Origin of the sequence: Sporosarcina pasadenensis, assembly GCF_047228845.1 — a bacterium.
Taxonomy (GTDB): domain Bacteria; phylum Bacillota; class Bacilli; order Bacillales_A; family Planococcaceae; genus Sporosarcina.
This window is the reverse complement of the sequence record NZ_JBFEGM010000018.1, coordinates 1-45,475: the sequence shown is the minus strand read 5'-3', so window position 1 is coordinate 45,475 and position 45,475 is coordinate 1. Positions and strand designations below refer to the sequence as shown.

48 protein-coding genes, 3 tRNA genes and 1 riboswitch are annotated in these 45,475 nt (G+C 44.0%); of the genes, 17 read left to right on the top strand and 34 right to left on the bottom strand.

Annotated features, from left to right (window positions below; all coding sequences use genetic code 11):
• On the top strand, window positions 1–360 hold a 360-nt coding region (locus tag AB1K89_RS17195; protein WP_413055920.1), incomplete at its 5' end, for a hypothetical protein.
• 8 nt (window positions 361–368) lie between these two features.
• On the opposite strand, the gene argH is transcribed toward AB1K89_RS17195, so the two are convergent.
• Window positions 369–1,697: an argininosuccinate lyase gene (gene argH, locus AB1K89_RS17190; protein WP_413055919.1), complete on the bottom strand. Its 1,329-nt coding sequence runs from the start codon at window positions 1,695–1,697 to the stop codon at window positions 369–371.
• Window positions 1,698–1,990: 293 nt separating this feature from the next.
• On the opposite strand from argH, the gene AB1K89_RS17185 reads away from it, so the two are divergent.
• From AB1K89_RS17185 to AB1K89_RS17170, 4 genes are read left to right on the top strand one after another with little or no spacing between them, the layout of a single operon-like run.
• A complete protein-coding gene (locus AB1K89_RS17185; protein WP_413055918.1) occupies window positions 1,991–2,893 on the top strand; it encodes a cation diffusion facilitator family transporter in 903 nt (300 codons plus the stop codon).
• A gap of 56 nt (window positions 2,894–2,949) precedes the next feature.
• Window positions 2,950–3,510: a branched-chain amino acid aminotransferase gene (locus tag AB1K89_RS17180; RefSeq protein ID WP_413055917.1), complete on the top strand. Its 561-nt coding sequence runs from the start codon at window positions 2,950–2,952 to the stop codon at window positions 3,508–3,510.
• Window positions 3,511–3,563: 53 nt separating this feature from the next.
• Window positions 3,564–4,463 (top strand): TRM11 family SAM-dependent methyltransferase, encoded by a 900-nt coding sequence (locus tag AB1K89_RS17175; protein WP_413055923.1) that lies wholly within the window; start codon window positions 3,564–3,566, stop codon window positions 4,461–4,463.
• A gap of 38 nt (window positions 4,464–4,501) precedes the next feature.
• Window positions 4,502–5,068, top strand: a complete 567-nt coding sequence (locus AB1K89_RS17170) for a hypothetical protein (RefSeq protein WP_413055916.1) — start codon at window positions 4,502–4,504, stop codon at window positions 5,066–5,068.
• Window positions 5,069–5,132: 64 nt separating this feature from the next.
• Here the strand turns inward: AB1K89_RS17170 and AB1K89_RS17165 are convergent, their stop codons facing one another.
• The 9 genes from AB1K89_RS17165 to AB1K89_RS17125 form a co-directional block, all read right to left on the bottom strand.
• Window positions 5,133–5,636, bottom strand: coding sequence for a GyrI-like domain-containing protein (locus AB1K89_RS17165; protein ID WP_413055915.1), 504 nt, complete (start codon window positions 5,634–5,636; stop codon window positions 5,133–5,135).
• A 19-nt stretch (window positions 5,637–5,655) separates the two neighbouring features.
• The gene (locus AB1K89_RS17160) at window positions 5,656–6,210 is read right to left on the bottom strand and encodes a GNAT family N-acetyltransferase (RefSeq protein ID WP_413055914.1); all 555 of its coding nucleotides are present in this window, start codon (window positions 6,208–6,210) and stop codon (window positions 5,656–5,658) included.
• Between the two features lie 47 nt (window positions 6,211–6,257).
• Window positions 6,258–6,788 (bottom strand): GrpB family protein, encoded by a 531-nt coding sequence (locus AB1K89_RS17155; protein WP_413055913.1) that lies wholly within the window; start codon window positions 6,786–6,788, stop codon window positions 6,258–6,260.
• Window positions 6,789–6,845: 57 nt separating this feature from the next.
• Window positions 6,846–8,111: a serine hydrolase domain-containing protein gene (locus tag AB1K89_RS17150; protein ID WP_413055912.1), complete on the bottom strand. Its 1,266-nt coding sequence runs from the start codon at window positions 8,109–8,111 to the stop codon at window positions 6,846–6,848.
• A 26-nt stretch (window positions 8,112–8,137) separates the two neighbouring features.
• Entirely contained in the window at window positions 8,138–8,575 is a 438-nt protein-coding gene (locus tag AB1K89_RS17145) for an NUDIX hydrolase (RefSeq protein WP_413055911.1), read from the bottom strand.
• A gap of 54 nt (window positions 8,576–8,629) precedes the next feature.
• Window positions 8,630–9,664 carry a serine hydrolase domain-containing protein gene (locus AB1K89_RS17140; RefSeq protein ID WP_413055910.1) on the bottom strand — a complete coding sequence of 345 codons (1,035 nt, stop codon included), beginning with the start codon at window positions 9,662–9,664 and terminating at the stop codon, window positions 8,630–8,632.
• A gap of 146 nt (window positions 9,665–9,810) precedes the next feature.
• Entirely contained in the window at window positions 9,811–11,187 is a 1,377-nt protein-coding gene (locus AB1K89_RS17135) for a leucyl aminopeptidase family protein (protein ID WP_413055909.1), read from the bottom strand.
• Window positions 11,188–11,258: 71 nt separating this feature from the next.
• Window positions 11,259–11,414 carry a hypothetical protein gene (locus AB1K89_RS17130; protein WP_201024404.1) on the bottom strand — a complete coding sequence of 52 codons (156 nt, stop codon included), beginning with the start codon at window positions 11,412–11,414 and terminating at the stop codon, window positions 11,259–11,261.
• Window positions 11,415–11,430: 16 nt separating this feature from the next.
• A complete protein-coding gene (locus AB1K89_RS17125) occupies window positions 11,431–11,883 on the bottom strand; it encodes a hypothetical protein (RefSeq protein ID WP_413055908.1) in 453 nt (150 codons plus the stop codon).
• Window positions 11,884–12,057: 174 nt separating this feature from the next.
• On the opposite strand from AB1K89_RS17125, the gene AB1K89_RS17120 reads away from it, so the two are divergent.
• The 5 genes from AB1K89_RS17120 to AB1K89_RS17100 all read left to right on the top strand — a co-directional run bounded on the left by AB1K89_RS17120 (window position 12,058) and on the right by AB1K89_RS17100 (window position 15,867).
• Entirely contained in the window at window positions 12,058–12,381 is a 324-nt protein-coding gene (locus tag AB1K89_RS17120) for a PadR family transcriptional regulator (RefSeq protein ID WP_413055907.1), read from the top strand.
• Window positions 12,374–13,414 (top strand): DUF4097 family beta strand repeat-containing protein, encoded by a 1,041-nt coding sequence (locus AB1K89_RS17115; protein ID WP_413055906.1) that lies wholly within the window; start codon window positions 12,374–12,376, stop codon window positions 13,412–13,414. The genes AB1K89_RS17120 and AB1K89_RS17115 overlap by 8 nt, the downstream gene beginning before the upstream one ends.
• A 225-nt stretch (window positions 13,415–13,639) precedes the next feature.
• Complete coding sequence (locus tag AB1K89_RS17110) at window positions 13,640–14,092, top strand: YaiI/YqxD family protein (protein WP_413055905.1); 453 nt, start codon at window positions 13,640–13,642, stop codon at window positions 14,090–14,092.
• A gap of 151 nt (window positions 14,093–14,243) precedes the next feature.
• Window positions 14,244–15,323, top strand: a complete 1,080-nt coding sequence (locus AB1K89_RS17105) for a type III polyketide synthase (protein WP_413055904.1) — start codon at window positions 14,244–14,246, stop codon at window positions 15,321–15,323.
• A gap of 10 nt (window positions 15,324–15,333) precedes the next feature.
• Entirely contained in the window at window positions 15,334–15,867 is a 534-nt protein-coding gene (locus AB1K89_RS17100; RefSeq protein ID WP_413055903.1) for an isoprenylcysteine carboxyl methyltransferase family protein, read from the top strand.
• 230 nt (window positions 15,868–16,097) lie between these two features.
• On the opposite strand, the gene nhaC is transcribed toward AB1K89_RS17100, so the two are convergent.
• The 9 genes from nhaC to AB1K89_RS17055 all read right to left on the bottom strand — a co-directional run bounded on the left by nhaC (window position 16,098) and on the right by AB1K89_RS17055 (window position 25,457).
• Window positions 16,098–17,477, bottom strand: a complete 1,380-nt coding sequence (nhaC, locus tag AB1K89_RS17095) for a Na+/H+ antiporter NhaC (RefSeq protein ID WP_413055902.1) — start codon at window positions 17,475–17,477, stop codon at window positions 16,098–16,100.
• A gap of 384 nt (window positions 17,478–17,861) precedes the next feature.
• On the bottom strand, window positions 17,862–19,928 hold the full coding sequence (locus AB1K89_RS17090) for a catalase (RefSeq protein WP_413055901.1): 2,067 nt from the start codon (window positions 19,926–19,928) through the stop codon (window positions 17,862–17,864).
• Between the two features lie 73 nt (window positions 19,929–20,001).
• Window positions 20,002–20,361, bottom strand: a complete 360-nt coding sequence (crcB, locus tag AB1K89_RS17085; RefSeq protein WP_413055900.1) for a fluoride efflux transporter CrcB — start codon at window positions 20,359–20,361, stop codon at window positions 20,002–20,004.
• Window positions 20,358–20,735: a fluoride efflux transporter FluC gene (locus AB1K89_RS17080; protein WP_413055899.1), complete on the bottom strand. Its 378-nt coding sequence runs from the start codon at window positions 20,733–20,735 to the stop codon at window positions 20,358–20,360. The genes crcB and AB1K89_RS17080 overlap by 4 nt, the downstream gene beginning before the upstream one ends.
• Window positions 20,732–22,888 (bottom strand): ATP-dependent helicase, encoded by a 2,157-nt coding sequence (locus AB1K89_RS17075; RefSeq protein WP_413055898.1) that lies wholly within the window; start codon window positions 22,886–22,888, stop codon window positions 20,732–20,734. The genes AB1K89_RS17080 and AB1K89_RS17075 overlap by 4 nt, the downstream gene beginning before the upstream one ends.
• A gap of 116 nt (window positions 22,889–23,004) precedes the next feature.
• Window positions 23,005–23,193 (bottom strand): hypothetical protein, encoded by a 189-nt coding sequence (locus AB1K89_RS17070; RefSeq protein ID WP_413055897.1) that lies wholly within the window; start codon window positions 23,191–23,193, stop codon window positions 23,005–23,007.
• Window positions 23,194–23,259: 66 nt separating this feature from the next.
• Entirely contained in the window at window positions 23,260–23,787 is a 528-nt protein-coding gene (lepB, locus tag AB1K89_RS17065; protein WP_413055896.1) for a signal peptidase I, read from the bottom strand.
• A 273-nt stretch (window positions 23,788–24,060) separates the two neighbouring features.
• Window positions 24,061–24,639, bottom strand: a complete 579-nt coding sequence (locus AB1K89_RS17060; protein WP_413055895.1) for a histidine phosphatase family protein — start codon at window positions 24,637–24,639, stop codon at window positions 24,061–24,063.
• A gap of 29 nt (window positions 24,640–24,668) precedes the next feature.
• Window positions 24,669–25,457 carry an alpha/beta hydrolase gene (locus AB1K89_RS17055; protein ID WP_413055894.1) on the bottom strand — a complete coding sequence of 263 codons (789 nt, stop codon included), beginning with the start codon at window positions 25,455–25,457 and terminating at the stop codon, window positions 24,669–24,671.
• Window positions 25,458–25,537: 80 nt separating this feature from the next.
• Between AB1K89_RS17055 and AB1K89_RS17050 the strand changes: the two genes are divergently transcribed.
• On the top strand, window positions 25,538–26,050 hold the full coding sequence (locus AB1K89_RS17050; RefSeq protein WP_413055893.1) for a gamma carbonic anhydrase: 513 nt from the start codon (window positions 25,538–25,540) through the stop codon (window positions 26,048–26,050).
• 204 nt (window positions 26,051–26,254) lie between these two features.
• On the opposite strand, the gene metK is transcribed toward AB1K89_RS17050, so the two are convergent.
• Window positions 26,255–27,457 carry a methionine adenosyltransferase gene (metK, locus tag AB1K89_RS17045; protein WP_413055892.1) on the bottom strand — a complete coding sequence of 401 codons (1,203 nt, stop codon included), beginning with the start codon at window positions 27,455–27,457 and terminating at the stop codon, window positions 26,255–26,257.
• 186 nt (window positions 27,458–27,643) lie between these two features.
• A riboswitch (SAM riboswitch) is annotated at window positions 27,644–27,762 on the bottom strand.
• Window positions 27,763–27,936: 174 nt separating this feature from the next.
• Here metK and pckA point away from each other — a divergent pair.
• A complete protein-coding gene (pckA, locus tag AB1K89_RS17040) occupies window positions 27,937–29,523 on the top strand; it encodes a phosphoenolpyruvate carboxykinase (ATP) (protein ID WP_413055891.1) in 1,587 nt (528 codons plus the stop codon).
• Window positions 29,524–29,687: 164 nt separating this feature from the next.
• Window positions 29,688–31,076: an MFS transporter gene (locus AB1K89_RS17035; RefSeq protein ID WP_413055922.1), complete on the top strand. Its 1,389-nt coding sequence runs from the start codon at window positions 29,688–29,690 to the stop codon at window positions 31,074–31,076.
• A 91-nt stretch (window positions 31,077–31,167) separates the two neighbouring features.
• Here AB1K89_RS17035 and AB1K89_RS17030 read toward each other — a convergent pair whose 3' ends face one another.
• The 6 genes from AB1K89_RS17030 to AB1K89_RS17005 form a co-directional block, all read right to left on the bottom strand.
• Complete coding sequence (locus AB1K89_RS17030; protein WP_413055921.1) at window positions 31,168–31,962, bottom strand: alpha/beta hydrolase family protein; 795 nt, start codon at window positions 31,960–31,962, stop codon at window positions 31,168–31,170.
• Complete coding sequence (locus tag AB1K89_RS17025; protein WP_413055890.1) at window positions 31,952–32,347, bottom strand: NUDIX hydrolase; 396 nt, start codon at window positions 32,345–32,347, stop codon at window positions 31,952–31,954. Before AB1K89_RS17025 ends, AB1K89_RS17030 begins: the two co-directional genes overlap by 11 nt.
• 91 nt (window positions 32,348–32,438) lie before the next feature.
• Complete coding sequence (locus AB1K89_RS17020; RefSeq protein WP_252503889.1) at window positions 32,439–32,798, bottom strand: transposase; 360 nt, start codon at window positions 32,796–32,798, stop codon at window positions 32,439–32,441.
• A 59-nt stretch (window positions 32,799–32,857) separates the two neighbouring features.
• The gene (locus tag AB1K89_RS17015; RefSeq protein ID WP_413055889.1) at window positions 32,858–34,183 is read right to left on the bottom strand and encodes an NAD-dependent malic enzyme; all 1,326 of its coding nucleotides are present in this window, start codon (window positions 34,181–34,183) and stop codon (window positions 32,858–32,860) included.
• A 117-nt stretch (window positions 34,184–34,300) separates the two neighbouring features.
• The gene (locus tag AB1K89_RS17010; RefSeq protein ID WP_413055888.1) at window positions 34,301–34,480 is read right to left on the bottom strand and encodes a putative motility protein; all 180 of its coding nucleotides are present in this window, start codon (window positions 34,478–34,480) and stop codon (window positions 34,301–34,303) included.
• A gap of 64 nt (window positions 34,481–34,544) precedes the next feature.
• Window positions 34,545–34,994: a Dps family protein gene (locus tag AB1K89_RS17005; RefSeq protein WP_413055887.1), complete on the bottom strand. Its 450-nt coding sequence runs from the start codon at window positions 34,992–34,994 to the stop codon at window positions 34,545–34,547.
• A gap of 102 nt (window positions 34,995–35,096) precedes the next feature.
• Here AB1K89_RS17005 and yidD point away from each other — a divergent pair, with 102 nt between their 5' ends.
• Window positions 35,097–35,327, top strand: a complete 231-nt coding sequence (gene yidD / locus AB1K89_RS17000) for a membrane protein insertion efficiency factor YidD (protein WP_413055886.1) — start codon at window positions 35,097–35,099, stop codon at window positions 35,325–35,327.
• A 117-nt stretch (window positions 35,328–35,444) separates the two neighbouring features.
• Window positions 35,445–36,407 (top strand): metal ABC transporter substrate-binding protein, encoded by a 963-nt coding sequence (locus tag AB1K89_RS16995; protein ID WP_413055885.1) that lies wholly within the window; start codon window positions 35,445–35,447, stop codon window positions 36,405–36,407.
• A 36-nt stretch (window positions 36,408–36,443) separates the two neighbouring features.
• Here the strand turns inward: AB1K89_RS16995 and AB1K89_RS16990 are convergent, their stop codons facing one another.
• The 5 genes from AB1K89_RS16990 to AB1K89_RS16970 form a co-directional block, all read right to left on the bottom strand.
• A complete protein-coding gene (locus AB1K89_RS16990) occupies window positions 36,444–37,895 on the bottom strand; it encodes an o-succinylbenzoate--CoA ligase (RefSeq protein ID WP_413055884.1) in 1,452 nt (483 codons plus the stop codon).
• Window positions 37,896–37,969: 74 nt separating this feature from the next.
• Complete coding sequence (gene menB / locus AB1K89_RS16985) at window positions 37,970–38,788, bottom strand: 1,4-dihydroxy-2-naphthoyl-CoA synthase (protein WP_252503896.1); 819 nt, start codon at window positions 38,786–38,788, stop codon at window positions 37,970–37,972.
• Complete coding sequence (gene menH / locus AB1K89_RS16980) at window positions 38,785–39,636, bottom strand: 2-succinyl-6-hydroxy-2,4-cyclohexadiene-1-carboxylate synthase (protein ID WP_413055883.1); 852 nt, start codon at window positions 39,634–39,636, stop codon at window positions 38,785–38,787. Before menH ends, menB begins: the two co-directional genes overlap by 4 nt.
• Window positions 39,623–41,335 (bottom strand): 2-succinyl-5-enolpyruvyl-6-hydroxy-3-cyclohexene-1-carboxylic-acid synthase, encoded by a 1,713-nt coding sequence (menD, locus tag AB1K89_RS16975; protein WP_413055882.1) that lies wholly within the window; start codon window positions 41,333–41,335, stop codon window positions 39,623–39,625. Before menD ends, menH begins: the two co-directional genes overlap by 14 nt.
• Window positions 41,328–42,713, bottom strand: coding sequence for an isochorismate synthase (locus AB1K89_RS16970; protein WP_413055881.1), 1,386 nt, complete (start codon window positions 42,711–42,713; stop codon window positions 41,328–41,330). The genes menD and AB1K89_RS16970 overlap by 8 nt, the downstream gene beginning before the upstream one ends.
• 154 nt (window positions 42,714–42,867) lie before the next feature.
• Between AB1K89_RS16970 and AB1K89_RS16965 the strand changes: the two genes are divergently transcribed.
• Together AB1K89_RS16965 and AB1K89_RS16960 are read left to right on the top strand one after the other, a co-directional pair.
• A complete protein-coding gene (locus AB1K89_RS16965; RefSeq protein WP_413055880.1) occupies window positions 42,868–43,815 on the top strand; it encodes a 1,4-dihydroxy-2-naphthoate polyprenyltransferase in 948 nt (315 codons plus the stop codon).
• A gap of 163 nt (window positions 43,816–43,978) precedes the next feature.
• The gene (locus AB1K89_RS16960) at window positions 43,979–44,728 is read left to right on the top strand and encodes a TraR/DksA C4-type zinc finger protein (protein ID WP_413055879.1); all 750 of its coding nucleotides are present in this window, start codon (window positions 43,979–43,981) and stop codon (window positions 44,726–44,728) included.
• Between the two features lie 490 nt (window positions 44,729–45,218).
• Here the strand turns inward: AB1K89_RS16960 and AB1K89_RS16955 are convergent.
• From AB1K89_RS16955 to AB1K89_RS16945, 3 genes are all read right to left on the bottom strand, one after another.
• Window positions 45,219–45,290 (bottom strand) — tRNA-Glu (locus AB1K89_RS16955).
• An 8-nt stretch (window positions 45,291–45,298) separates the two neighbouring features.
• Window positions 45,299–45,389, bottom strand: a tRNA-Ser gene (locus tag AB1K89_RS16950).
• 10 nt (window positions 45,390–45,399) lie between these two features.
• Window positions 45,400–45,474: transfer RNA gene (locus tag AB1K89_RS16945), tRNA-Asn, on the bottom strand.
• Window position 45,475: the final 1 nt, after the last annotated feature.

Here is a 45,475-nt window from a genome sequence, read left to right as displayed (position 1 = left end):
ATCGCCGGTACAATACCGACAACTGGCTGCTTAATAAGGTGTTTTTTACTTGTCTCAAAAAAGATAGTCAGTGCCATTCCCTCTGGCTTTTTAATGGTTATGAGCGGGGCATGCCTTGCTTTGGGCGCGGAATGCCTCGCTTTGGACGCGGTATGCCTTGCTTTGGGCGCGGAACGCATCGCTTTGGACGCGGAATGCATCATTTTGGACGCGAAACGCGATGCTTTGGGCGCGGAATGCATCACTTTGGACGCGGAATGCATCACCTTGGACGCGAAATGCCTCACCTTGGGCGTGAAACTCATCACTTTGGACGCGGGAGCCACCACTTTGGACGCGGGGCTCCTTGTTAGAAGTTAATCAGCTTTTTATTCCCCAATCTCCTTCATTAACCCCTTATTGCCTTTCGTCAATATGTTTTCGTAATCGATATAATCGTAAATATCATCCATTATCTTATCGCTAAACATCGAGAGTTCCTTCACTGTCAAATCCTCGATCGCCTTCTTCTCCGCTTCGCAATAAATGATGATCTTCCCGACGATTTCATGTGCATCGCGGAATGGGGTGCCTTTTGCTACCAAGTAATCAGCGACTTCAGTTGCATTCAGGAAGCCGGCTTTGATGGCCGCTTTCATATTGTCGGCATTCACTTTCAATGTGTCGATCATCTTCGACATGATTTCCATGCAATCCAATACAGTGTCGAGAGCGTCGAAAAATTGCTCTTTATCCTCCTGCATGTCTTTGTTGTACGTCAACGGTAAGCCTTTCAACGTCGTCAATAATGCGAATAAGGAACCGTATACTCTTCCCGTTTTGCCGCGGATGAGTTCCGCCGCGTCAGGGTTTTTCTTCTGCGGCATGATGCTGCTGCCCGTCGAATAGGCATCCGCCATTGTAATGAACTTGAATTCTTGGCTGCTCCATAAAATCAGCTCTTCGCTCAAACGGCTCAAATGCATCATGATGATGGAGAAATCGGACATGAGTTCCAGCATATAATCGCGGTCGCTCACACCGTCGAGAAAATTATCGACCGGTTTCGCGAAACCTAGTAGATTGGTTGTAATTTCACGATCGATTGCATGTGTCGTCCCGGCAAGCGCCCCGCATCCTAACGGGTTTTCATCGAGCAGTTCGAGTGCATTGCCAACACGTTTTTTATCACGCTTGAACATTTGCTCATAGGCTCCTAAATGATGTCCAAATGTGACGACTTGCGCACGCTGCAAATGTGTATATCCAGGCATGATGACGTTATTCGCTTTCGCTTTTGCATGCAAGGAATCAATCAGTGTCTGCAAGCCGTCCATCACCTCGACCGCTTTATTCTTTGCATATAGGCGCATATCGACCGCCACTTGGTCATTCCGGCTACGTGCCGTATGGAGCTTCTTCCCTGTTTCCCCGATCCTTTCCGTTAAATGCATTTCCACGAATGAATGGATGTCTTCATAGTCCCCTTCGATGACAAGTTCACCGTTGTCGATATCATGCAGGATCGATTCCAGACCTTGAACGAGCAAATCCCCTTCCTCCGGTGTCAATAGGTCGGTATGGACGAGCATCGTGACGTGAGCCAAGCTTCCAGCGATATCTTCTTTGTATAATCTATAGTCGACCGGCAATGACGTGTTGAACTGCTCCATTATTTCATCTGCACGGCTTGTAAAACGTCCTCCCCAAAGCTTCATGTATAATCAACCTCTCGTATGTATTTTTATTCATTTTATTGTATTATAATGATTTCATCATTCAATTGCAATGAAATCCGAAACAACTTTGTTCAATATATTATCATGTGTTGCCAATTTCTTGCTCGCTATATGAAGTAATGCTATGCTTAATTCATTGACGAAAAAAGAGTGATGATCATGATAAAATCCAATATTGAACGCAACTATAGATATTTTTTACCCAAGCCCTTGACAACAATATGTCAGGGGTTTTTGTTTCCCCAGGGAAAATCAGCTTGGAGGCATAGTAAATGACAACAAAACAAAACCATTCCATCGCTTCGGTCTTTGCGATTTGGATAAGCCTGATCAGCAATATTGTATTAACCGTATTGAAAATCCTTGTTGGTGTGCTTTTTAATAGTCCCGTCTTGCTCGCGGACGGTTTCCATAACGCAGGAGATGTTGTCGCCTCAGCCGCAGCCTTGACGTCCATGAGATATTCGCAACGCCCCGCTGATGAAGACCATCCTTACGGGCACGGGAAAGCTGAAGTCATCGGATCCGGCCTTGTTGCCATCATTTTAGGGATTGCTGCCATCTATATCGGATATGAGGCCGTAAAAACATTTTTTAAAGTGCCGGCGAAGGCGAGTGTCATTGCATTAATCACGGCCATCCTCTCCCTCTTCTGGAAGCAGGCTCTCTATATTTACACGATGCGCATCGGGAAAAAGGTGAACAGTAAAGGATTGATAGCAACAGCATACGACCATTTGGCTGATGTTTATGCATCCCTCGCAGCTGTTGTCGGTATCGGGTTGGCGTTGATCGGTGATGCCTATCATATCCCGATCCTGTTATACGGTGATCCATTTGCAGGTGTGATCGTCTCGGTGCTTGTCCTCAGACTAGCTTACGAAATCGGTATTGAGGCAATGGATATACTAATGGAAAAGAACGTGTCGGAAGAACGTCTACGGGAATTTGCGACGTTGATCCGCACAGTCCCAGAAGTGAAAAGGATCGACCGATTACGCGCACGGGAGCATGGTCATTATGTTCTCGTCGATTTGAGGATCGGCATTTCCGGAACGTTGACAATCCAGGAAGGTCACGATATTTCAAGCAAAATCCGAAATTTGATCATTGATGAACACGCGGATGTAGATGAAGTGCTCATCCATTTAAATCCTTGGTATCCGGATGAATAATCCGGCAGAAGGGCTATGAAGTAATGTATACTGGTGAATGAAAAGGAGTGTCTTTGATGTTGAAAGATAAAATAGCGCATTTGGTCGCTGAAAATGAATTATTGTTTCCAATTGAACGAGCGTACGCAGTCAAACAAGGATTGATTCAGGAAACTACGGAAACTGACAATAAAGAATGGAGCTTTCCAGTCATTGAAAGATGCTTGAAAGAGACAGAGGAAGTAATCCAAGCGGAACCGGAATCATTCATGAATGAACCGGTCTCTTATTTTTCGAAGAACGTTGATGAATTCCTCTACGTCGAATCGAATGCCTTCGAAACAATCGGAGTCGATGGAATTGCATTTGAAATGGATGATGTCTTCGAGACGTTCACGGTCCTATTCGGTTTGAAAGTGCAGAAAAAGTGGGGTTCTTTCCTGAAGGAATATTTGGATGCGAATGTCGGATCAAAAACATATAGTGCCATGTTTTCCGACAAGGACGGGCTATGGGACGTCAATGTACCGCTCGATCAATTGGACGGTTTCCATAAAGAGATGGCTATGAAAGATACGATGGATCTCGCCTATCGATTCATCTTCAATTTGCTTGAAGCGATCGAGGCAGCAAATTGAAGCATGCATTTGAAGTTGAAAACAAGGAATTCATCTACACTTATGTACGGCAAATGGACGAACATGATCTATGTCGATTGGAAATGAGGGCTTTTTTCGGCTTTGACAGTCTATCGAACGTCATTAAGAGCAATGTGAAGATTGATCCTAGCAGAAGCCCTTTCATGAAAGAGCGTCTGGAAATTCTGTTCTCCGAAAATGATTTGGAAGAGATAATAGAGCAGGCATCTGAATTTGTCACCCATAAGACATTCAAAGTGACTTGCCTGAATTCGATTGCCCTCTCTTCCACAGCTAAACTACGCCAACCAGAGAGGCGCAGCATTGAACGCAAGATCGGGGAAGTAATTCAAGGGGAAGCGGATTTACTAGAGCCCGAAGTGAACTTTGGGGTCGTCTTGCTGGAAGGGACTTGGCATTTCGGCATCGTTCAGGAAAGCGAGCCGATATGGAGATTCCATATGCAAAAGCCCCATATGTATTCCACAGCGCTGAGCACCCGTGTTGCGAGAGCCGTCGCTAACATTGCCGTACCACATCCTGAAGGGATCCGGGCGATCGATCCTTGCTGCGGAATCGGAACTGTTTTGGTGGAAGCTCGCTCCATGGACATTGACATCGTCGGAAGGGATATTAACCCTCTCGTCTGTCTTGGCTCAAGAAAGAACCTCGCCCACTTCGGTTTGGAAGGTGAAGTTGTTAAGGGCCCTATTTCCGAAGTGACGGATACATATGATGCCGCGATTATCGACATGCCGTATAATTTATTTACACATATTACCGCTGAAGGACAACTGGATATAATAAAAGATGCTAGACGGATTACTTCGAGACTCGTAGTCGTTACGATTGAGCCGATGGATCATATGATATTGGAAGCTGGCTTCGAAATCGTGGACCGTTGTGTAGCGAAAAAAGGGACGTTCGAACGGCAAGTCGTCGTTTGTGAATGAAGGAGAAAGTTCACGTAGTACTGGGGGGTGTCATCTCGATGAAGAGATTGGTAAGCGTTTTGTTACTAAGCTGTTTGATGATCCTAGCTGGATGTAATTCCATTTCAAAGTATGATGATGAAGACGTTGCCGCCATTGTAAGAGGGGAAGAAATTACTGTCGGTGAACTGCGCTTATTATATCCGGATGATAAAATTCTTAATAATCTAGATGGGATGATTAAAGCGAAATTGGCAGAACAAGAAGTAAAGAGACTGAATCTGGATGTGTCAGAAGAACTTCAGGAAATTCAGTTGTCTAAGGATTCAATTGTTGATTCCTATCCGCCGGATGACGATGAATCTGAAATCGCTAAGGATACGCGGAAGTTCTATGAGTCGCAAGCTAAAAAACTGGGAATGGAGCCAAAAGAGTTTTTTGAAAAGCATGTAACAGCGAGTCAGGAAATAGGTGTCTATCTGCAAGCCTATGTAGAAAAAGTGCTAGGCGAGCCGATGTGGGATAATAAAGACTTTGATGTTGATGAATTGAATAAAAAGGCGAATGCGGTGTTAGATAAATTAATGGAAGATCATAAGGATGAGATTGAGAAGTTCATTAAGTAGCGAAGTGAAAGGACATAACATTTTAGTCATTCTAAAATGTTATGTCCTTTCTTCTATCAGCTATTTAATTATTTGATTTTGTCCTCTTACTAATAGGAATTAAGATATCAAAATGCGGATTGTTAACATCGCGATCATTCGGATATCGTTCATGTTTTATCGGTAAAGCATCGTAATATTCCACATTAGGCTCCATAAATGGCTCATACTCACTTTCCTTCAACCATTGGTAGATCTTGTCATAAGTCTGACCAATGATTTGATCTTTTGTATGATGTACCATTAAGTAAGTCATTTCAGGTACATGTATTTCCACCATACCTTCAGGAAGCTGCTGTTCTCCGGTAACCTCATACACAGAATAATGTACAAACCCATCAGGACGAAGATGATAGGACAGTCCTAATTGCACTTTCGGATTGATTGCGTGATCTAACTCTCCTACTCTCCCACTCATGCTACTTATAAATTTTTTCAAAGTGCTAACTTCTGTGTACGGTCCATCCCACTTTAATCCGATTCCCCGATACGCAGGTATCTCTACTATTTCATAATGGAAGTTTTGCATTATAAATCCCCCTTGTAATTTACGTAATCTTATCTAGGAAAAACTCATGTTCTAAAATGCTGTATAAAAGCGAATCACGCCAGCCGTCTCTTAGTAATAAATTCTCACGCATCCTACCTTCCTTAATCATTCCTATCTTTTCTAAGACCCTTGATGATCCAATATTTCTCGGGTCACAAGTTGCAAAAATGCGATGTAGACTAAATTCATTAAAGCCGTATGCAATTAATAACTTCGCTACTTCTGTCGCATATCCCTTCCCCCAATATTGAGGGTTCACTATGTATGCTATCTCACCGACTCTATTGCTAAAGTCTCTAATATTTATCTCTCCTGCACCAACCATTTCTCCGCTTTCCTTAACAATTACTGCAAACACAAATCGGCTTCTCGGTTCCTTTTTTGCATCTCTGAGAACTTGCTGCACAAAATCCTTGGTTTCTTGCTCTGAGTTTGGTCCCCAAGGCTGATATTGACAAACCTTTTGTTGCGATGCATATTTGTGAACATCCTTCCAATCGTTTTCTTCCATTTCTCGAAGAATGACTATGTCGCTTTGTAGGTTATTGATCATAATTCGGACTCCCTTCAGTTCTTCAGTAAGATTGTAGTGGATTATGATCACTCGCAACGATTTATGATCACCTGGTTTTCAAACCAATTCACCGCACGCTGTTCCAATTCCTTTACGAAAGTTTTTTTTGCTTTGCTGTATAAAGCGGTATCATCATACCGTTGAGCCAACTCTTCTTTTAAATATGTATATCGTGCGACTTCGTCAGGGTGAGCTCTTAAATAATCTCGTAATATCAGATGTCGTTGAATTTGAGAGTTGTCATGCTGATAAACATGAATGTGATGAGTTCTGTTATCTCCACCCTTGCGAAACAACCGTCGGCCTTCAATTCCCCATTCACCAGCAACGTCATATTTAAGCGAAAGCATCTGCTCATTAAACGTATCGATATTCATTATGTCTTTCACGAGACACATCATATCAATGACAGGCTTTGCCTTCATCCCTGGAACAGCAGTACTCCCAAAATGTTCAACTTTAATGATTTCCTCCCCGAATATGCCTCGCAGCAATAAAGCTTCATCATTGAACATTTGAACCCATTTTTCATTGTACGCAGACAACCTGATTTTCAAGTAAATCTCCCCTTGCCATATAACAATTTCTATTTCCCTATTGATGATAATCCTATTTTACGGGGTTTCCTTTATATATCCGAAAAACGACATCTCGCCTTTCTCATTCTCAACAATATTGTATGGATAGATTTGATCAGAATATCTTCTAGCAAATTTCCCTTCACCTACCGGGTAGATTTCAATATGAAGATTGCCAGAGAATCTTGTAAAGTATAATTTGCCATCAAGGAATTCCACTTCAATCTTATCTTTCAAGTATGTGCCGCAATACTTTTTAAGCTGACTTTCATTGATTGGAACCTCTGGCTGTTTAGTCGGAGCATCTACATCAACATGATGTAGAATATCTGAAATTGCATTTCCCAATTTGTATTGATTTATCGCCTCATTATTGGAAAGAATGATGATACAAATATCTTCATCGAAAAAATTCTGCATATAAGTACAAATCCCAAGGTGATCCCCTCCATGGGAATACTTGTCTGTCCCGTAAACATAAGTATGCTCTAATCCATAGCAGTAATTATTTTGGTTAACGCTAAAAAACCTGGTATACACTCTCTCAGAAAGTAGTTTCCGATCTCGCAAACAGGTATACCATTTGAACAAATCCTCACAGTTTGAAATAATAGCACCTGCACCGATGCTAAATTTCTCATTAAAATACGGACATTTAATTGTTGCGTCAAAATCTTTTACGTAATTACATGATCTGTTTTTAATCGGTTTACAACCATCATCCACTTCGCTGTTCATCATATGTAAAGGCTGGAATATGCGGTTTCTTAGAAAATCATCGTATGTTTCCCCTGAAACATTTTCAATGATCCACGCAAGCAAATTATAGTTTGAGTTATTGTAATCAAATACCGTTCCCGCTGGCTTTGTAGGTTTTTTATTAATATACCTTTGAAAAAAATAGTTTCTTGAATAATCCATTCTGTTGTAGCCAGCAAAAAAATCATCTACAAAGTTGGTGAAATTATATAAACCTGAGGTGTGCGATAATAAATGATGAACAGTAATTGACTCATCAATCTTCATGCCGGCAGGGAGGTATAAATGTGCAGGTTTATCGATATCCAGCATTTTCTTTTCGTAGAGGAGCATAATCGCAAAGGCTGTAAACTGTTTTGACATAGAAGCGATGGAGATGCGAGAGTTCATATCATTTTTTATTCCAAACTCGATACTTGCATAACCGCATGCACGTTCAAAAAGAACTTCCCCTTTTTTGATCACTTGAACAACTCCAAAAAAGTCCCACAACTTTAGATATTCGTTAATATATTCTTCTAATTTTAATCGTAGTGCCTGCATCAGTTCACACTTCCTTGCCATATAAACTAAAATTCCACATAAAAAGGTTGAAGGCTGTCGTCAAGACAATACTCTATTCTTTGCCTGAAGTTCCCTAGAGTTATCATCTCCAAAGCTTGTTCGATAGGAAAGAAACCTACTTCTAAACTCTCTGGCGAAGTTGTTAAATTGCCTCCAATTGCCTTAGCCAAAAACAAGGTATTACAAATTGATTTGTTCACATTTTGGAAAATCCCGCAGAATTTAATAATCTCAACATCAATGCCTGACTCCTCTTTCGTTTCCCTAATTGCTGCATCTTTCAAAGACTCGCCTTCCTCAACGATTCCGCCTGGCATTTCCCACCCTCTCATCGGTCCTTTAATTAATAAAATTTCATTTTGATCATTGAGTACAATCGTTGCAGCTGAAACAAAATGTTTAGGTGGTGTATAAACCTGTCTCGTATTTTGTCCCAAAGTCATTCCCCCTCTTTCATTTCAAATCTATTTCCAATCTTGAATTTCGGATCCGATTCATTATTTACTTGAGATCGCCAGCCGCATCGCCAACCGAATGGGAAGTACAGGAATCGCCATTTGATTTACATCTCCTACAAAAAACAGATCCTTTTGAGGAAAATAAAAAGCAAATGAACCTGTTGAGCCCGAATGTCCAACTAACTCTCCTTTTCCCATAAAAAGTGTAGGTATTCCGTTTAACGGTATTCGCATGTAGCCACCGCCATATTGAATTGGGTACATGGTAGCTTGTAACTTGTTATACTTTTCTAACTGATAAAAAACATCTTTGTTAAACAGACTCCCTCCAAAGAACGCTTTACTAAATATCATTAATTCACGAGCTGTGCTAATACCGCCACCACTAGCACGACAGCATCTGATGTACTTCGGACGGGAAATAGCGGTCTCTTTATAATAAATAGTTGGAGTGAAGTCATGCTCATCTCTAGGTAAATAGGTTTTCACAAGATTTAATGGTTCAAAAATCAAAGATTTATAAACATCTTCCAATGAGGAGTTGGTAATGGTTTCAATTATCTTTCCGAGGAGATCAAAGTTGATGTCTGCATAATGAGCCCTTTTCAATTTGTTAGGTGCAAAATGCGTTTTCAATTGTTTGGTAAGCGTTATCATTTCATCAAAAGGAATATGCATATCTTCAAGGAGGACACGTTTTTTAATGTTGTTTTTGCTTTCTACGTAGGCATCCGGTAGTCCGCTTGTTTGAAATAACAAACTAGCGATTGTCAATTTTGAAGTATATTCTTGTCCCTTAAATATATGAAGTCTGCTAAGTATGCTGCTATCGAGGTATTCTGTCACTTTATCAGCGAGTGACAACTTACCTTGCTCACGCAAAATTAGAATACAAGCAGTTGTAAACAATTTCGTTATGCTTGCCATTAGTAATGGCGCGTCTATATTCTTGCCCCCATACTCATTTTTATATGAAAAATCTCCACTCATGTTTTCAATAAATAAAACGGACTCATGAATATGTTTTGATTTTATCAATCGGTTAACTATTTTCTCGTATTTATCGGTCTCCATTTGTTTTCAACTATCCCCCTCAGACAAAAAACAAATATTTCCTTATACACTATTCATCTTACACTATATTCCTAATATAGAGAATACAATGCATAATAAAAGAGGATATATGCTCAAATTGAACATACTATCCTCTTCGTTCTTTTTTATTTCGAAATTTCAACAGTGTAGTCAGCCAATAATCTTGCACCGTAGCCTGTTGCTGATTTTGCGTAGTATCCGGATGCACTTGACTTGCTCATCATGCCCGCCATGTCGACGTGAAGCCATTTGCTGTTTTCCGGTACGAAGCGGCGTAGGAAAAGACCTGCCGTGATCGAGCCCGCAAAGTTTAGTGAACTGATATTGTTCATATCCGCGTAATCACTTGCCAATGACTTGTCGTATGCTTCAACTAACGGCATCGGCCAGACGAAATCGCCGTTTTGATCGCCCACTTTTTTCATGACGAATGATAATTCCTCATCACCGAAGACGCCGCCAATTTCCGAGCCAAGTGCATTGACGATAGCGCCTGTCAACGTTGCGATGTCAACGATATATTCAGCGTTCAATTCACCCGCACGGATAAGGGCATCCGCCAAAATGAGACGGCCTTCTGCATCTGTATTGCCCACTTGAACGGTTTTGTCGTTTTTATAACGGATCACTTCCCCAGGGAATACGGAATTTGCATCCGGTGTATTTTCCACCATCGGAATCAATGCGACGACATTCACCTTCGCTTTTGAATCGACAAGCAGTTGCATTGCTCCTGCAACAGCCGCAGAACCGCCCATGTCCATACGCATGCTGCTCAAGTCTTTGCCGCTTTTTAGGCTGATTCCGCCTGTATCGAATGTGACACCTTTTCCGACAAGTGCGACAAGCGGTTTGGACGCATCTCCTTCATAGCGGATCTCTACGAATGACGGTTTGTATTGGCTGCCTCGGCAAACTGTCAGGAGACCGTTCATTTCCATCTCTTCAAGCTGCTCTTTCCCGTGTACAGTTATTTCAACGTCTTTCCCATCGAACTTTTGCTTCAATACTTCAGGATACGTTTCGGGGTTCAGGACGTCCGATAATTCATTCATCAAGTCACGAGAGAAAGTGGTTGCCGCTGCACGGATTTTCCCCGCTTGAACAGCCGCTTGCATATCGCTTTCATCGACTTGCAATTCCGTGTTGAATTTCTTCGCTTCAGATTTATATGGCAGGAATTGATAGGAACCGAGATCCCATCCTTCCGCGAATGCAGTATGGACTTCCTCTTTATCCAAGCTAGCGAATACATTCCCTAGAACGCCTTCCTGCACAATCGCCTTATCCACTTTTTGCGAAGACAAATTACGTGCAATGTCCCCTGCCGTCGAACGAACCTTTTCTAAATTTGCCTTTTCGGCTTCCTTTATGATGACATAATGAGTATCTTCGATTAAGAGCGAACAATGGCCGCCCTTCTGTTGTGCGACGTAACTTTTCCGTGCTTCGTTGCCGCTAATCAATTTATCATTTACAAAAATGATCTTCACTTCTGACATTTCTCTTCCCCCTAAGTCTATTTATTTCGAGTATAGAAATAGTTTACCATATGTCAGCGTTTTTAAAAGAATTATCTTTTATCGGCTATGACAAGGCAGAACGTAGCAAATGGACCTAGTAACAGCGATAATAAAAACCAATTGAGCCCGCTCCTATTTTTCCCTTGCGCAATCCCGGCGTTGATTAAAGCAAGTGTCCCCCACCCTACAAAATAGCTTCCTTCCATACCGTTTCCTCCTCACTTAGATGTCTTCTATTCTGCCTTCTCCCTTGAGAAACTCGGCTGCTTCCTGCACATCATTCGTGCAAAAGAGCGTCTTATTTGCGTCCATAACTATCCGATCTTCCGCGTCAATATAATCCGTCAGCGGAATCGTGTTAAAAAATTTCTTCCATTTATATTTTTGCTCTAACAGTCTGATTTCATTTTTAATGTCTTCGTGGATAATTTCATTTATCATAAAAAATGTTTCGTTCATTTCCACTTCCGGAAAACGTTTTTTTAGAATTTTTAACTGCTCTTCTTCCCAATCTGCTTGCATTAAAGAAGTCGTGGATCCTACATTCTCAGCTACATCCATTAATACATCTGTCCACGCTTCATACTGGTCGTCGTCCAATTCATTGACCGAAATGATGCCGACGTTGAAATATGTTTTACTAGATTCTTCTTTTGTCTTTTTTCTTCCGAACATGGCGAACACCTCCATACTTCATACATTCTATACGTCTGACCGATGGAAAAGTTTCGGATAAAAGATTCACCCAGTACCTTGCATTGAACAATACCATGTGCTATATTGTACCCAATCAGTATGTTTTATAAATCAGTAGTGTTCATTGAATGGTACTGGAAAGGAGTATGAAGCATGAATATTCAATTCAAAAAAGGTGTCTTAAACCTTTGCGTCCTCGTTCTTTTGGATAAACAGGATCGATACGGCTATGAGCTCGTCCAGAAGATTTCCGACCAGATTTCCATCTCCGAAGGCTCTGTCTATCCGTTGCTGCGCCGCCTGACGAAAGAAGGTTATTTTACGACATATCTTCAGGAATCTACAGAAGGCCCTCCCCGCAAGTACTACAAATTGACGGATGCCGGGCGGGACTACTTGCATGAGCAGTTGGATGAATGGCGCAGTTTTACTAATGGAGTCAATACATTGATCGAGGAGGGCGTTAGCAATGACTGAAAAACAATTTATCAATGAGCTCGAAAACGCTTTGAAACGTTTGCCTGCCGATGAAAGAAACGACATTCTCCAAGATATTCGCGAATACTTTTTGAATGGTCGCGATGATGGAAAAGAGGATGAGGAAATCGCAGCATCCCTTGGATCACCTGCAAAAATCGCAGCTGAGCTGTTGGAAGCCTATCCGTTCAAAGACAGTGACATTGGCGGTGACATCAATGTGAACCCGACGAGCGAAGTAATCACAATCCAGGATAACCATTTTTCAAAAGTGGATATTGAAGTCCAGCACGGCTCTCTTACTGTCTTCCCTTCCGATACTGATGAGACAAGAATCGAGCTGACTGGGACAAAAGAGAAATTGGAACTTACCGCAGAAGTTTTCGGAGATACGCTCTGGATCAAATTGAAAAGCAAAACGCATTGGTTATTCCTATTCAATTTCAATATGAAGGGTGTGGCATTGAACGTGTTCATTCCAAAGAAATTGTATCAGTCCATCTCCATGAAATCGGTTAATGGAAGGATTAACGCCGAAAAGCTGATCGGGAAACATATCGAGTGCCGTACCGATAACGGACGTATTGAATTGGCTGAACTTGCGGCAACTTCGCTTGAAGCAGAGACGGATAACGGCCGGATTGAAATTTCGAAAGTGCAATCAGACCGCCTGAAGGCAAAAACGGATAATGGCCGTGTTACGTTGAGACATGTCGAAGCTGATTCGATCTATGCCGAATCGGATAATGGACGCATCGAGTTCGACCAAGTCGACGGGGAGCTTACTGCAATCACAGATAATGGCCGGATTGTCCTCGCTGGGGAACATTTAGATCGCAATATCGACTTCCAAACGGATAATGGAAGCATCGAAATTACAACGACGCATAAGGCGACCAATGCGACAATTCTTGCCAAAACAGGACACGGACGTATCGATATTTACGGCGATCGCAATTCACGGAGCCGCTTCGGAGCGGAATTGCACCAGATTCGATTAAAATCGGATAACGGAAGGATAACTGTTAGATAATTCTTCAGTCCCCTTTCGGTAATAAATGAACGGATTCAATAGATAACTCCAGCTATTCAATAGATAACTTTCCATATACAATCGATAACTAAAAGAGGGCGATCCTGCCCTCTTTTATATTTGAATGAAATTAAAACGATTGAATATGATATAGTGAGGCATCGAACCTTGTATATATGATTATTAACTATCGCTTTCATACTCCAATTGAAAAGAGGTCTTGCCATGGTTATGATTTTTGTTGATGCGGATGGCTGTCCAGTCGTAAATGAAACGATTTCCATTGCAAAAAAATTCAATTTGCCTTGCACGCTCATTTGCGACACAGCCCATGAAATGCATCGTGAAGGGGCAGAGACGATCATCGTTTCGAAGGGTGCAGATGCTGTCGATTTTGTTCTTGTCAATAAAGTTCAGAAAGGTGATATTGTCGTTACGCAGGACTATGGATTAGCGGCCATGGTGTTAGCGAAGCAAGGACACCCGATTGATCAGAACGGCAGACTGTATACAAACGAAAATATCGACCAGCTATTATTCGCTAGACATGCCGCACAGAAAATCAGGATGGCGGGCGGGCGTCTTCGCGGCCCTAAAAAACGATCGAAAGAAAGCAATGAAAAATTCAAGGAAAACTTCCGCAACTTGTGCAAACTGATACTTTCTCCACCTAATTGAAGCCCGCTCTTTTGCCGGGCTTTCATATTCGTTTCCCCCAGTTCATAAACTACAGTAACCTAACTCCTACATAGAGTGTTTTTCCAGATTAATAATGTTTAGTAACTGACTTCTAAGGTTAGAGATTGATAAAGATATCGGAGGTCTATCCATGCCAAAAATTCTTTCCGTCAGCACTGTCCTGCCTCCTCATGAAGTGAAGCAGGCGGAAGCTGTTGAACTGACCCGCTCCCTTTTCAGCCGGAAATTCAAAGATATTGAACGGCTATTGAAAGTCTTTCAAAACGGCGATATCGAGAAGCGGGACGTTTGCATGCCACTAGAGTGGTATGGGCAAGCTCATGATTTTAAAGAGCGGAATGATTTATACATCAATCACGCCGTTGATTTTGGCGTGCAAGCTGTACAAGCGTGCCTGCAACAATCGACTACATTGACTGAAGCAATCGCCCCTTCGGAGATTGATGCGATTTTCTTCATTTCAAGTACAGGCATTGCGACACCGAGCATTGAAGCTCGCATCATGAACAGGCTCCCTTTCCGAGACGATGTGAAGAGGGTTCCGATTTGGGGATTAGGTTGCGCTGGAGGGGCTGCGGGAGTGAGCCGGGCATTCGAATATTGCAAAGCCTTTCCGAAAGCAAACGTATTGGTGCTATCCATCGAGCTTTGCAGTTTGACGTTCCAAAAAGACGACTATTCGAAGAGCAATCTTGTCGGAGTGTCCTTGTTCTCCGATGGCGTAGCCTGTGCGCTCATTTCAGGGGATCAATCCGAAATCGCTGTTGACATTCCGGTCCCCTCAATCATTGGCACAACTTCAAAATGGATGCCCGATTCGGAGGACGTCATGGGATGGGACATTAAAAACAATGGGCTGTATGTCATTTTCTCGAAAAGCATTCCATCCATCATCACGAATTGGCTAGGTCCGTTTGTGCATGAATTCCTCAATTCTTATCATCTTGACAAAGACGATATCAATCATTTTGTTGCGCATCCTGGTGGTAAAAAGGTATTGACCGCATATGAGGATTCATTAGGATTTGACAGTTCAAAAACTGATATTTCGAGGGACGTGTTGCGGAATCACGGCAATATGTCTTCCCCTACAGTCCTCTATGTACTGAAGCAATTTATGGAATCCGAACCTGCGGTAGGCGATTATGGATTGATGGCAGCACTTGGCCCAGGATTTTGCGGGGAATTGCTATTGTTGAAATGGGATTGAGGTGTCATGAATGATTATCGGTATTGTCCTTTCCATCATCATTTTGCAGCGGATCATTGAACTGTTCATTGCGAAACGGAACGAAAAATGGATGAAAAGCCAAGGCGCCTTTGAAGCGGGCTCATCTCATTATCCATATATGGTCGCGATGCACATATTCTTTTTTATCGCTCTCATTACCGAAGTATTATTCTTCCAACGCCAACTGTCCGCAATATGGCCGATTTGGTTGGCAATATTTTTGGCAGCGCAACTACTTAGGATTTGGTGTCTCACTTCATTAGGGAAGTTTTGGAACACGAAAATCATTGTCCTTCCGAATGCTCACGTCGTTCGAAAAGGACCGTACAAATGGCTCCGCCATCCGAATTACATGATTGTCGCTACCGAGCTGCTCGTATTGCCGTTATTATTCAATGCCTTTATTACCGCAGTCGTCTTTTCACTCCTCAATATTTGGATGATGTCGGTGCGGATACCGACAGAGGAACAGGCGCTTCGAAAAGCTACGAATTATACGGAAGAATTTCAGTTGAATAAATGACAAAACACCGAGGGGCAGTCTCCTCGGTGTTTCTTTCTGATCGTTTCAATTAAGCCAGACATAGAGTTCAGGCGGTTGCTGTCTATCTTCAGGCGGTCTGAATGTGTTTTCAAGCGGTTCCAGTCAACCTTCAGGCGGTCGGGATGAGATATCGGGCGGTCCGGACAAGTTTTCAGGCGGTTGCCAACCATTTTCAGGCGGTAAAAATTTCACATCTATGTCTGAACCCCTCAAGAAATACGTGTCAATGTCTTCCCCATATACCCGAACAAAATCGTCAAGATCGGCGATAACAGGCAGAAGAATGCGAACGGCAAATAGTTGATTGTCGAAACGCCTAACACATTCGTTATGAAAATACCGCACACACTCCATGGAACGAGCGGATTTACAACCGTCCCCGCATCTTCCATAACCCGGCTCAAGTTTTTATTCGTCAGGCCGACTTTCTCGTATTGTGTTTGGAACGCTTGCCCTGTCAATAGAATCGATAAATACTGTTCGCCGATCAAAACGTTGATGCCGATCGCTGTCATAGCGGAAGCCATAATGACTGAAGAAACTTTCTTCAACAACATTTCAATCTGCGCCAGCAAGCTTTGAACAATCCCTAATGTGAACAACAACCCACCCATGCTGAGCGCCAATAACACTAGAGCAACTGTGAACATCATGCTTTCCATGCCGCCACGCGTCAGCAAAGCATCAACATCCTCCACACCTGTCGAAGAGACGTACCCACTGAACAAAATCCCAAACACTTGTGAAAGTCCAATGCTTTGATGTAGGAATGAAAGGATGACTGCGATAGCTGAGCTGATCGCTAACGTAAGGAAAGCGGGCACCTTTGCAATCGTCAATACAAATAGAGCGACGAGCGGAATGACTGTGTACCAATGGATCATCCCTGTTTCAAGCAGTGTTTCTTGAAACGTTGCAATCTTATCGAACTCCCCTGTCGTCACGTCCGGCGATATTACACCGAAAACAATCAATGAAATGATGAACGCTGGGATCGTCGTCCATCCCATATTGCGGATATGCTCGAAAAGATCGACTCCTACAATCGATGAAGCAAGGTTCGTCGTATCTGATAACGGCGACATCTTATCGCCAAAGAACGCACCTGAAACGATAGCACCCGCCGCAATCGGCAACGAAAGTTCAAGGACACTGGCCATCCCGATGAACGCCACGCCGACAGTCGCCACCGTGGTCAGGGAGCTTCCAATCGAGACGCCGACGATAGCCGTGACGACGAAAACAATCGCAAAAAAGAATGTAGGTGTAATTAAGTGAAATCCTGCGTAAATTAACGTAGGAATCGTCCCGCTCATCATCCAGCTACTTATAAGGATGCCGATGAAGAAAAAGAGAAAGACCGCTCCCATGCCGGCCCCCGCCCCTTCCACCAATCCTTTTTCAAGCTTTTTGAAAGGAATCCTTTTCAGAAGGCCGTATCCGATCAACAATAATATTGATAGTAGAATCGGTAAATGAGGGACGGATTCGAATTTTATTATACTTACACTGATCATCGCCACGATGCCGAAAACGAGTAAGGCCGATTCCCAAAACGCAGGCGAATGGATCGCTTTTATTTGAAACATAATGCACTCCTCCTAGTATTTATCATGAACACAAAAAACTCCTTCCATCCCTTGGATAAGGGACGAAGGAGTTCTCCGCGATACCACCCTGATTGACGACAGGCAAGCCTGCAGTCCACTTCATTTCGATTGGAGAAAAACTGTCGGTGTACTTCATGCCTGCTGCTGCCTGAATTTGCACTATCCATTCAGTCTCTTTTTGCTGCCCACAACAGGATTACTATGTCGACTCTCCGTAACGTATTCGTTTCAAATGTTGAATGATTATGTTTGTATATTACCAGCCTTGCGGGATAAGTCAACAGTCCATCGGTCCGATTTTATAAATCAAATAAAAAAAGTTGCCATACCCGTTGCATAAACGGGTATGGCAACTTACGTATCCTATTCTTCCCAGCCGTAAACTTTTCGGTTCCAATGGCGATGTGCAGCGACTGCAGTAATAAAGTTGTCGGCAAATGCACCATCATTCGCGTTCATAATGATCCCCGGCCCCACATCAGCGTCAGACGCTTCGAAAAACACTTTTCCAGTGGATGCGATGCCGATCGTCTTGTAATGCTTATATGCCTCATTGATGAAATCGACAATATCCATTGTAAATTTCTTCATATTGTCCGCTTCGCCACCAACTACATAAATTGCATCGTATAACGTTGGATGGACAGTCAAAAAGGTTTCATCGATTTCAACGGCCAAATCGTTTTCACCGTATCGGACACCGAATTTCTCTCCAACGAGGTCGACATTCATTCCCGCCCTCAAGCACGATGAGACGAGTGATTCGACTTCATCCCCATCGAATCCGCTTCCGATTAGGATTGCGACTTTGCGGGTGTCTGGCAGCATCGTTGTCGTCATTTGACTTAAGACAGGAGATGATTCCGTGACAGGTGATTCTTTAGCTTCTGTCGGGAATTGTGCACCTACGGCTTCAGCGACAGCCGTTGCCAACCCAACATCCACATTTGCAAACATATCTACGACTTGCTGTCTGACACTCATGCTCTTCACCTTACCGACTTCGAAACTGAAGGCATCTACGATATGCTTCTTCTCGGTAAGTGACATACTGTTCCAGAAAAGCTTCGCCTGTGAAAAATGGTCCGCGAATGATTCACTGCGCGCTTGAATTTTTCGGCCTTCGACTTTTTCTTGATAGTGGGCATAACCGCCTTCCTCCTCGGTTGAAACGGAAGGGGTATTATCCGCCAATGAATTTTTATGGTAGCTCACTTGGCCGACATTGATTGTCTGCCTGCCGTACCCATCGCGCTGGTTATTATGGAATGGACATACAGGACGATTGATCGGGAGTTCGTGGAAATTCGGTCCTCCCAATCTGATAAGCTGTGTATCCGTATACGAGAATAATCGCCCTTGTAATAATGGGTCGTTCGTGAAGTCGATGCCTGGCACGACATTACCAGGATGAAACGCGACTTGCTCGGTTTCCGCGAACACATTATCCACATTGCGGTTCAATGTCATCTTACCGATGATTTTGACGGGCACTTGCTCTTCTGGCCATATCTTCGTCGGATCTAAAATATCGAAGTCGAACATGAATTCATCTTTCTCTTCGATAAGCTGAACGCCCAATTCAAACTCGACGAAATCTCCACTTTCAATCGCTTCCCATAAGTCTCTCCGATGGAAGTCGGGATCTTTACCGTTGATCTTTTGGGCTTCATCCCAAACTAATGAATGCACACCGAGTTTCGGCTTCCAGTGGAACTTCACAAAATGCGCAATTCCCTCTTCATTTACGAAACGGAACGTATGCACACCGAAGCCTTCCATCATCCTGAAGCTTCTCGGGATTGTTCGGTCGGACATATGCCACATGATCATATGTGCCGATTCCTGATTGTTTGCAACGAAATCCCAAAATGTGTCGTGCGCGGAAGCCGCTTGCGGCATTTCATTATGCGGCTCAGGTTTGACAGCGTGAATTAAATCCGGGAACTTAATGGCGTCCTGGATGAAAAACACGGGAATATTATTTCCAACGAGGTCATAATTCCCTTCTTCCGTATAAAACTTCACGGCGAATCCACGGACGTCCCGCACCGTCTCACCGGATCCACGGCTACCTGCAACGGTTGAAAACCGTGTGAAAACGGGAGTCTTCGAACCTGGCTCTTGTAAGAAAGCTGCTTTCGTATATTTTTTCATCGACTCATATAATTCGAACTCCCCATGGGCTGCATAACCTCTTGCATGGACGACCCGCTCAGGAATCCGTTCATGGTCGAAATGAGTCATCTTCTCACGGAAATGGAAGTCTTCCATAAGGGTCGGTCCCCGGTATCCGGCTTTTAGTGAATGTTCATCCTCCGAGATTTTCAACCCTTGATTCGTCGTAATTTTCTTTCCTTTGTCGAGTGATCGATAATGTTCCAATTGTTTATCCTTGCTGTTGGCATCTACGGAATGGTTTTTATCCATTTCATTTCCTCCATTCGGTATTAGTAGTCTCCTACTCTATTCCCGTCTAGAGATTCCCCAAACAAACAGCAAATTAGCAAAATTGGCCGATGACAAATCCTACATAAGCTAGAAGGGATCCGAGTCCGAATGTCCAAATACTATAGAGAATCGCTTCCTTTCTTTGGCCGCTCTTCCATAACTGAATCAATTCTTTCATTAGCGTTGAGAAAGTCGTAAGGGCGCCAACCAAGCCGGACACTAGAAAGACTGTCCACAGCTTCGGCAATTCCAAGCCGAGTAGGAGACCGATCAGCAAAGAACCTGTCATATTGACGGCCAATGTCCCTCTCGGTATCCCTTCCTCTTTATTCATCCTTGCAGAAATATAAAATCTCAGGATTGCTCCGATAAACCCTCCTGCACCGATGACAATCGCTTCGACAACTGTCATACACTCACCATCCTGTTGCCTATCCGAAAGCCGTATAGACCTACGGCAAGCCCCCCTACAACACTAACGGTAAAATACAAGGCAGCATGCATAGCTTGACCATTTTGAATGAGGCTCACCGTCTCCATACTGAATGCGGAAAATGTTGTAAAGGAACCTAAAAGCCCTGTCGTTAAAGCAGTTTGATGCTGCTGATCATCTGTAATCCGTTGAATGACACCTGCACTAAGAAGACAAAGGATGAATGTCCCGAGTAAGTTGGCAGTCAGTGTCGCCAAAGGAAAATCCGATGACCCGTTAAAAAACCTTCCGATCCCTACACGACAAACTGCCCCTACAGCTCCGGCAATTCCGACAAGAAGGGCTTGTTTCATAGCTCCACCTCTTTCAATAGACGGCGAGTTAAAATCGTTTCTAGCAGTAGCTGCTTTTCAGTCTCTCCGAATTGGATTCGTATATTCTCCTCACCGATTTCTTTGATGACCCCTCTTCCAAACACACGGTGCATAACGTGCATGCCGACAGATAATTCTTTTCTCTCACTTAGGCCATCCGGATCCGGCAACGTTGATAAATCTACCGCCTTCAACTTCTCGTTGCTCTTCTCTTCCGGCTTCATTAATATCCCCCGAACTTCATTCAAAAATCTCGAATCCTCTTTCGTCTTCCCATTCGCCTCCCGGTAAGAGAGCAATTCCAATCGTTCTTGTGCCCGAGTCATCCCGACGTAAAACAGCCGCCTTGCCTCTTCCAGCAACATTGGGTCCGTTTCGTCCTCTTCGGATGGAATAACCCCTTTCACTAAGTCGATCATGAACACACGCCTGAATTCCAACCCTTTTGAGCTATGGAAAGTCGATAATGTCAATGCATTTGCAGGCGGATTGAATTTCGCCTGCTGAACGGCTTGTTCCAGTTCTTTTAAGCGATTTGCAAAATCGACCATTGTCCTTACTTGTGAAGCGATTCCTTCAAGAGTATCCAAAATGCCAAGAAGATGATCAATCCGATAGCCGAATTTCGCCGCCCGGCTTTTCAACGCTTCCTCATATTCAAGCTCATAGCGGATAATCCGGATGATTTGGGCTGGCCGCATATCCGGAATTCTTTTGTAGACGTCGATGAAAGTATCCAATTTTTCAATTTGGCTGCCCTTCAATTGTACAGATTGGATGAACGCCTCAAAAACATTTCCGGAAGTCGTTTTATTCATGAACTTGGACAACATATCTCTTGAAATGAACAAGTTCATTTTCATGGCAATTTTCGCAAAAACATCTTTCCGCTCCATATTGAAGCTAAGTCGCATGAAGTTTAAAACGTCTTCAACGACCCAATGGGAAAAGAATTTGTCATCCGCGTCTTTCATATAGAAAGGGATTCCCCTCCGATGAAGTTCGTTGACATAGAGTGTGGAAGAAGCGTTATTTCTGAATAAAACAGCGACTTCATCCAAATTTTGCTCATCCAATAATTCATACGTAACATATTCCAAGAGCCGTTTCGGGTCCTCGAATTGTTTCATGACAATCGGTCCTGTTTCGGTATTGTCCGTCCTCATTTCTTTCCTATATCTGTGCTTGTTGCGTGTAATGAACTTAGCTGCGGTTTCGACGATTTCTTTTGACGAACGGTAATTCTGCTCCATCCTGAGCAATTTCGCATCCGGGTATACTTGCTTGAAGTTCAGCAAATAGGCAGGATCTGCTCCTCGCCACGTATAGATCGATTGATCGTCATCCGCCACGACACATAGATTGCCGTGGTGCGCAACAAGGTGTTCGACGATTCGGTGTTGAACGAGAGAGGTATCCTGGCTTTCATCTGTCAAAATGTAGTCATACCGGCTGCGGAACTGCTCGGCAAGTTGTTCATCCAGACGTAACGCCTGTTCCGCGATGGATAACATATCATCAAAGTCGAGGAGGAGATGTCCTTTCGTCTTAGATTTGAATTGTTCATAAGTAAGTGCAATGGAACCAGCTTTTTCAAAAGGCCCTGGAACTTGCTCCCACTCTTTGAAAGGAATCATCCTGTTCTTCAAATAACTGATAAATGTCGATAATGAGGTCAATTCATCTTCAGTACCATCGTCCCGAAGCACTTCTTTATATAGGCGTTTCAGCAAAGTGGTTTTCGTGAGAGGCTGTTTCTGATTCCCTCTCCCACCACCTTCGATCAATTCGAATGTGACGCCCGTCTTTTGCAAGTACGTGCGTGTAATTGTAAATGCGAGGCTATGAATGGTCGAAAAATCGACTGGGGAATGCTGGGGGAAAAATCGCTTGAACCGTTCTGCCATATCGAGCGCCGACGCCCGGCTGAACGTGATGGCTTTAATGCGTTTCGGATTTACATTCTTCTCCTCGATCAAATAGCCGATCCGCATAATCATCGTTGTCGTCTTCCCCGATCCGGGACATGCTAATAAAAGCAATGGACCGTCCAAATGCAAAACGGCATTCTTTTGGACGTCGTTCAAGTTTATATGTAGTTCGTTCTTTTTCCTTGTGAAAAAATCAGTCATTGCTTAGGTGCTCCTTCTTCTAACGATGTTCTTAATTTACCATACGAACGCACATTTTGTAGAATTTACGCCCGTGAAAAAGAAACAACCTCTGCAATTTACGCAGAGGTTGTCAATTAAAAGCCGCCTGACTCAAGCCTATCGTTTTGAATATCCACTTTTTCCTTCTTGCTGCCCATATAAGCTGTGGAGGCGACTTCGTTCGTATGCCGTTGTTCGTCGGTATACTCGGTTCCCGCCATTTGGGCTCTGTTCGTATTGTCTTTGTTGCTGTTTTCTTTCTCGTTCTTTGCATCTCTAGACAAGACAATCGCTCCTTTTAAGGTAGTCTTTATAGGAATACCCGAAAGGAGAATTGTTAATCATGCAGTTTATTTAGGGATTCCAATTGAATTGAATGGATAAAACCTGAAACCGACCTTTCCTACGACAGATTCCTGATCGATACAGCCGATTGCACGGCTATCTGTGCTGTTCCTTCGATTGTCACCTAAAACGAAAAGTTGTCCTTCCGGCACAGTGACTTCAAAGTCCTCCGTCAATTTTTGATCATTGAAAAGCCGTTCCTTATTTGCTTGGATATATTCCTCTTCATACTCTTTCCCGTTAATGAAGAGCTTGTCGTCTTTCATGACAACCGTATCCCCCGGAAGGCCGATCACTCGTTTAATGTAATCTTCTGTTGATCCCGGCGCATGGAAGACTACAAGATCGAAATGATCAAGCTTATGGATTTTTGAAATGATGACACGATTCTCTGATTCAAATGTCGGCTCCATCGATTGGCCGGATACGATGACCGGTGAAAATAGGAAGTGACGAATGGCGAATACGAGTACGCAAGCGACTACAATGGCTTTTATCCATGACATAATTTCAGAAGTTGTTTCTTTCTTCATTTGAAAGCCCCCGATCTTACAATTTATAGTATATTTATTTCCGCTCCGGGCGGACGCTTTCCGCGGGCGAGCGGCAAGCCTCCGGGGTCTCACCTGTCTCGCTTTCCCGCAGGAGTCGCCGCCCTCCGCTCCAATATTAGAATAAAAATCAATCACAAAATATTCTTCATATGCATAAATTTAATTCAACTTAGATAATACAATCTATTAAATTATGATTAGATTTAAAACCAACACTTAATAACATAACTTCAATACTGCTTCAAGCTCCGCCTATTTTTGCAGATGGGCGGTGCAGTTGAATAGCTGGCAAAGATTTTTGTCGTCATTGAGCTCGACGATTGTTAATGATGTGTTATCTAAACCTTCCTCATAAACGGTATCTGTTACAAGTTCGTTCAGCATCCGCTTAATGAAGCTGCCATGGCTGACGACCAACACCCTTTTGCCGGCATGCTTGTTTCTGATTTCGGCTAGAGATGCCATTCCGCGGGAGACGATGGACTCATGCGGTTCAAACCCCATGTCTAGCTGTCTCCAATCTTTCCCCCACTTCTCGATGCGCTCCGCCTCAGTAGTACCTTCAACCATCCCGCCGCCAACCTCGCGCAATCGCGCATCCTCCACAAGTTCAACACCCGGCAACTTTTCAGCTATGAATTCCGCAGTGTTCTTTGCTCTTTTTAAATCGCTCGTATAAATGACATCCCACTGCTCCGTGGACAATCTGTCAGCTATGCGCTTCGCCATCTCAATTCCCTCATCATCCAAAGGAATATCGGAACTGCCTTGAGCTCTCCCTTCCTTGTTCCACGCAGTAACACCGTGCCTGACAAACCCGATCACCGTCATACTAACCACTCCCCCTTTTGGTCTTTGAATCAAACAATATAGCCGAGCGAGCGAAGCACATTGTTCATGAATGATTCAATGTACAAATAGACTTCCTCTCTCTCAGGCTCTTGATAAAGATCGTGGTACAGCCTTTTCCATTCCTTATAATGAAATTCGGAAAGTTGTTGTTTCAACAACCATCTTTTCGCATAGGAAATATCCGTAATTTTATCTTCTCCACCTGTATGGAGCAGGATAGGTGTATCGAAAACACTTTCTTCATGGTACATGATCGCTTTCATCATTGAATGCATTTCACGATACCAAGATGTGACGACTACGGAGCTATAGTCCCGATCGTTCTGAAATTCTATATACATATCGGTGTTCCGCGTCAGTAATTCAATTGTAATGTCATGGTTCAATTTCATGGAACTCGACAGCTTTGTCAGCACTCCTGAAAACTTGGATGGCTGGTGTTTCATGGAGAGCCAAGGGGAGCTGAAAATGAAGCCTGCACATTCCAGTTTCTCACGTTGCAATATATGCATGACAATCGTCGCGCCAAGCCCGTGTCCTAGTACGAATAACGGCAAATTATCATGCAACGCAATATCAATCATTTTTTTCACATGGTCTACATACGACTCGAACGGTTCATCATGGATCTTTCTCCCGCTTTCAGAACCATGCCCTGGCAAATCGGTCGTGACGACATGGAAACCTCCGTTTCGAAGCTTTTGGATGAGCCACGCATACCTCCTGTGATGTTCGTATGCATTATGGACAATCGCTATTACCGCTTTCGGCTGTCCTTCCGCTTCCCATTTCCACATGGCACTCACCCCCCTTTATGTAAATGAAAGTTTTATGTTACGATAAATTATACATGATTTTTAGAAAAGAGGAGACGTTCATGATTTATTCATACAACGGAAAAACGCCAAAAATTCACCCATCCGTCTATGTCGCGGATTATGCGACGATTACAGGTGATGTAACGATTGGGGCAGACAGTTCGATTTGGTTCAGTTCGGTCATCAGGGGCGATGTAGCACCGACAATTATCGGTGAACGTGTCAGCATCCAAGACTTGAGCTGTCTTCACCAAAGTCCAGGCAAGACGTTATTGATTGAGGACGATGTGACAGTCGGCCACAAAGCTCTTCTACATAGTTGTGTTATCCGAAAAGGCGCACTCATCGGAATGGGGGCTATCATTTTAGATGGCGCGGAAATCGGCGAGGGTGCATTCATCGGGGCCGGAAGCCTCGTTCCTCCCGGTAAGAAAATACCGCCTGGCTGCCTTGCTCTCGGCTCGCCTGCAAAAGTCGTCCGTGAATTGAATGACGATGACCGAGCGGATATGGAACGAGTTTTGAACAGCTATGTTGAAAAAGGCCGGATTTATAAGGATTTGCAGAAGTAAAAATCTGTTCGGCGCGGGTGCTGTCCAAATGGGCAGCACCGATGATCCCGAGTATCACTAAACCTCTAATAGCGATACAAGAACGCTATCCCCTCTTTTTGTATAATTAGTATAAACGCTTTAAAGCCCATAAAGTTCTCGTTCCACTCAAAAAAGTAAAAAAGGAAGCATGGATTTCTCCACTGCTTCCTCGATTTTACATTATTAAACAGTCAGTCCTGCTTTGGCGATCAATTCTTCCGCTTTGTCCGTCTGCTCCCAAGGGAGTTCCACGTCAGTGCGTCCGAAATGGCCATATGCCGCAGTCTGCTTATAGATTGGACGGCGCAGGTCAAGCATTTTAATGATGCCTGCTGGGCGTAGATCGAACAGCTCACGTACAATTTCAACAAGCTTCTCTTCTTCGACTTTGCCTGTACCGAATGTATCGATGGAAATCGAAACCGGCTTCGCAACACCAATCGCATATGCGAGTTGAACTTCACAGCGATCCGCTAGGCCTGCAGCTACGATGTTCTTCGCAACATAGCGCGCCGCGTATGAAGCCGAACGGTCCACTTTCGTTGCATCTTTTCCGGAAAATGCGCCGCCGCCATGACGCGCATAGCCGCCATAAGTATCAACGATGATTTTCCTTCCTGTCAAACCGGCATCCCCTTGTGGTCCGCCGATGACAAAACGGCCTGATGGGTTGATGAAGTATTTTGTTTCTTCATCTAATAATTCCGCTGGGACAACTGGGTTGATTACATGATCTTTAATGTCTTGTTGAATCTGTTCGAGCGTAATGTCAGGATGATGCTGTGTTGAAATGACAATCGTATCAATCCGTACAGGACGGTTGTCTTCATCATATTCCACAGTCACTTGCGTTTTTCCATCCGGACGCAAGTAATCGAGAGTATCTTCTTTCCTCACTTGCGCAAGTCTGCGTGACAGCTTATGGGATAAACTGATCGGCATCGGCATAAGCTCCGGTGTTTCATTGCAAGCATAACCGAACATCAGTCCTTGGTCTCCCGCCCCGATCGCTTCAAGCTCCTCATCCGTCATTGTCCCTTCACGTGCTTCCAGTGCCTGATCGACACTCGCCGCGATATCAGCCGATTGTTCGTCGATTGACGTCAACACAGATGACGTCTCCCAGTCGAAACCGAACTTCGCGCGCGTATAGCCAATTTCCTTCACTGTGTCCCGTACCACTTTCGGGATATCAACATACGTAGTCGTTGTAATTTCCCCGATAACTAAAACGAGTCCTGTCGTAATTGTCGTTTCACAGGCTACGCGTGCATTCGGGTCTTCCTCTAGAATAGCGTCTAAAATGGCGTCTGAAATCTGATCGCACATTTTGTCCGGATGTCCTTCAGTTACCGATTCCGAAGTGAATAATCGGCGATTTGTCATTGTAGTTTCCTCCTTAACGGCTTGCAAATATTGATACGGTACTCTGTTTGTCCCAGTAAGTTCAGCGCCTAGAGAGTCGACGTCAACATACACAAGGATTAAGGGCCTCATAGAATCAATAAAAAAGCCCTTCGCTCACGTAAATATACATGAGGAAAGGCATAATTTCAAAAGCAGCACCTTTCACTCTTATCGTCCAAGGCATTCCACCTTGCTCCAGGTTTGGCACCTTCTCGCGGCCAAAATGGTCCACGCAGGTTGCCGGGCTTCATAGGGCCTGTCCCTCCGCCAGCTCGGGATAAGAGTATCCGTTCAATTAACAATCCTACGAAAAAGTTTGCACTTTGTCAAACCTTTTTAAACATATATACTTGAGTTTTTAATTAGTATAGATTATTATTCTAAATGTGTTATACTATTTAGGAAATGTGATGATACCCACCAATGTGGGATTATATGCAAAGGACGGTACGAATAAAATGATTTCAGCTAAAATTGAAAACGGATTACACGAGTTACTTTCAGGCAACAACGTAAACATACAGCCTTCAGTGGCGGAATTGGTTGAAAAAGCGACTTCCCGTGGAGAAGCGAAACTTTCCGCAGACGGCGCACTTACTGCCGAGACAGGAAAGTATACTGGCCGTTCGCCTGAAGATAAGTATATTGTCGAAGAAGATTCTTCTAAAGACAAAATCGACTGGGGCAAAGTGAACCGCCCGATTTCACCTGAAATCTTTGACTCATTATATAATAAAGTTCTTAACCATTTAAAAGCAAAGGAAGAGCTATTCGTATTCAAAGGCTTCGCAGGAGCTGACAAGAACTCTCAGCTTTCAATCCAAGTCATCAATGAATTCGCATGGCAAAACCTATTCGTTCATAACTTGTTCATCCGCCCTACCGCAGAAGAGTTGAAGACGCATGAAGCGCAATTCACAGTTATTGCAGCTCCGACGTTCAAAGCGGATCCTGCTGTGGATGGAACAAAATCCGAAACCTTCATCATTGTATCACTTGAGAAGCGCATTGTGTTGATTGGCGGTACAGAATATGCTGGAGAAATGAAAAAATCGATCTTCTCCGTCATGAACTACTTGCTGCCTGAACGTGGAATCCTTTCCATGCACTGCTCGGCAAACGTCGGTGAAGATGGGGACGTAGCTCTATTCTTCGGCCTTTCCGGCACAGGTAAAACGACGCTTTCAGCAGATGCTGACCGTAAGTTGATCGGTGATGATGAGCACGGCTGGTCCGATCATGGCGTATTCAATATCGAAGGTGGCTGCTACGCGAAAACGATCAATCTCTCACAAGAGAAAGAGCCTGAAATTTACGGAGCAATCCGTTTCGGTTCGGTCTTGGAAAACGTTGTTTTAGATGAGAAGACGCGCAAGCCAGATTACGACGATAATTCATTGACTGAAAATACGCGTGCGGCATATCCAATCCATTATATCGACAATATTGCAGTGCCTTCAGCTGCCGGACATCCAAAGACAATCGTCTTCTTGACTGCAGATGCATTCGGCGTATTGCCTCCGATTTCAAAATTGACGAAGGAACAAGCGATGTATCACTTCCTGAGCGGTTTCACTTCGAAGCTTGCAGGAACTGAGCGTGGCGTCACTTCACCTGAAGCTACTTTTTCAACTTGCTTCGGTGCCCCTTTCCTACCATTACCTGCAACGGTTTACGCGGAAATGCTCGGGAAGAAAATCGATGAGCATGATGCACAGGTCTTCCTTGTCAACACAGGATGGACTGGTGGAGTTTACGGCGTAGGTCAGCGTATGGCACTGAAACATACACGCACAATGGTCCGCGCAGCACTTGCCGGCAAATTGAACGATGTTGAGTTTGAACAGAATGCTATTTTCGGTCTGGCTATGCCAAGAGCGATTGACGGTGTTCCGACTGAAGTGTTGAACCCTCGCAATGCTTGGAGCGATCCAGCAGCTTATGATACAAAAGCGAAAGAATTGGCAGATCTATTCCGTGAGAACTTCAAAAAGTTCGGTCACGTTTCGGAAGAAATCACTAAAAAAGGCGGACCAATCGCCTAATAAATTAGAATTTAAGATCCAGGTGCGATTATGCACTTGGATCTTTTTATTGTTGTTATCCTGCAATGTTTTCTCTCTCCCGCAAAAGTCGCCCCAATATTGGCATGCATAGAACGAGTGGTTCTGCAAACAATGAAATGAGGAAATACAATAAGGGAGAGTAGATTATGACAACTGCCTATAAAGGTACGAATAAATTGATCACAGGTATTGTGTTTGGGGTATTAACGTTTTGGTTATTTGCTCAGGCAATGGTAAACGTTATTCCTGCAGTTCAATCTGACCTAGGAGTTTCTTCAAGTACATTGAATATCGCAATTAGTTTAACTGCGTTATTCTCTGGTATCTTTATCGTAGCAGCTGGTGGTCTTGCCGATAAACTGGGGCGGAAGAAACTGACAAACATTGGGCTTATATTAAGTATCATCGGCTCCCTTTGTTTAGTGTTTGCAACCGGATCATTCTTACTCATTGTCGGCCGGATTATTCAAGGTATATCAGCCGCCTGTATTATGCCAGCAACGATCGCCTTGATGAAAGCATATTTCGAAGGGGCTGAACGCCAACGAGCACTTAGTTACTGGTCAATCGGTTCTTGGGGTGGTTCTGGTGTTTGTTCCTTATTTGGTGGAGCAGTTGCAACATATTTGGGATGGAAATGGATTTTCATTTTCTCCATTATCTTTGCAGTTCTTGCCTTGTGGTTAATTAAAGACACACCTGAAAGTAAAGCAAAACAAACAGGAAGTTCCAAGTTTGATGTTAGCGGTCTAATTGTATTCATCATCACAATGTTGGCGTTGAATATTTTCATCACACAAGGTGATAAACTTGGTTGGACCAACTGGGTTACAATCGTATTGATAGCCGTTGCAGTTGTTGGCGCTTTTGCCTTTATTAAAGTTGAGAACGGCAAAGAGAACGCATTAATTGATTTTAAATTATTTAAAAACATGCCGTATACAGGGGCAACTATTTCAAACTTCTTGCTAAATGCTGTTGCTGGAACGCTTGTCGTTGCAAATACGTACGTACAAGAAGGTCGAGGATTTACATCTTTTCAATCAGGTATGCTTTCCATCGGATACTTAATTGTCGTACTATCCATGATTCGCGTCGGAGAGAAGATTCTTCAAAAAGTCGGCGCAAAAAAACCAATGGTTTGGGGTACTATATTTACACTCGTCGGGGTTGGTGTGATGGGTCTAACGTTTTTACCGGATCTCGCCTATACTGTCGTCGTATTTATAGGTTTTGCTGTATTCGGATTTGGGTTAGGAATTTATGCGACCCCTTCCACCGATACTGCCGTCTCAAATGCACCGGATGAAAAAATTGGTGCCGCTTCAGGAATTTATAAAATGGCAAGTTCCCTCGGTGGAGCTTTTGGAGTCGCGATTTCAGCTACTGTATATGCGGTGATTTCAGAAAATAGCGGGGTGCATGCCGCAGCAAGTGGAGGTATTATCGCCAACGTCATTTTTGCCGCAATCGCATTGATCTCAATCATCTTCCTTGTTCCAAATAATGCAGGGAAAAGCGTAGCGAAATAAGGGTGTGTATCGGGGTTGTCGGGAGCTATATTTTCTAGACAACCCCTTCACATGAAAAAAACAACCAAGACGGTTGTTTTTTTGTTAGGCTCTATTCATTCCCCTGCCTTCTCATCCAATTACACAAATCCCGGACGATTTGTGCATTATGTGCAGGAGGGAAATAATGATTATAGTCGGGGAAATACCAAGTCTCGTACTTTTTTTCCTTCTCACGTAAAGCGTCCTCAAGCAAAATCGCCTGCTCGAAAGAAACATTATCATCCTTCATGCCATGGATAATCAAAACTGGAGCTGTAATTTCATCCACTCGGAATAAAGCTGTCCGCTCACGATACGCATCCGGCATACTATTCGGAGTGCCGCCAATTACCCGCTTCATCATCCTGCGCATATCTTTTCGTTCATTATATGTAAAGATGACATCCGAGACGCCGGCCCATGTTACAACTGACGAAATATCCTCACGCAAAATCGCTGTCCAAAGCGCCATGATGCCTCCACGGGAGAAAGCATACAAATGGATGCGGTCCTTGTTCACCCTCGGGCTCTGCTTCAGAACTTCAACGGCATTGACCGCATCTTGCCGATCAGCTCCGGCAAATTCATCACGGCCTTCCCCACCTCTGTTGCCGCGATAATAAGGAGCAAATACGACAAAGCCTTGTGAAGCGAATTGGGCAATCCTTGCAGGACGGACCATGCCGACATGCTGCATGCCCCCGCGCAAGTAGATGATCCCTTCATAGTTCCCTCCACTTGCCGGTTCAGCTAGCAATCCCTTCACTTTAAACCCATCCGACCAATACGTTAATTCTTCTAGACGGATATTTGGGTTCGGTGATGGATAATCCCTTCTGTACAAAATAGCTCCATTAGGAAACATTTGCATCCACCCACTTCCGTATTTCCGCCATCCCGGCATCTTTCATATGAAAACTCAACTCTTTGCAGCTAGCCAATTCTTGATCGGTCAACCACAAAGCGCCTTCCGTTTCGAATAACTGGGGATTTTCATCGATGTTGGACACTTTCCCTGTAAAAACAGCCTTGCAAAATGTCACATTGCTCATGACGACGTATTCAGCAAATTTAACAAGATCAGTAATTGTCACACCTGTTTCCTCTATCGTTTCACGTATCGCGGCTTCTACAATCGTTTCACCGTCTTCCGCCTTGCCTCCGGGAAATTCAATGCCTCGAACGGAATGGCGAGTAACGAGCCATCTCTCCTCGTGCTTCAATACAACAAGCACATGTCTCGCTTCCATGCCGAATCGATTCTTACCGAAAGTCAGCTCGACATGCGCTCCTTGTAAATCTTTAAATGTCGTTGCTATTTGACTTCACGTCCTTTCAAAGTCAATTGGATGGTTGAATGGGAGCTGATGTGATCATTGGTCTGCCCTTCGCAAAATACGGCAGCTGTTCAATGAACCTCTTCGTTTCATCATCCGTGAATTCATGGATCAAAGCATAAAGCATCATCGTCCTGCGATCGACATCATGATTGTCCCGATCATAATGATACGGGACATATGGCAAATGAGATCGCAGGAAGTTCCGGAATTCCAGCCGATCCATTTGTCTGAACAATTGTTGGAAGACCGGAAGAAACTCCCTGCTCATCTCCACCTCATATTCCCATGGTGATGCATGCTTATGTGGATATACTTGCTGATTGGCAATCGATACGTACATTCTAACTTTATCGTTTTCCATATGACCCATCCTTTTTTTGTCGTAGTATGGCTCACTTTGGATAAACGATTCAATGCATGTTATATGGAATTTGCTTCTTCATTCGCGACGCGTTCAACCGCATTCGCCACATTTTCGTGTACTGCCGGATCTAATGGATGCGGGACAAGATCACCCGGTTTCGTACTATCCAAAATTGCGAGTGCAGCGGCAATCAGCATCGGATATGAGATGTTTTTCGCGTGTGCATTCAATGCTCCTCGGAAAATCCCAGGGAAACCAAGTATATTGTTCACTTGTCTGCCATCTGCGGCAAATGCGGCACCTGCTTCTAATGCATCTTCAGGCTCAATTTCCGCATTCGGATTGGACAGCGCCAAAATGATCTGGCCTTTACGGACCATCTCCGGTTTGATCAACCCTTGCACTCCGGTCGTCGCAATGACGATATCACAAGACTGCATGATCTCTTCGACGGAGTCCAAAGCGATGCCTCCATGTTGTCTCAGTCGATCGATCGCTTCCGGATTCGGGTCGACCCCGCGCATTTCCTTTACGCCATATGCCATGAACATTCGACTGATGGCAAGACCTGCAGCACCCAATCCAATTTGTCCGACAACTGATTGTGCCAATTCCACACCTGTTTGACGGCATGCTGAAAGAGCCGAAGCGAGTGTGACGACTGCTGTTCCGTGTTGGTCATCATGCATGACCGGAATCTGCAGTTCCGCTTTCAGCCGTTCTTCGATTTCGAAACAATGTGGTGACCCAATATCCTCCAAAAGAATCCCGCCGAAGCTTTGATGGATATGCTTGACGGTTTCCACAACTTCATCAGGATCGCTCGTATCGAGCAATATCGGAATTCCGCTAATGCCTGCGAATTGATCGAACAATACCGCCTTCCCTTCCATCACTGGCATCCCTGCAACTGGACCGATATTCCCCAGTCCTAATATCGCCGTTCCGTCTGTCACGATGGCGACCGTATTTGAGATTCCTGTAAAATAATCGGCTTGCGCCGGATCATTTTGAATCACTTTACAAACATTGGCGACTCCCGGTGTGTAAATTCTCCGAAGGTCTCCTAATGAGCGGACTTCCACACGGCTCTTCATCGCAATTTTGCCGCCTTCATGCGCGTGCAATACATCATCCGTAACAGCATGAACTTGAATGCCTTCCCCGATCGCATTAATCGCCGATACGATTTCCTCCAACTGCTCCTCGCTCGTACACTGTACGGAAACATCCCTAATTGTCGATAAAGTGCCAACCTTTATCGTTTGGATATCTCCAATATCACCTTTCAATTCGCCGATGGCTGTTGCCACTTTTGCAAAGTTTCCTGGCTTTGATGGCGTTTCAATAATTAGATTCCTTATGAATTGGATATGTGACATGATGTCGCCTCCTATGTAATCCTCTTACCTTCCCGTAATCCATTTTACACATATTAAATGGCGTCAACAAAAATAAAGCACGAATTCCCTAGATTGCAAGGAAATTCGCGCCTGTTATCATGCCTTTATGTCGACAGCCGAACCTTTATAAGGATGTGCCGCCGGTTGGTCCTGCATACTTTGCAGCATATCTGTCACTGCAGTCGCATTCACCGATAAAGCCTTGTTCATGACACTCAATTGGACGGTTGATTGTAAACTTCTCAATTGGCTTGCCATGATGGAGTTCATGTTCATAAACGATTCCTCCTCTACAATGCTATTATCGGAGAACAAATAAATAATTTAAGTACAATTGCTTTTATTTATTATCTTCACCCAGAAATGCATGTAACATCCATTGATGCTTCTCAATGCTTTGATACGTCGCATTCAATATATCTTCAGTCATATCATCGCCAGCCTCTGCCGCAAGCTCCATCCCTTTTTTCAAGGATTTCATAATTTTATCGAAGTCATCGGCGATTGTTTTCACCATGCCCTCGGCATTCTCATCACCTTTTGCCTCTTTTACGACCGACTGCTCCAAATGTTCTTGTAATGTCGCTGTCGGATTTCCTCCAAGCGTCAAAATTCTTTCAGCGATTTCATCCATATGAGCCGTCGCCTCGTTGTAAAGCTCCTCAAACTTAGCATGTAGGGTGAAAAATTGGTTGCCCTTCACATACCAATGATAATTATGCAACTTGGCATACATGACCGACCATGTGGATACTTGTACATTCAGTTCTTCTATTAATTCCTTGGACATAAAAAAACCCCTCTTCAAATTCTTATTTATAATGCTTTCCTCTGTTAATTTACCACTGAAAGAAATAAACTAAACATAGAAGAGAAAGCAAGGGGCCATACAATGAAGACAATTCTAATCGGTATCATTACAATATATCAAAAAATCATTTCTCCGCTCACTCCGCCATCATGCCGTTTTTATCCTACTTGTTCACATTACGGTGTGGAGGCAATCCAGAAGCACGGCGCGTTAAAAGGGGCATGGCTGACGATTCGAAGGATATTGAAATGCCATCCTTTCCATGAAGGCGGCTTCGATCCGGTTCCGGACAAGACTGATAAAAAAAATTAAGATTTACCGGCTTTGGCCGGTTTTTTTCTTTTCTATTGCGAAAACTGTACATATCTTGTATTATAAGAAAGCAATTAAATCGTAATGATTACTATTAAGTTAGCGGAGGATTTACTTATGAAGAAGAAATCACTCGTTCTCCTTGGACTCGTCATGATATTACTCATTGGCGCTTGTGGGAACAAAAATGATAAAAGCAAGACAGGAACGAGCAACGAAGGAAAATTGACAGTATATACGACTGTCTATCCCCTTCAATATTTCACCGAGCGGATTGGCGGGGATTTTGTCGATGTCAAGTCGATATATCCGGCTGGAGCGGATGAGCATTCATTCGATCCTACACAGAAAGACATGATTGCGCTTTCCGATGCCGATCTGTTCTTTTATATCGGTCTCGGTCTTGAAGGATTTGTCGAAAGTGCCCAAAAGACGTTAAAGAATGAACATGTCGAGTTGGTGGCAACAGCGGAGTCCCTATCGAAAGAACAATTGAAAGAAGAACATCATGAGGACGAGGGACATGATGAACATGGTCATGAGCACGGTCAATTCGATCCTCATGTTTGGATTTCGCCTGTCCTTAGTATTGAACTCGCCTCCTCCATCAAAGAAGCGCTCATTTCAAAAATGCCCGACCAGCAAGAAACTTTTGAAAGGAACTTTGACCTTTTGGAAGATGACTTAATGGAATTGGATGAACGGTTCAAGGAAATGGCCCGCAAAGCCAAGACGAAGACATATTTCGTCTCACATGCCGCATTCGGCTATATTGCCAATGAATATGGATTACAACAAGTGGCGATTGCAGGATTGAATTCGCAGAGCGAGCCTTCCCAGAAACAACTCGCAAAAATTGTTCAGCAAGCCAAGGATGAAAATGTTCAATATATTTTATTCGAACAAAATGTTTCATCAAAGCTGACAGAAGTCGTTAGAAAGGAAGTCGGCGCCGAATCTTTGATGCTTCACAATCTAGGGGTCCTCACTCAAGTGGATATAAAGAACGAGGAAACATATTTCACGTTAATGGAACATAACTTGCGTGTATTCGAAAAGGCACTAAGCGTCAATAAATGAAAAAGTAGAGAGGGATACCACTGATGAGGTCCCTCTCTACTTTTTATTTTTCTCCGCCCATTCTTTCAGTTCGCGGCGGAGCAGTTTGTTTGATGCGTTTCGCGGCAGGTGATCGACAAAATGGAATGCTTTTGGAGTCTTATAACCGGCGAGCTGTCCTTTACAATACTGTTCCAAATCTGACTCGGTCAGCTGTTTGTCGCCTACGATGAACGCGATTGGTACACTACCCCATTCGGGATCGCTTTGTCCGCACACGCCTGCCTCTATTACTTGAGAATGTGAAATAAGCACATTTTCAATCTCCGCAGGGTAAATATTTTCCCCACCAGAGATGATCAAGTCCGAGCGTCGATCGACAATGAATAAATAGCCTTCCTCATCGATATAACCGATATCTCCTGTCGGCAGCCATCCGTCCTCTAAGGGATTCTTGTCCGCTGCATGGCCAATATAACCCGGCGTCACGTGGGGCCCCATAACGAGCACTTCCCCAAAATCTCCCGGCTGTTCCGCATCTCTTATCTTGATCCGATTAAAGAATAGAGGTTTGCCTGCGGAGCCGGACTTCCGTAAGGCGTCTTCAGATGAAAGGGTTGCGGTCTGTGAACTCGTTTCCGTCATTCCATACGTCTGTAAGACAGGCAGCTGGTGCGTCCGAGCTCTACGCAAGTAATCATCCGGCACTGGGCCGCCACCAGCTAACATCGTCCGAAATGAAGGATGTGCAACCATACCGCTTTTCTCAAATTCCTCGAGAATCCGGTGCAATCCTGTCGCAACAACGGATATTCTCGTCACAGTACCTCTTTGAATTTCCTCCACAATCGCTTCGGCATCAAATTTTTCATACAGCCTTACACCCATTCCATATATGACTGACCTTGCAAGTATTGAAAATCCGCTAATATGGAATAATGGCATCGTACAAAGCCACATGTCATCTTCCGTTAATCCTAAATTCAATACGGAGGATAAAGCACTCGATGTATGATTGCCAGCCGTCTGCCTGACACCTTTCGGAAAGCCTGTAGTCCCTGACGTATACATGACTGTAATCGTCCTTGACGGTTCCCACATTTTCATAAACGAAAAATCTTTCGTCCCGCTCGATTCAATGTCGGAAAATGTAAGTTTTGGAGTGTTAATCCCTTCAATACGATCAATCAATTCATCATCAACAATTAAAGTAGATGCGTCGCAATCATTCAACTGCCAAGAAATCTCTTTGGATGAAAGCCTGCTGTTCAACATGACTATTTCAAGCCCCGCCAATAGACAACCATGGATGACAAATACCATCTCTGGTGTCGACCGGCCCAATAAGGCAATCCTGTCCCCTTCATTCAAATCATTCCATTTTAATTTCCGGGCAATGGTAGACGCTTGATCCGCTAGCTGCTGGAATGTCCATTGCTCGTCTCCAAACGAGAGAGCCAGCCGATTTGGCGTCAAATATGCTCTTTGCACTAACCAATTAGGAATCATACGCTCACCTCCTTCGAATAGAAAAGCTGCCTAGTTATACAGGCAGCTTGAAAAATTGAGTATACTTAACAATATTAAGGGAAACGTGGGAATTGTCCGAAGTCCGGCTTGCGCTTCTCTTTGAAAGCGTCGCGTCCCTCTTTCGCTTCCTCCGTTGTGTAATAAAGCAAAGTAGCGTCCCCAGCCATTTGTTGAAGACCTGCAAGTCCGTCTGTATCAGCATTCATTGCCGCTTTAAGGAAACGGAGTGCAGTTGGGCTCATGGAGAGCATCTCTTCACACCATTGGACTGTTTCGTCTTCCAATTGCTCATAAGGGACAACTGTATTGACGAGGCCCATATCCAATGCTTGCTGTGCATCATATTGGCGGCATAGGAACCAAATTTCTCTAGCTTTTTTATGACCGACGATGCGAGCCAAGTAACCCGAGCCATATCCAGCGTCAAATGAACCGACTTTCGGTCCTGTTTGTCCAAAACGTGCATTGTCTGCCGCAATCGTTAAATCACATACGACATGCAGTACATGCCCACCACCGATTGCGTAGCCCGCAACCATTGCAACGACTGGCTTCGGAATGACACGGATCAATCTTTGCAGATCCAGGACGTTCAGACGTGGAATTTCATCATCTCCGACATAACCTCCATGTCCACGGACAGATTGGTCGCCTCCGGAGCAAAATGCCTTTTCACCTTCACCTGTCAGTATGATGACTCCGATGCTGCTATCATCTCGTGCTCGAGAGAACGCATCGATCAGCTCCATTACTGTTTTAGGGCGGAATGCATTGCGTACTTCTGGACGGTTGATGGTCACTTTTGCAATGCCGTTGTACTTCTCATATTTAATATCTTCATATGTACGGATTGTTTCCCATTGACGAGTCATTTTCTTCCTCCTCCAATTTGTATGTCTAGCAAATACTCCTTAATCATTGTAGCAAACAATCGCGGTTTTTCCACGTGAATTGCATGTCCCGCCATTGGAACGACAGTATGTCGCCATGTAGGGGCCAAAGCATTCATTTCCCGGGCAATTGTTACAAATTTCGCATCAAGCTCCCCAGTGATGAGAAAAACAGGATTTGGCATCGAACTAAGAGCATTCCAATAGGATTCTTGGCTGCCTGTTCCGATTCCTAACAGACTGTTCGCGAGCCCTATTTCACTTTGCTGCAATCGTTCTTCCCTTATGGCCTCCCTTTTTTTATAGGGGAGGCTTTTTTGAGATTCAAACAGCGGGATACTCTCCCATTTATCGACAAAAGACGTGATGCCTTCTTCAGTTATCTTTCTAGCGAGCAGCTTATCCGCTGCTTTCCGTGCGGTTCTGTCCTGTTCGTCCAACAGCCCTGGAGATGAGCTCTCAAGAATTAAAGCTTTTACCCGCTTCGGATACTGGATTGTAAACGCGAGAGAGATACGTCCACCCATTGAGTAGCCTACCAAATAAAAAGAATCCAATGCGAGCTGCTCAAAAAGGGCTTCCAAGTCTTCAATCTGTTCCTCCATGGAATAACGTTCCGGCTTGTCGGGAACAGTTGTTTTTCCATGCCCTGTCAAGTCGATGGCAATTGTCCGATATTTTCCTTTGAATTCGTTCCGAACTTCATTCCAAGTGGTGGAAGTTCCTGTAAACCCATGCAAAAAAACAACTGTGGGTAAATGAGGCTCTCCCTCCATCTCGATATGGACCGAAAGCCCGCGCACTGGAAGCTGGAGATCATTCATTTTCATCCAGCTCCTCTATGATCTCGGCCCAATAAGCGCGATGTGCTTTTACATTCACAGGTCTGCTCGTGAACACTTCAATAATCCGGACGTCCTTCGTCTTTTCTTTTTGAAGTTCAGCCTGGAACTCATCAACTGTGTGAACGGCCGCGTATTGAGTGTCATACATGGCGCCGATGTGCTCGAACGTCAATCCTGTCGGTGTTCCAAATAGCTCTTCAAAATGGTTTTCAACTGTAGATTGTGGAAGATATGAAAAAATCCCACCGCCGTCGTTATTCAAAATAATGATTGTCAAATTCGTCTTATGGAACCGAGAGACGATCAATCCATTGACATCGTGCAAAAACGACAAATCGCCGATGAGCAAATACGTAGGTCTTTTGCGTGCCGCCTCGATACCGAATGCCGTGGAGACAACCCCATCTATCCCATTTGTACCCCTATTGGAAAATATGGTGACTTCCTTCTCCGTTTTGCAGAAAAACGTGTCGACGTCACGGATTGGCATGCTGCTGCCGCTTATTAAGTCACTGCCGTCAGGAAGCATGTCGAATAATGTTTTCACAATGACTCCTTCGTCCCCTGCCATCCCTTTATACCGACTTGTTTCCGATTCAGCGAATTCCTCTGCGGAAGACCAGATCTCACGATAGGAGGCGCTTTCCTGCTGTTCTGGAACGTCATAAACGGATTCATGTGAAGTTTGTAAGTGATGAGTGACGACGCCTAGCGAATCCCTGAATTCAGGTGATTCATCGATAGCCATAAATACATCCGGCCGGTGCTTCTTCAAAAATAACGATAATGGTTTTGAAACCGGCTGCGTGCCGAAACGGATAACCATATCAGGCACTACTTTCATTTGGAACGTTTCACTTTTCAACAGAGCATCATAATGAGCGATACATAATGTTCGGCAGTCCTTAGGTACTTCCGATCGTAAATTGGATAATGGATCACATAAAACCGGCCATTGCAATCGCTTCGCAAAATTCCAAAATGCATGTTTATCGAACCCGACAGGCAGCTCCCCTGCAATGATCAATCCTCTTTCCGCATTTGCAAAAAGAGTGGCAAGCGATTGTTTTTGACTTGTCGTAAGTTCGATATCCCCATGAACCCTTTCAACGAAAGTCGATGCACGCGGTTTCCTGTCGAAATCGATCAGTAAAGGCTCTCGCAATGGAATGTTCAAATGGATCGGCCCCATCGGTTTTGTCATCGCAACGGAAATGGCACGATTGACATGCCTTTCCAAAAACCAATCCAACTCTTCATTGTCTTCCGCCAATGGAAGATCCACACTGAATTTCACATGCTTACCGTACATATTCAACTGATCGATCGCCTGCGGAGCGCCGACGCCTCTCAATTCATGAGGACGGTCAGCCGTCAGGACAATCAACGGGATACGGGCATAGAACGCCTCGGTAATTGCAGGATGGTAGTTCGACGCTGCCGTTCCCGATGTACATAAAAGAACTACCGGTCTGCCGGATGCCTTTGCTAAGCCTAGAGCGAAATAAGCTGCCGACCTTTCATCCACTTGCATGTATGTCTGCATTTTGTCAGATGACGCGAATGCATAGGCGAGAGGGGTTGAACGGGAGCCAGGGCTAATGACTGCCTCCTTCACCCCCGCCCGAAGCAACGTATCTCTCATTCGCAATACATGGTCGGTCAAAACTCGTCGTTCATCCATTCAACTTTCCTCCAAGCGCCCGCAATACCGGTCTGAATTTCACCCAAGTCTCGTCATACTCGAGTTCAGGAACGGAATCCGCAACGATTCCTCCCCCTGCATACAAATATGCCCTGTCCTCATGTAACAGAGCTGAACGGATGCCCACCGCAAATTCTCCGTTGCCTGCTGCGTCTGTCCAACCGATTGGAGCAGCGTAAAACCCGCGATCCATGTCTTCCTCTTGCCGAATGATTTCCAACGCGACATCTGTTGGAACTCCTCCTAATGCAGGCGTCGGATGCAATGCTTGTACGAATGAGAAGATATCATTTTCCTGTCCGAGCGTCCCCTCAACAGATGTGTATAAATGCTGAATATCCCTGATTTTCATCAGTTTCGGTGTTTTCGGTATGAGGACTTCATTACAATATTTATGAAAGACGTTGGAAATCATACTGACAACATACTGATGCTCTTCCCGGTTCTTCCGATCGCCCAAAAGCTCATCACCGAGCTTCCGATCTTCTTGAGCTGATTTTCCGCGGCGAATCGATCCAGCTACACATGCCGAGTAGGCTTTTCCGTTTTTGATCTCAATTAGACGTTCAGGCGTTGCGCCAAAGAAAAGCGACTTCCCTTTTTGAAGTCCGAAATGATAGCTCTCTTGTTGTTCATTTGTAATCGAATGCAATGCTTTAACGCTATCTATGTCATGCTCAAATTGGAGCTCTAGCGCACGGGCAATGACGACTTTGTCAGCCCTTCCTTTACGTATGGACTCGGTTGCGTTTTCCACGGCACTCAAATATTGTTCTTTATCACGTTCTATCGTTGCTATGACTTTATTATGATTCGTAAAATCAAACTCCTCCACCTGAGCGATATGGATCAGTTTGTCCCTTTCTTCCCGAAGCTTCTCAAAATCCAAGGCAGCTTCTTTGCGATCTGTAATCATATTGATGGAGACCATCGTCTTCCCTTCCTCAATTTTCAATTGGAAAGACGGTACAACGAAATAACCCGATGGGAATTCACCCCATTCCGATTCCTTCCTGTTCTTCTCGTCGAATGAAAATCCTCCGAAAAGGACGGGATCGATATCTTTTTCTTCTTTTATTAATATGGAGCAAAGCTGTTTCCACTTCTCCGATATGTCCTTAAAACGGCTTCCGGCTTTTTCGGACGCCAACGTGTAAGCATGTCCAATCCCGACAAGTGTCAATGTCTTATCGGCATTTTGCCAATAGAACCGTTTGTCTTTGTATAGAGAAGCACCCGCTTCAAAGAAAGACAAGGGCGATATTCTTCCCACTTCGACAGTTTCCGTGAAGAAGCGTGTACTGGGAGATATTATCACTTTTTGCATTTCACGAACATCCGTCATCTTATGACCCATCATTTTCTCTCCTTCATCTTCAATCCATCGTCTTGCAATGAAACACTATTTTTTTGTAGAAGAATGAGTTTCTTAGTTCCATTATACCGGAATATCGACATTCTCGCATAGATAATGCAAACAACGATACCTCTTTCCGTCGATTTGGAGTACAATGGATAACGGAAACAAAAGGATAGGAGAGAATACATTGCAACAGACTATTAAAGCTGATTCCGGATGGCGGATATGGTGGCAACTTACTAGGCCTCATACACTGACTGCGGCTTTCGCTCCAGTTTTCCTAGGGACAATGATTGCTTTAACTCACGGAAAAATACATTTTCCGTTATTTTTCGCCATGTTAATTGCCAGCCTTCTCATTCAGATGGCTACAAATATGTTCAATGAATATTATGATTTCAAGCGCGGGCTGGATAATGAGAATTCAGTTGGAATCGGCGGTACAATCGTCCGGAATGGCGTCAAACCCAAAACCGTATTGAATATAGCGCTCGTATTATATGCAGTGTCCGTGCTGATCGGTATTTATATTTGCATGGAAACTTCATGGATGTTGGCCGTAGTCGGAGCCATCTCGATGCTCATCGGTTACTTGTACACGGGTGGACCGGTTCCGATCGCTTACACACCTTTTGGCGAGGTCGTTTCAGGTGTCGTCATGGGAATGCTGCTCATTCTCATCGCCTTCTATATACAGACGGGAGTAGTGACGACCGACGCAGTTCTCATTTCCATCCCAAGCATGCTTCTCGTCGCTGCCATCATGTTATCAAACAACATCCGTGATTTAGAGGGCGACAAAGAAGGCGGCAGGAAGACGTTGGCCATCCTTGTAGGAAGATCCAATGCGATTACAATCCTCGCTTCATTCTTTATCGTTGCTTATTGTTGGATAATCATACTGATCGTTTTAGGATATCTAACACCTTGGGCACTGCTTGTATTTCTAAGTGTCCGCAAACCGATAAACGCCACTAAAACTTTCCGCACTCACCTGCTTCCATTGCAAGTGATGCCTGCAATGAAGAACACGGCAGTTACAAATACTTTGTTCGGTTTATTATTAGGTATCGGCATCCTGATCGGACATATACAATAATTTCGTTGGACTTGCTTATGTTAGCAAGTCTTTTTTTGTCTGTATTTGAATTCCATGTTTAGTTCATCGATTCAAAAGGAATTGAGAAGATACAATGCTTTCATTATGAAGTCAACGGGCAATGACCATACTAATGCAACTAACATAAAGGATGTGCTTGAATATGTTAACGAATGAACAGAAAACAATGCTCAAGGAAAGTCTATTGGAAATGAAGTCCCAATTCAAGAAAACTGAAAGTGGAACAGATATTAGAGACTCTGCACGCGAAGAAGTAGGAGAATTATCAACTTACGACAATCACCCTGCGGACATGGGCACGGAGCTATTTGAAAGGGAAAAGGATCTCGCCTTAAATGTGCATGCGAGCGATGAATCCGGCAAGGTGGAACGTGCTTTGGAAGCTTTGACAAACGGGACATACGGATATTGTGAAGTATGCCAGACTGAAATTCCATATGAGAGGCTTGAGGCTCTTCCATATACCACATACTGCATCGACCATACTCCGGACCAGTCTGTACCGAATGACCGGCCATCGGAAGAGGATGTTCTAATCATGGCGAATCCAAACACTTTCGCGGATAGAAGGGAAACCACTCATAGAGAACACAATGAAAGAGACAGTGAAGACAGCTTTCAAGAAATAGCTAAATCGGGTACATCAGAAACACCTTCCGATTTTATAGGAGATCATGATGACTATAATACTCTTTATGATGATGAAATATTGGACGGAGCGGTGGAAGAAGTCGAGGAATTCATCAGTACAGACATCACAGGCGAAACGAGAGGATTTGTAAGATCCGAAATTTCGGAGGAGTATGAGGATGAATTAGATGCAGAAGGTTTAGAATCACCTCTTGGTGACATCCCCTATCATCTCAGGGATAGCTATACGGGCGAAAAATAAGAGCAGTAGCGGAAAGTCGGGATATTGACTTTCCGCCACTGTCTTTTTTGATTGTAAATCTATAATCCGCATAAACTTAGGATTTCACGCATAAATCAAATCAAACACGCATAATATCGAGGAATTGCTCATAAATCATATTACATAAGCATAAATCGGAATAAAGCCGCATAAATTGAAATAAACACGCATAACTAATCTTATGTACGCATCTCCGGAGTTATACGTGCGCAACGTCGTTTATGCGTTGCTAAAACGTTTACGCTGCTCTTAAGGAGCTTTTATGCATCTAGCAGGATTAAGCGCTGTATATGCTGTTTATGCCCTTCTAAAAGGAATTATGCGTGCTTTAGAACGAGTATGGGTTCCTAAAAGTGTTTATGAGTCATGAATCAATTAAAGCGCTTTTAGTACAACTATTTTCCCATAACTAAATCAATAAAAAAACAAGTGTAGAAGAATTAACTCTTCTACACTTGCTTTCTTTGTATGACCCCTACGGGATTCGAACCCGTGTTACCGCCGTGAAAGGGCGGTGTCTTAACCGCTTGACCAAGGGGCCAATAAATATGGCGGAGAAGGAGGGATTCGAACCCTCGCACCGCTTTCGCGATCTACGCCCTTAGCAGGGGCGCCTCTTGAGCCACTTGAGTACTTCCCCGTATAAAGTTTGGCTCCGCAGGTAGGATTCGAACCTACGACCGATCGGTTAACAGCCGATTGCTCTACCACTGAGCTACTGCGGAA

Coding starts and splice junctions, on each gene's coding strand:
- argH (WP_413055919.1), bottom strand. CDS start 1,697: ATGAAGCTTTGGGGAGGACGTTTTACAAGCCGTGCAGATGAAATAATG.
- AB1K89_RS17005 (WP_413055887.1), bottom strand. CDS start 34,994: ATGTCCAAGGAATTAATAGAAGAACTGAATGTACAAGTATCCACATGG.
- metK (WP_413055892.1), bottom strand. CDS start 27,457: ATGACAAATCGCCGATTATTCACTTCGGAATCGGTAACTGAAGGACAT.
- AB1K89_RS17030 (WP_413055921.1), bottom strand. CDS start 31,962: ATGTTTCCTAATGGAGCTATTTTGTACAGAAGGGATTATCCATCACCG.
- AB1K89_RS17125 (WP_413055908.1), bottom strand. CDS start 11,883: ATGTTCGGAAGAAAAAAGACAAAAGAAGAATCTAGTAAAACATATTTC.
- menB (WP_252503896.1), bottom strand. CDS start 38,788: ATGACTCGTCAATGGGAAACAATCCGTACATATGAAGATATTAAATAT.
- menH (WP_413055883.1), bottom strand. CDS start 39,636: ATGAAAATGAATGATCTCCAGCTTCCAGTGCGCGGGCTTTCGGTCCAT.
- AB1K89_RS17090 (WP_413055901.1), bottom strand. CDS start 19,928: ATGGATAAAAACCATTCCGTAGATGCCAACAGCAAGGATAAACAATTG.
- AB1K89_RS17150 (WP_413055912.1), bottom strand. CDS start 8,111: ATGCAGGCACTACGATTAAAATTAGAAGAATATATTAACGAATATCTA.
- crcB (WP_413055900.1), bottom strand. CDS start 20,361: ATGACAGTTGTCGAAGCGATTGTCATCGGTGCAGGAGGGTTTATCGGA.
- AB1K89_RS17010 (WP_413055888.1), bottom strand. CDS start 34,480: ATGAACATGAACTCCATCATGGCAAGCCAATTGAGAAGTTTACAATCA.
- AB1K89_RS17185 (WP_413055918.1), top strand. CDS start 1,991: ATGACAACAAAACAAAACCATTCCATCGCTTCGGTCTTTGCGATTTGG.
- AB1K89_RS17110 (WP_413055905.1), top strand. CDS start 13,640: ATGGTTATGATTTTTGTTGATGCGGATGGCTGTCCAGTCGTAAATGAA.
- AB1K89_RS17120 (WP_413055907.1), top strand. CDS start 12,058: ATGAATATTCAATTCAAAAAAGGTGTCTTAAACCTTTGCGTCCTCGTT.
- AB1K89_RS17130 (WP_201024404.1), bottom strand. CDS start 11,414: ATGGAAGGAAGCTATTTTGTAGGGTGGGGGACACTTGCTTTAATCAAC.
- AB1K89_RS17060 (WP_413055895.1), bottom strand. CDS start 24,639: ATGACGGTGATCGGGTTTGTCAGGCACGGTGTTACTGCGTGGAACAAG.
- AB1K89_RS17170 (WP_413055916.1), top strand. CDS start 4,502: ATGAAGAGATTGGTAAGCGTTTTGTTACTAAGCTGTTTGATGATCCTA.
- AB1K89_RS17080 (WP_413055899.1), bottom strand. CDS start 20,735: ATGAAACAAGCCCTTCTTGTCGGAATTGCCGGAGCTGTAGGGGCAGTT.
- AB1K89_RS16990 (WP_413055884.1), bottom strand. CDS start 37,895: ATGATTCCTAATTGGTTAGTGCAAAGAGCATATTTGACGCCAAATCGG.
- AB1K89_RS17135 (WP_413055909.1), bottom strand. CDS start 11,187: ATGTCAGAAGTGAAGATCATTTTTGTAAATGATAAATTGATTAGCGGC.
- AB1K89_RS17160 (WP_413055914.1), bottom strand. CDS start 6,210: ATGATCAATAACCTACAAAGCGACATAGTCATTCTTCGAGAAATGGAA.
- AB1K89_RS17025 (WP_413055890.1), bottom strand. CDS start 32,347: ATGGAAGCGAGACATGTGCTTGTTGTATTGAAGCACGAGGAGAGATGG.
- AB1K89_RS17020 (WP_252503889.1), bottom strand. CDS start 32,798: ATGGAAAACGATAAAGTTAGAATGTACGTATCGATTGCCAATCAGCAA.
- AB1K89_RS17015 (WP_413055889.1), bottom strand. CDS start 34,183: ATGTCACATATCCAATTCATAAGGAATCTAATTATTGAAACGCCATCA.
- AB1K89_RS17175 (WP_413055923.1), top strand. CDS start 3,564: ATGGACGAACATGATCTATGTCGATTGGAAATGAGGGCTTTTTTCGGC.
- AB1K89_RS17100 (WP_413055903.1), top strand. CDS start 15,334: ATGATTATCGGTATTGTCCTTTCCATCATCATTTTGCAGCGGATCATT.
- AB1K89_RS16960 (WP_413055879.1), top strand. CDS start 43,979: ATGTTAACGAATGAACAGAAAACAATGCTCAAGGAAAGTCTATTGGAA.
- AB1K89_RS17115 (WP_413055906.1), top strand. CDS start 12,374: ATGACTGAAAAACAATTTATCAATGAGCTCGAAAACGCTTTGAAACGT.
- lepB (WP_413055896.1), bottom strand. CDS start 23,787: ATGAAGAAAGAAACAACTTCTGAAATTATGTCATGGATAAAAGCCATT.
- AB1K89_RS17105 (WP_413055904.1), top strand. CDS start 14,244: ATGCCAAAAATTCTTTCCGTCAGCACTGTCCTGCCTCCTCATGAAGTG.
- AB1K89_RS17055 (WP_413055894.1), bottom strand. CDS start 25,457: ATGTGGAAATGGGAAGCGGAAGGACAGCCGAAAGCGGTAATAGCGATT.
- AB1K89_RS17075 (WP_413055898.1), bottom strand. CDS start 22,888: ATGACTGATTTTTTCACAAGGAAAAAGAACGAACTACATATAAACTTG.
- AB1K89_RS17145 (WP_413055911.1), bottom strand. CDS start 8,575: ATGACTTTGGGACAAAATACGAGACAGGTTTATACACCACCTAAACAT.
- AB1K89_RS17180 (WP_413055917.1), top strand. CDS start 2,950: ATGTTGAAAGATAAAATAGCGCATTTGGTCGCTGAAAATGAATTATTG.
- AB1K89_RS16995 (WP_413055885.1), top strand. CDS start 35,445: ATGAAGAAGAAATCACTCGTTCTCCTTGGACTCGTCATGATATTACTC.
- AB1K89_RS17050 (WP_413055893.1), top strand. CDS start 25,538: ATGATTTATTCATACAACGGAAAAACGCCAAAAATTCACCCATCCGTC.
- menD (WP_413055882.1), bottom strand. CDS start 41,335: ATGGATGAACGACGAGTTTTGACCGACCATGTATTGCGAATGAGAGAT.
- nhaC (WP_413055902.1), bottom strand. CDS start 17,477: ATGTTTCAAATAAAAGCGATCCATTCGCCTGCGTTTTGGGAATCGGCC.
- pckA (WP_413055891.1), top strand. CDS start 27,937: ATGATTTCAGCTAAAATTGAAAACGGATTACACGAGTTACTTTCAGGC.
- AB1K89_RS17165 (WP_413055915.1), bottom strand. CDS start 5,636: ATGCAAAACTTCCATTATGAAATAGTAGAGATACCTGCGTATCGGGGA.
- AB1K89_RS17140 (WP_413055910.1), bottom strand. CDS start 9,664: ATGGAGACCGATAAATACGAGAAAATAGTTAACCGATTGATAAAATCA.
- AB1K89_RS16970 (WP_413055881.1), bottom strand. CDS start 42,713: ATGGGTCATAAGATGACGGATGTTCGTGAAATGCAAAAAGTGATAATA.
- AB1K89_RS16965 (WP_413055880.1), top strand. CDS start 42,868: ATGGATAACGGAAACAAAAGGATAGGAGAGAATACATTGCAACAGACT.
- yidD (WP_413055886.1), top strand. CDS start 35,097: ATGAAGACAATTCTAATCGGTATCATTACAATATATCAAAAAATCATT.